Genomic DNA, 57113 nt, shown 5'->3' with positions numbered 1-57113 from the left:
TTTTTTTATCTACCATGTAATTGTTTAATAATTTGTTTCTATTACAGTTGTTTTTGCATCGCCCCAAAGACCTTCGATATCATAATATTCACGAATATGTTTTTGAAAAACATGTACCACAACGTTTACATAGTCCATTAAAACCCATTCGCCATTATTTTCACCTTCTACGTGCCAAGGTTTATCTTTTATGGCTTTACTTACTTTTTTTTGTATGGAACTTACAATAGCATTTACTTGTGTATTAGAGGTTCCTTCACAAATAATAAAATAGTCGCAAACTGTATTTTCTAGTTCTCTTAAATCTAAAAGGTTAATTTCCTTCCCTTTAACATCTTCTATGCCGCTAATAATATGCGCGATTAAGTCGTCAGAATTGTTTTTATTTTTACTCATTAAAGTGATTAATTATTGCAAAGTTATTATTTTAGCTTTGCGGGCTTCTAAAAAAAATCATAAAGATTTTGTGTGCAAAGATAATTCTTTTTTATGCGTATAATCAAACTTAATGCCACTCATTCTACTAACGATTATTTGCGCGAATTGTCTGCTAAGCAATCTTGTGATGATTTTACGGTGGTTGTTTCCAAATATCAAACAAAAGGTAAGGGGCAAATGGGAAGTGAATGGCATTCTGAAAGCGGTAAAAACCTTACTTTTAGTGTCTATAAGACCCATTTAAATATTGATATCGATAATGCATTTGTTCTAAGTATGGTAAGTGCTTTAGCAGTTTACAAGAGCTTATGTATTTTAGATTTAAAACAAGTACAAATTAAATGGCCAAACGACATTTTGGCAGAAAAAAAGAAAGTAAGTGGCATTTTAATTGAGAATTCTATAAGTCAAACCTCAATTAACTCTTCAATAATTGGTATAGGAATTAATGTAAATCAATTAAATTTTAATTATCTACCTCAAGCATCTTCTTTAAAACAATTAACAGGTAAAACATATTTTTTAGATGAAGTTTTACTTAATGTTATTCAAAATTTAAAATATTATTTTGAAAGGCTAAAAAATGAAGGAGCTAAAACCATTTTAAAAGATTATAACGCCGTACTTTTTAGAAAAGAAAAACCTTCGATGTTTGAAGTCGAAGGTTCTAAATATGTTGGAATTATAAAAAAAGTTTCTTTAGATGGACAACTTTTTATAGAGTTTGAAGATCAAGTGATAAAATCATTTAATCTTAAAGAAGTCAAATTAATTTACTAAACTGCTTTTGGCATATTTTCGGCTAAAGTATCTATAAATTTAGAAATAGGCCCTTTAATCATCATTGCCATCATGGCATTAAATTCTCCAGCAAATAAAAGTTGGACTTCGCTGTTATTGGCTTCTAATTCTGTAATATTTGCTGTTAAAGAGAAATCTAATTTTCCACCAGCAGCGCCTAAAACGATTTGAGATGGTTCTTTTGTTTCCTTACGTTTTAAAACAATTTCAGGCATGCCTTTTAAAGCAAATAAAAATTTATCGTTATCTAAAACTTCAAATTTGCTTATGTTTTCTGGCATTAAGGCTTTAAAATTTTCAACATTGTTTAAAAAGTTGAAAGTTTCTTGAGCCGACTTATTTACTATCGTTTTTTTTGATTCTAATTTCATTTATTTGTTTTTTCGGTATATATCAATTAGCATTCCATTCTGCCGGATTGGCGTTCCAGTCGGATAAAGTTTGCAAATCCGATTTCGAAATGTAATTGGTTTCTAAGGCTTGACTTAATAAATCTTCGTAGTTACTCATAGTATGTAATTCAATATGAGCATCTTCAAAATTCTTCTTAGCAACCTCAAAGCCATAAGAAAAAATAGCAACCATACCTTTTACATTTAATTTAGCAGCTTTTAAAGCATCTACCGCAGCAAGACTACTTTTACCTGTACTTATTAAATCTTCAATGACCACTACATTTTGTCCGCTTTCAGCAAAACCTTCAATCTGGTTTTGTCTACCATGCTTTTTAGCTTCTGGACGCACATAAATAAACGGAATTCCTAAATACTCGGCTACAAGTATCCCAATACCAATAGCACCTGTTGCAACACCTGCTATAACGTCTGGTCTACCGTATTTCTGTTCAATAAATTTCGCCATTTCCTCTCTAATATAATTTCTAATAATAGGAAATGATAACACAATTCTATTATCGCAGTATATTGGAGACTTCCATCCGCTAGCCCATGTAAATGGTTGGTTTGGCTGTAGCTTTATAGCATTAACTTGCAACAAAGCTTTAGCGGTTTCTCGAGAACTATTCTTATCTACTGTCATACTACAAAATTACACTATAATTTAAATTTTGAAGAATTTTTAGCTGAATTTAATAAATAATCGTTCTCTAGTATTTTTTTTAATACTTTTATCGCTTCATATAAAAATAGCTTGTATGCATTTTGTATTTGTTAACGATAAACCTATTATTTTAACGACTAAAGTTGAAAAAGAAACCGACTTTAAAAATTTTTTACTTAAAGATGTTAGTATTAAAAGGGTTTTAAGAACTCTGAAAAAAAAACAATACAATTCTGTCCGATTAATCCATCATAACGAAAAGACCTTACTTAAACATTTTTGCAAAAAATTGCCAAATGTAATTGCAGGAGGCGGAATGGTAAAAAATAAAGCAGGTGAAACTTTATTTATTTACAGAAAGCGCAAGTGGGATTTACCTAAGGGAAAGGCTGAAAAAAAAGAAACAATAGAGGAAACCGCTATTCGAGAGGTTGAAGAAGAAACAGGCGTTAAAAATCTTAAAATAGTTGATAAGTTAGCAGTGACTTATCATGTTTTTAGAAAGAGAGGAAAACATAGATTGAAAATTACCCATTGGTACAATATGACTTCAGATTATACTGGTAAACTTAACCCACAACAAAATGAAGGAATCACCAAAGTAGAGTGGTTAGAGGAAGCTGAGGTTGTTAAAGCTATGAAGAATAGTTATGCTAATATTAAGCTGTTATTTAACTAAAATAGGCACTTATACCACTTAGAATACTTTGTGTTGCGTAAGATGCCAAAATAAGCCCCATAATTTTACTAATAACTGTAATTCCATAGCTACCTATGGCTTTTTGGACATGGTTTGCTATTAATAATATTAATGCTGTTAAAATGATTACCCCTAGAACAAGTAGGGTCGTAAAAAACTGTTGTTGGATGGTAAAGATATGATTGTCTGTCATTAATACAACTGCCATTATAGCTCCAGGTGAAGCAATTGAAGGTATTGCAATAGGGAAAATAGTAACATGTTTATAATCTGTAATATGGTTTTTTTCCTGTTCTGGTTTCCCGTCTCCAAAAACCATAGTAAGAGCAAATAAAAATAAAATAATACCTCCAGAAATTTGAAACGCTTGTAATGAGATTTGCATACCTTCCAGAATAAGTTGACCTATTACTATAAAAAATAATAAAATTAAAAAGGCAATAGTAGCAGCTCTTAATGCAATTTTTCGTTTATGAAATTTATCAAATTTCTTTGTGGCCTCTAAATAAACTGGAACTGACCCAATTGGGTCTATTACCGCAATTAAAAAGAAAAATGTAGTTAAAATCTCCTTCATATTCTATTTTATTCTTACTCCTTGGGTTGTGAAAGATAAGCCTTGTTGTGCCATGGTAGAGCTCATTATGGCTTCAAATAACGGGTCGTTGGACGTTCTTTCTTTATGCCATTCAAATATAAAGTTTGATCCAGTTCCACCTTTAGAATCATTTTCTTCAATTACAATTTCTATAGTTTCTAACGGCTTTAAGTATATCGATTTAGAAATATAAGATTCAATTTTATCTCCATGCGTATTAAAATAGTCTGCTCTGGACATAAAAATGGTATCTGTTTCACTCACATTTCTTAAGCTAACCAACGTGGTTAGATCATGTGTTTTATTTTTACTAAAACTATAAATTTGTGGATAGATAGATAAATAGGTTTTGCCTGTTTCTAAACTATTAGATAGAGGTAGCTTAATCTCGTGTTTTACCCAATCAACTTTTTCTATAGTTATAGTTTTTTTTTCTTTGTTGCAGCTTAAGAGTAACAAAAAAATAAATAATGATTTTATTAATAGTTTCATGTGTGTTGATTTTTTAGAAATATATAAGAATTATTTTAAACTATTTTGTTAATTATTTCGTCTTATTTCTCAATCCTATAAATAGGATAGGTCATGTGAGCGTTTTCATAATTTGGGCTCTGTTTGTGAAGCCAATCGAGTTGTTCATACCAGTTTTCTGCGAATTTCTGATCATTTATTTTTTTTGATTCAAATTCATTTTTTAATTCTGGGTCACTACTTAACAGTTCAACAGCTTTATCTTCCCAAACATAAGGTGAAAAACCTTCTTTTTGTTGTAAAATAGTATCGAAAAAATTCCAGTTAAAAAAAGAATCAGGAGCTTGTGGCTCTAGTGTTTCTAAAACATATCTTACAGCTGTTTGATTCGTAAAAACTAACAAATCCCCTTTTTTAAATGCAAGCGTTTTATTAAGGCTATTAACTTTAGTGTTATAATGTAAATAGTGACCTTCGTATGGCGAATTCCTAGTTTCATAGCTTTTAATTTTATATTGGCTAACTTCAATAAGTGTATCTTTTTTTAGCACTTCATACTGCACCTTATTTAAGTCTAACAACTCTACAATATCATGCCAGCCTTGAGGTATAATATATGCTTCTGGAATTGTTATTTCATTACTTGATACAAAGTAGTTTTGATAAACTACAGGCTTTGTGAATGGTTTATTTGGGTCGTATTTAAGGCGTTTTTGCCCGGTTATTTCACTGTCGATAAATTCACCTTCAAATCCTTTAAACTGTATAGTAGTGTGTCTAGTAGTGTCTATTTTCCAGTCTAATGCGTATGATTTCGAAGTTTTGTAAAATGAACTCTGTTGTTTTTTAAGGTCTATAATTTTTAAATAATCTGCTTCAGAAATTTCTATCATACTCTGCATTAATTCATATGTCCCTAAAACTCTTTGTTTGTATGGTTTTAGCATATGGGTTTCAACCATCATTCCAAGTGTGTGAAACAATGTGGTGTAACCTGTGGAATAACGTGGGTAATCCATAAATTGAGAAAAACCTTTTTCAGGGACACTATTAAAAACATTAACATATGGTGTAATATCCCAATCCTTTTCCTTTAATTTTTGCTCTAAACCTGGCATGAGATTTTTATGTAAATAATTTCCTAAAACACCATTAAGTTTATTATGTTGTGTAAATAAGTGGGTTAAGGTATATTGGTAATCGGCTCCATTACTTACGTGATTATCAATAAAAAGTTCTGGTTCAATGGAGTGAAATAACTTTGCGAAACTTTTTGCATTTTCAGTATCACATTTTATAAAATCACGATTTAAATCGAAGTTTCTGGCATTTCCTCTAAACCCATAAGCTTTTGGTCCATTTTGATTGGTTCTTGTAGAGCTATTTCTATTTAAACTACCACCAACATTATAAACAGGTATAGTTACTAGTTCATTATGTTTTGGAGCCTTTATTTTACCTTGTAAGATGTCTCTAAAAAGCATCATTGTAGCATCAATTCCGTCGCTTTCACCGGGATGAATTCCATTATTGATAAGTAATGTCACCAACTCATCAGAAGTTTCTTTTGGTTTTAAACTTACTGCGTGTAGAGGTTTTCCTGAGTCTGTTAAGCCAATAGAGTCTATAGTAACATTAGGGTAAGTAGAAGCTAATGCCTTATAAAAAGAAATTATTTCTTCATAAGTAGCAGTTTCAAGACCGTTACTTTTTTCAAAACGTGTTGTAAAATCAAACTTAGAACTCTCTTTCTTATTTTGACAAGCGATTATGAGTAATACTAAAATATATATACTTTTTTTCATCTAAAACGGTTTAGTGGAATCGGTTAAACACAAATATACATATATCCATTTGTGAATCTTTTAATTAAGCGTACTTTTGCATCTTCATTTATTTAAAAGATTATGACAGAATTTATTCGTAAAATCGTGCCAAATGCTAAAGATGATGTACTGGCAGGTATTACTGTTTCTTTAGCTATGATTCCAGAGGTTGTTGCGTTTGCATTTGTGGCTCAAATTGATCCTCTAATGGCACTTTCCGGAGCTTTTATTATAGGTTTAATTGCAGCAATATTTGGTGGACGTCCAGGTCTTATCTCTGGAGCTGCAGGTGCAGTAGCTGTTATTTTTGTAACTATGATTGCAGATGGACATACGAAAGGTATGTTATTTGACCAGCCTGTGGAAAACATGGGGTTCTTTTATTTAATGGCTTGTGTTATTTTAATGGGTTTAATTCAAATCTTTGCTGGAGTTTTTAAGTTGGGCCGATTTGTGCGGTTGATACCACATCCTGTAATGATGGGATTTGTAAATGGTTTGGCTATTGTTATATTCTGGGCACAAGTTAAAATGTTTTCGCATAAATCGTTACAAGTGTCTTCTGATGGCGTTAAAGAGTATGTAAGTACTTTTATGCAAGGAATTGAGCTTTATATTATGATAGGTCTAGTGGCGTTAACTATGGCAGTTATCTGGTTGTTACCAAGAATTACTACTAAAATCCCTGCTGCTTTAACAGCTATATTTATTACAACGTTGGTTGTTGTTGGCTTAGATTTAAATGTGTCTACTGTTGGATCTTATATTATTGAAGGTGGCGGAACGGGTTTAAAAGGCGAATTTCCAACACCAAACTTAGAGTTGTGGCAAAATTTGCCATTTAATTTAGATACGCTTCAATTTATATTGCCATATGCATTTTTGGCAGCATCTGTAGGTTTAATAGAGTCTTTAATGACTATGAATTTGGTAGATGAATTGACTGAAAGTAGAGGAGATGGCAATAGAGAATGTATTGCACAAGGTGCTGGTAATATGGTGTCTGGTCTTTTTGGAGGCACTGGAGGTTGTGGTATGATAGGTCAAACGGTTATTAATATTAATGCGGGCGGACGCGGAAGGTTATCTGGTATTATGATGGCAGTAACCTTATTAACTTTTATTTTGTTTACTGATAAATTAATAGAACAAGTTCCTATTGCTGCATTAATTGGAGTTATGTTTATGATGGTTATAGAAACTTTTGCGTGGTCTAGTTTTAGAATTATGCGTAAAATCCCTAAAAGCGATGCAGCAGTATTAATTATTGTTTCTGCGGTTACAGTTATATTCGATTTAGCAATTGCTGTTTTTGTAGGTGTTATTATTTCTGCTTTGGTATTTGCTTGGGAAAATGCAAAAAAAATTAGAGCAAGAAAACGAATTAAAGATGACGGAACTAAAGTTTATGAAATTTGGGGACCACTTTTTTTCGGAAGTATTCAAGCTTTTAATGATAAATTTGATGTTAAAAATGATCCAGTTAAAGTGGAAATAGATTTTGTAGAGTCACGTATTAGTGATCATTCTGCTTTAGAGGCTATATTTAATCTGGTAGAGAAGTATGAATCAGAAAATAAACAAATCAAATTAAAGCATTTAAGTGAGGATTGTAAAGCTCTTCTTTATAAGGCAAGTCCAAAATTTAGAAGTGTTATTGTTGAAGATGTAGACGATCCAAGATACTATTTAGCGGCAAATCCGGAAGATTTTCCTAAATCGTTAAAAGAGTATAAATTTTAAATAAAAAACCCTAACTAAATTTAGTTAGGGTTTTTTTTGTGACCTCGACAGGATTCAAACCTGTAACCTCTTGAGCCGTAATCAAGTGCGCTATTCAGTTGCGCCACGAGGCCTTTTTTTGTGAGTGCAAATATAAATATATTTTGCATTAAGCTCAAAGAATAATTATATTTTTTTATTTTTAATCTATGAAAGACTTATTACACCTTATTCAAGACGTGCCAGATTTTCCTAAAAAAGGAATTGTATTTAAAGATATTACGCCATTATTAAAAGATCATTCTGCGGTTAATACATGTTTAGAATATTTTATAAAAGCACTTGAAGGTGTTAAAATTGATAAGGTTGTAGGCATAGAGTCTAGAGGATTTTTATTTGGAATGTTATTAGCACAACGCTTAGGTGTAGGGTTTGTTCCAATTAGAAAACCCGGAAAACTACCTGGAAAAGTCTTGTCTGAAAATTATAACCTTGAATATGGTACAGATGCTTTAGAAATACATGAAAATGCTATTGCGCCTGGAGAAAAAGTGTTAATTCATGACGATGTTCTGGCTACTGGTGGCACAGCAAAAGCAGCTTGTAATTTAGTAGAGCGTTTAAATGCCGAGGTGGTTGCAGTAAATTTTTTAATAGAATTAACCTTTTTAGATGGTGCAAAGCAATTAAGCCCTTATAGTAGCCATTCTATTTTCAGATTTTAATCCAATGCATTTTTAGTTACATAAACACGCCAGCCAAATAAAGCTAATTGTAGCTTAGATGCTTTGGTTAAATCTACACGTCTTTTACTAAGACTTGGTAGAATGGCCTTATTAATTTGTGCTAAAACCTTAAAAAAATATTTTTTCATGTCACTTTTACTTTATACAAAATTAGAGTAAAACTTATTCTAGAACTAAGTTTTACATTAATTTATCCAATTAAACTTAAAATTAATTCGACAATAAAAGTAATAAGTGCAATCATGGTTTTTAATTTTTAGAGATTAAACATTTTAACTATACGCCCAATATATCAAAGTCTATTCTTCTGCAATTATAAAAAACTAATTATCTGTAAAATTAACTATGAATATATAAGTTAATAAACGTAAGTTGTTGTAGTATTTTTAATTTATCCTATATTTTTATTTGTAATTGAAACTGTATATTCGTTATTTGTAATAAAATGTAACAATTGAAGGTGTTTTTTAGACTTGTTTTTTTTATACAAGGCTCAGTTCATTTAAAAATGTGCTTTTTTGTTACTTTTTGTTTCAATACAAAGATTTAACGAATTAATTTCCTGCCACTTAATGGAAAACCAATATCTTTGAAAAAAAAATGATGAAATTATATTTAGTACTTTGTTTTTCAATATTTACCTCAATTATATGTGCACAAAATATTGTAATTAACGAATTGGACTGTGATAGTCCAGGTTTTGATGATAAAGAATTTATTGAGTTAAAATCTGATGTTCCAAATCTCGCTTTAGACGGTTATGTTTTAGTGTTTTTCAACGGTTCTTCGTCTGGGGGAAATACTAGTTATTTTACAATAGATTTGGATGGTGGAGTAACAGACTCTAATGGCTTATTTGTTATTGCAAGCGATAAACTAACTCCATTTCCTCAAATGCTTATTTCAGAAAGTGTTATTCAAAACGGAGCGGACGCTGTGGGGTTGTATGTTGGAAGTTTTTTTGATTTTCCAAACGGAACATTAGCAACACAAAACAACTTAGTGGATGCAATGGTCTATGGGACCAATGATCCTGAAGCAACAGGTTTATTAGCCTTGTTGGGTGAAACAACTCAATATAATGATAATGGAACAACCTCTAATCCTAAATCTATTCAGCGTTATGTAGATGGGATGGGTAACGAAACTTTTGCGGCAGCTACACCAACACCACGTCAAAATAATGATGACACGTCTCCTCTTAAGGCTTTGGAAATTTCTACAACAGCTTTACAGTTCGACGAGGGTACTAGTTTTGATATTACATTTTCAACTTTAGCACCATTAAGTTCCGACTATAATTTTGATTTTACTTTGTCTAATGGCGATTTTGATACTTCGGATTTTACTGGTAATTTAAATTTAACTCTACCGGCAGGTCAAACTTCTGTGTCAACAACCATCACTTTAGTAGACGATACTTTAGATGAAGGAGATGAAGAACTAAAAATTGTTTTTGGTAATCTACCAGATCCTTTAATCCCTTTTAACAATTTTATCATAGTTAGAGTTGTAGATAATGATTTTGTGGTTGCGCCATATGGTACGCCAGTAAACCCTACTTATGGTATTGTTGCAAGCACACAGCCAGCAGGTTATTATGATAGTATTGATGGATTATCTGGTGCTGCTTTAGAACAAGCCATTCAGGATATAATTGCAGATCCATCAATTGTAAGAGCGCAAACATATAATGATGTGATTGATATTTTAGCAGAAGCAGATATAAGTCCAGAAAATAGTAATAAGGTTTGGTTAGTTTATACAGAACAAAGCCGTCCTATTTTAGATTATCAAACAGGCTCTACAAGTACTGGGAAATGGAATAGGGAGCATACGTTTCCGAGATCATTAGCTGGTTATTTTAGTATAGAGGCTGACGAAATTCGTGATGGTAGAGATATATTCTGGACAACAAAAGCAGATTCTTTACGTCATGGCAATAGTGATGCACATGCTTTAAGAGCAGCAGATGGCCCAGAAAACAGTAGTCGTAATAATCAACATTATGGTGAGTATAACGGACCAATGGGAAATCAAGGAAGTTTTAAGGGTGACGTTGCTCGAAGTGTTTTGTTTTTGCAACTAAGATATAATGGATTAAGTGTGGTTAACGGGTTTCCTTCTGTTTCAGGGCAAATGGGAGACTTAACTACTTTATTAGACTGGCATAGAAATGATCCACCTGACGATTTTGAGATGAATAGAAATAATGTAGTGTATACATGGCAATTCAATAGAAATCCATTAATTGATATGCCTGACTTAGTAGAATATATATGGGGAAATAATGTAGGTGATGTCTGGAATAACTCTTTAAGTACGCCTACTTTTGAAAAAGACAATTTCGTTATGTATCCTAATCCAGCTTCAGATAAACTCTATATTTCAGGTTTGCAATCTCAAGCTAAAATAACTATTTATTCAACTGAAGGGCGAAAAGTTCTTTCTAAGAATTTCAGTGTTAACGATAGAGTTGTGAACTTAAATTTAAGTAGTGGTTTGTATCTTGTTAATATTAGTACTGAAAAAACTAATATAACTAAGAAATTACAAGTTAAATAAACTTTTTAATATATTTAAAAGTCCGTAGATGTAATTGTCTACGGATTTTTTTGTGATTGCTTTTAAGGTAAATGTGCATATTTAATTAATTATATTCGCATAAAATTTAGAAAATGGAAAGTATAGGGTTTTTAATTTTAGGATTTATATTATTAGTTATTGGTGGAGAATTTTTGGTGCGTTCATCGGTTGGACTGTCTTTTAAACTAAATATTTCAAAAATTGTTATAGGAATGACTGTGGTGTCTTTTGCGACATCTGCTCCAGAGTTATTGGTAAGTTTACAAGCGGCTCTAAGTGGTTCTCCTGCTATTGCAATTAATAATGTTGTGGGTTCTAATATAGCTAATATTGGTCTGGTTTTAGGAATTACAGCTGTTGTAGGTTCTATTGCAGTAGATAAATCGTTTTATCAGGTTAATTGGCCTGTTATGATGGTGTTTTCTGGAGCATTATATTATTTTCTTCAAAATGACGGGCAATTAAGTCAGGTAGAAGGAATTATTCTTTTTGTGTCTTTAATTATTTTTGTTGTTTATATCGTAAAATTTCAGAAACAACCTTTAGAAGCAGAAGAGGTAGATGGGGCGTTAGCAGTAGTGTCAAATTTTAAAATAGTAATTTGGTTACTTATTGGAGCTTCAGCTTTGTACTTTGGTAGTGAGTGGCTGGTAAGAGGTGCTACAGACTTAGCTGTAGATTTAGGAGTTAGTGAAGCTGTTATTGGGGTTACTATGATTGCTATTGGAACTAGTGTTCCAGAACTTGCAGCTTCTGTAATTGCAGCAGCTAAAAAAGAAAAAGCTATATCTTTAGGTAACTTAATAGGTTCTAATATATTTAATATAGGTTCTGTATTGGGTTTAACTTCTATTATAAAACCTATTCAAGTTACAGAAGCTACAATTTTATCACGAGATATTTTCTGGATGATTTTATTTGCAGCTCTTGTTTTAATTTTGGCATTACTGCCATTAAAACATCAAATTAATAAATATAAAGGGTTCTTTCTGGTTGTGGTGTATGGTGTTTTTATTTTCTTAGTATTTAAAAACTAAAGCCATATTGGTTAAACTTTAATAAAAAAAGCACTTTCAATTTGTTGAAAGTGCTTTTTTAGTATGTAGTACTAACTAAAATTTATTAATTAGTGAATGTTTGCAGACTTAACAGTTTTAACAATACGTCCCGCAACTTTATATGGATCTGCATTAGAAGCAGGTCTTCTGTCTTCTAACCAACCTTTCCAGTTTTTCTCTACTGTAATAATTGGAATTCTAATAGATGCACCACGATCTGAGATACCATAGCTAAAGTCATCTATAGAAGCTGTTTCGTGCTTACCAGTTAAACGTTGGTCGTTAAACTCTCCGTATACTTCAATATGTTCTTTAACTACAGGTCTAAATGCTTCACAAATTTTCTCGTAAGTTTCTCGAGAACCACAAGTTCTTAAAACTTCGTTAGAGAAATTAGCGTGCATTCCAGATCCATTCCAATCTGTATCCCCTAAAGGTTTTGGATGGTATTCAATGTAATAACCATATTTTTCAGTAAGACGGTCTAGTAAATAACGTGCAACCCAAATTTCATCACCAGCTTTTTTTGCGCCTTTAGCAAATAATTGAAATTCCCACTGTCCAGAAGCAACTTCTTGATTAATACCTTCAAAATTTAAACCAGCATCAATACATAAATCCGCATGCTCTTCAACTAAATTACGTCCGTGGGTGTTTCTACCACCAACAGAGCAATAGTACATACCTTGTGGAGCAGGATAACCACCAATAGGGAATCCTAAAGGTAATTGTGTTTTCTTGTCCATAATAAAGTATTCTTGCTCAAAACCAAACCAGAAATCATTATCATCGTCATCTATTGTTGCTCTTCCGTTAGATACATGAGGTGTTCCGTCCGAATTTAAAACCTCTGTCATAACTAGAAACGCATCTCTACGTGCAGGATCTGGATAAATAGCAACTGGTTTAAGTAAACAATCAGAATTGTCGCCCATTGCTTGTCTAGTAGAACTACCGTCAAAAGACCACATAGGACATTCTTCAAGCGTTCCATTAAAGTCTTCTACAACTTTGGTTTTACTTCTCATGTTTTGAGTTGGTTTGTACCCATCTAACCAGATATATTCTAATTTAGTTTTAGCCATAATATAGTTTACAATTAAAAATTAATTTCTATGCAAATATAGAGTATATCGAAAAGCCCTAAAAAAAATAGGGTAAAAATTTTGATTAATTGTAAGAATGGGTTTGTATCCCTTAATAAATTAGGGTTATTAGGTATTTATTGTAATATCTTTTTATTTTTACATTCAAAAATATAGGGTATGTCAAATTTAAGATTTAATACGATAAGTAAGGTTCATGACCGTAAGCCTTTAAAACACAAATCAATAAAAAAAAGGTCTGCACATTTCGGGGAATATGTGTTTAGTCCAAATGTCATGCGCCAATATGTTTCTGAGGATATATTGGATGAAGTTGTTGATGCTATATATAATAAACGTAAAATAAATGGTAATGCAGCCGATTTGATTGCCTTAGGAATGAAAGAATGGGCAATCTCTAAAGGTGTTACGCATTATTCGCATTGGTTTCAGCCTTTAAGTGGTACTACAGCAGAAAAGCATGATGGATTTTTGGATCTTTTAGAAAATGGGATGGCTATAGAGCAGTTTCAAGGTAGTCAACTTATTCAACAGGAACCTGAGGCGGCTAGTTTCCCAAATGTAAGTTCTCGTAGTACGTTTGAGGCTAGGGGTTATTCTGCATGGGATCCATCTTCTCCAGCTTTTATATATGGTTCTACCTTATGTATTCCTACTATATTTGTGTCGTTTAATGGAGAAGCTTTAGACTACAAAACTCCTTTGTTGCGATCAATTAATATATTAAATGAAGCGTCTGTAGCAGTTTGTAAATATTTTGATAAAAATGTAAAACACGTTAAAGCTCAACTAGGCTGGGAGCAAGAATTTTATTTAATAGATCGGGCATTATTTAATTCTAGGCCAGATTTGGTATTAACAGGTCGAACTCTTGTGGGGCAGTCTGCAGCTAAGGGGCACCAAATTAATGATAACTATTTTGGGACCATTCCAAATAGAGTAATGGTGTTTTTAAAAGAGCTTGAAGATGAATGTACGCTGTTAGGGGTACCTCTAAAAACAAGGCATAATGAAGCGGCACCAAATCAATTTGAAATAGCACCAATATTTGAAGAAGCTAATCTTTCGATAGATCATAATTCACTTTTAATGGATGTGATGGATAGAATTTCTGAACGGCATTTTTTTAAGGTTTTATTCCATGAAAAACCATTTGATTACTTAAACGGTTCAGGTAAGCATAATAATTGGAGTTTAAGTACAGATACTGGAATTAATTTATTAAAACCAGGAAAAACTCCAATGGGAAATCTTCAGTTTTTAGCTTTTTTTATAAATACCATAAAAGCTGTTAACACCTATGAGTCATTACTAAGAGCATCAATTACTTCAGCAAGCAACGATTTAAGGTTAGGGCGGGATGAAGCACCACCAAATATTATATCTGTTTTTATAGGTGAAAAACTTAGCAAGGTTCTTCAGCAATTAGAAAAAGTATCAAAAGGGAAGTTGTCTCCAGATGAAAAAACCGATTTAAAATTGAATATTATTGGTCGAATTCCGGAAATTCTTTTAGATAATACCGATAGAAATAGAACATCACCTTTTGCATTTACAGGAAATAAATTCGAATTTAGGGCTGTAGGCTCCAAAACTAACTGTGCAAACCCTATTACGGTACTTAATACTATTGTAGCAAATCAATTACTAGAATTTAAGACTGAGGTTGATTTGTTAATTAGTAAAAAAGATTTACCTAAAGATGATGCTATTTTTAATGTATTAAGAGATTACATTAAAAGTTCAAAACATATTTTATATGAAGGAAATAGCTACAGTGAGCATTGGGTAAAAGAAGCTAAAAAACGAGGCTTAAGTCACGCATTAAATACACCAGAAGCATTAAAGGCAATGTTAACCCAATCTCATGTGGCTTTGTTTGAAAAGTATCAAGTGTTAAATAAGGTAGAGGTAAATGCTAGGTATACTATCGAATTGGAAGATTATATAAAAAGGGTTCAAATAGAAGGTCGTGTATTATCGGAACTTGTATTTAACCATATTATTCCTTCTGCAATCAATTATCAAAATGTTTTATTAAAGAATGTTGAAATCTTAAAAAGTATTTATAATGATGATTTTATATTACATGGAAAATCTCAACTGGAATTAATAGAGGCTATTTCTAAATACATTAGGCTAATAAAAACCGAAACAGATATTATGGTTCAGGCTAGAAAGAAAGCAAATGTTGTGGATGTTTTACAAAATAAAGCTATTATGTATTGTAATTCTGTTAGAACAATGTTTGAAAATATACGCTATAACTGTGATAAATTAGAGTTAATTGTAGACGATAATTTTTGGTCATTACCAAAATACAGAGAGTTATTATATACCAAATAAATCCTTTCGTTTTTAATAAGATTAAATATATTTGCAAGTGTAAAACCCACAATTATGAGCCAGGAAGTAAGTAAAAGATATGCGCAACGAGGTGTTTCGGCATCTAAAGAAGAAGTGCATAATGCTATTAAAAATATAGACAAAGGTTTATTTCCTAAAGCGTTCTGTAAAATTGTTCCAGATTATTTAACTAATGATGATGATTATTGTCTAATCATGCACGCAGATGGAGCAGGTACAAAATCTTCTTTGGCATATATGTACTGGAAGGAAACCGGAGACTTATCGGTTTGGAAAGGTATTGCTCAAGATGCCTTAATTATGAATATTGACGATTTGTTATGTGTTGGTGCTACAGATAACATCATGTTGTCTTCAACAATTGGTAGAAATAAAAATAATATTCCAGGTGAAGTGCTTTCGGCTATTATTAATGGAACAGAAGAGTTAATTGAAGATTTAAAAAAATTCGGTGTTACTATTCATTCTACAGGAGGCGAAACTGCCGATGTTGGAGATTTGGTTAGAACCATTATTGTAGATTCTACTGTAACGGCTCGCATTAAACGAAGTGATGTTGTAGATAACGCTAACATAAAAGCAGGAGATGTTATTGTTGGTTTAGAAAGTTTCGGTCAAGCGACTTACGAGTCGGGATATAATGGAGGAATGGGCTCTAACGGTTTAACTTCTGCACGACACGATGTATTTCATAAGTATTTAGCTGAAAAGTATCCTGAAAGTTATGATGCTGCGGTACCAGAAGACTTAGTGTATTCCGGTCAAGTAAAATTAACCGATAATGTTGAAAATGCGCCTATAGATGCTGGTAAATTAGTGTTATCTCCAACAAGAACCTATGCGCCAATTATAAAAGAGGTTTTGGCTCAATATAATAGTGACAAAGTTCATGGTATGGTACACTGTTCCGGTGGTGCCCAAACTAAAATCCTTCATTTTATAGATAATTTACATATTGTTAAAGATAATATGTTTAATGTGCCGCCATTATTCAAACTTATACAAGAACAATCTAAAACCGATTGGAAAGAAATGTATCAAGTATTTAATTGTGGTCATAGAATGGAGTTATATGTATCTCCAGATATTGCAGAGCAAATTATCAAAATTTCAAAATCTTATAATGTTAATGCTCAAGTAATTGGTCGTGTAGAAGCATCGGAAGCTAAAAAGCTTACAATAGAAAGCGAATTTGGAACGTTTAATTACGCATAAACGTTTTTTTTGCATGAAATTATTAAGATTTTTTATAGTTCTACTTGTGCTTTGTAGCACTCTAAATGCACAGCAAAACTCTGTTATTATAACTAAAAAGCCATTACCAGATTCCTTAAAACCTTGGAAAATTAAACATAAAGTTGGTGTTGATTTAAGTGAGGTAACTTTTGTGAACTGGAGTGCAGGTGGTAGTAATTCAATTTCTGCCTTAACTAATATTGTGAGTTCGGTTTCTTACAGAAAAGAAAGAGTATCTTGGGTAAATAGGGCGGTGCTAAGACTAGGAGGTAATAAACAAGAAGGTCAACGTATTAGAAAAACCGATGATGTTGTAGAGTTGTCTTCAAATTTTGGATTTCAAAAAGACTCCTTGTCTAACTGGTATTATTCGAGTCGTTTTAATGCAAAAACACAGATTTTAGATGGTTATAATTATCCTAATCGTGAAAAGCGTATTTCTAAATTTTTTGCTCCAGGATATGTTTTTGTTGGTTTAGGTGCAGAATATGGAAGAAACATTGAGGAATTTTCTTTATACCTTTCTCCGCTAACCTATAAAGGTACGTTTGTGTTAGATGAAGCATTGTCTAATGCAGGTGCTTTTGGTGTTGATAAAGCAGTTTTGGACAGTCAAGGAAATGTTATAAAAGATGGTGAGCGTGTAAGGTCTGAAATAGGTATACTGCTTCAAGGTACCTATGAAACCAATTTATTTGAAAATATCGATTTAAGGTCGCAAGTAGAGTTGTATACGGACTATTTGAATAGCTTCGGAAATGTAGATATTGACTGGGAATTTTTATTAGATTTTAAGGTCAATAGTTATGTAAAAGCAGGCTTGGGCTCTCATTTAATTTACGATGATGATATCGATGCTTTTGAAGAAAAAGATGGAGAGCAAATCAATAAAGGTCCTAAAATTCAATGGAAACAGATTTTGGGTATAGGAGTGGTTGTGGTATTTTAATTTATAATTACTAGAAATACTGCAAATCTTTTAGTTCATTTTCAGAGTTTATAAGTTTCATATTTCCTTTGTCTAAAAAATACAGTGTATCACTTAACCTCAAAATAGGCCTAAATATATGATCGGATATAAGTATAGCTTTATGTTGTTTCTCTTCATTAAAAAGTGATTCAAATTTTTCAACATATAAAGGTGATAGATGATTAAATGGTTCATCTAAAATTATGAAATTAGTGTTACTTTTAAGTATTAGATAAATTTCTATAATTCTGCGTTCGCCACCAGATAACCGACTTACGTTGTTATTGTGCTCAATTTTTAAATCGGGAAAATCCTTGGTAAATAATTCCAGACTTACCTCATAAAGTTTAAAAGCATTTTTTATAGAAATGTGTTTAGGAAGTAATTGTGTCTGCGGTAAGTAGGCTATTCTTTTTGAAATGTATAGAGGCTTCGTGCAAACTTTTTGGTTAACTTTAATATGTTGGTTCTGGGCTTTTTTGTTTCCAAAAAGAACGTTAAACAAACTGCTTTTACCACTACCGTTTCTTCCTAATAAACCTGTGATTTTACCTGTTTCAACCCTAAGATAAACACTGTTTAGTACTTTTTTTAATCCATATGTAAGTTCTATGCTATCTGCTTCAATGATCATAAAATAATGGATAAAATAAATAGTAGTGTACTTAAGGAGCTATCTAAAAAGTAGATACCTAATATAATTTGCCATGGTTGTATTCCTATATTTTGATAAAAAACAAAAGCAGATTTTTTATTGGTTTCATTAATAAGATACCAGATAAAAAAGGTTAGAAATAATTTTAATACTAAGATTAAAAATAAATTGGTGTTTAAACCTAATAATAGGATAGTTATTAATACAGATACTAAAATAGCGGGTTTATAAAAAATAAAAATAGCAGAAATTAATTTAGTCATAGTACTATAACTTGCAAACTTTAGGAATAGTGCAATAGGTTTATAAATATATGGTAAATTCATAAATTATCGTATTTTTGTTTATTCAATTTAGAAGATAAATGTTAGAGAAATTACAGATTGTTAAACAGCGTTTTGATGAGGTGAGTGACTTAATCATTCAACCAGATATTATATCAGATCAAAAGCGTTATGTGCAATTAAATAAGGAATATAAAGACTTGAACGCTTTAATGAAAAAGCGTGAAGAATATATAGAAGCGACAAATAATTTAGCCGAAGCTGAAGAGATTATTTCAGATGGTAGCGATGCCGAAATGGTGGATATGGCAAAAATGCAATATGATGAAGCTAAAGAAACTATTCCAAGATTAGAGGAAGAAATTCGTTTTATGCTTATTCCTAAAGATCCAACCGATGCTAAAAATGCGGTGGTAGAATTACGTGCCGGTACTGGTGGAGATGAAGCAAGTATTTTTGCAGGCGATTTATTTAGGATGTACACCAAGTATTGCGAAGGTAAGGGCTGGAAAGTTGATACGGTAGATTTTAGTGAAGGAACAAATGGCGGATTTAAAGAAATCCAATTTGAAGTTTCTGGCGAAGATGTATATGGTACTTTAAAATTTGAAGCTGGTGTACATCGTGTACAACGTGTGCCACAAACCGAAACTCAAGGACGTGTGCATACTAGTGCGGCAACCTGTATGGTGTTTCCAGAGGCTGAAGAATTTGATATTGAAATTAACCCAAAAGAAGTAAGAATAGATTTTTTCTGTTCTTCGGGTCCGGGTGGTCAGTCGGTAAATACAACGTATTCTGCAGTGCGTTTAACACACATTCCAACAGGTTTAGTGGCGCAATGTCAGGATCAAAAATCGCAGCATAAAAACAAAGAAAAAGCTTTTAAAGTGTTACGTTCAAGATTATACGATTTGGAGCTGGCTAAAAAGCAGGAAGAAGATGCAGCAATTAGAGGCTCACAGGTTACGTCTGGAGACCGTAGTGCTAAAATTAGAACCTATAACTATCCGCAAGGTCGTGTAACAGACCATAGAATTGGTTTAACTTTATACGATTTGCCAAATATTGTAAATGGTGATATTCAAAAAATTATAGACGAATTACAGTTGGCAGATAATACAGAAAAATTAAAAGCTAACGATAACGTTATGTAATAAATTGGCCTCTCTATGTAGAGGCTTTTTTCATTTAAAAAAATAAAATGACCACACAAGAACTTGTAGCACAAATAAAAGCCAAGCAATCTTTTTTATGTATTGGTTTGGATGTCGATTTAGATAAAATACCAGTAAGTTTATTACTTGAAGACGATCCTATTTTTGCATTTAATAAGGCTATTATAGATGCCACACACCATTTATGTGTAGCTTATAAGCCAAACACTGCTTTTTATGAAGCTTATGGTTTAAAAGGTTGGCAGTCTTTACAACGTACTATTGCTTATCTAAATGAAACTTATCCAGAGATTTTCACAATCGCAGATGCAAAACGTGGGGATATTGGAAATACGAGTACCATGTATGCTAAAGCTTTTTTTGAAGATTTAGAGTTTGATAGTGTTACGGTTGCACCTTATATGGGTAAAGATTCCGTAGAGCCATTTTTAGCCTTTAAAGATAAGCACACTATTTTGTTGGCGTTAACCTCAAATCAAGGGGCTTTTGATTTTCAAACACAAGCACTTCAGCAAAAAGCAGAGTTATACAAAACCGTTTTGGAAACCTCTAAAACTTGGGAAAATTCAGAACATTTAATGTATGTGGTTGGAGCTACAAAAGCCGAATTCTTCAAGGATATTCGCGCTATAGTTCCAGATAGTTTTTTATTGGTTCCTGGCGTAGGTGCACAAGGCGGCAACTTACAGGATGTTTGCAAATATGGTTTAAATAGTCAAGTGGGATTATTAATTAATTCTTCACGAGGCGTTATATACGCTTCAAATGAAGATGATTTTGCCGAAAAAGCAAAAGATAAAGCAGAGGAGCTTCAGCAGCAAATGGCAGAAATTCTACAAAATAATTAATATGCGTATTGTAAGTTTAGTACCATCTCAAACCGAACTTTTGCATGATTTAGGTTTAGAGGATCAAATTGTGGGTATCACCAAGTTTTGCGTACATCCGTATCATTACAAATCGGTAAAAACAATGGTTGGTGGGACTAAACAGATTAAAATTGAAAAAATAAAGGCATTAAACCCCGATATTATCCTTTGTAATAAGGAAGAAAATACCAAAGAAATTGTAGAAGCTTGTCAGGATATTTGCGAAGTGCATGTGTCCGAACTATATACTATTGAAGATACTCTAAAATTAATATCATATTATGGAGAACGCTTCAATAAACGCACTAATGCTGAAGCTATAAATGAAAAAATTAAGTATAAACTTCAGGATTTTAAAAAATTTATAGCAGATAAACCTAAAATTAAAGTAGCTTATTTTATATGGAGAAAACCTTGGATGGTTGCTGCAAAAAATACGTTTATAGATTATATGCTAACACTTAATAGGTTTGAAAATATCTATGGAAACTTAGAGCGTTATCCGGAAGTCGATATTACCAAAATCCAGCAAGAAGGCGACCCAGAAATAGTAATGCTATCTAGTGAGCCTTATCCGTTTAAAGATGAACATGCATTTGAAATTGGGCGTGTGGCGCACAACCCCAAAACTATTTTTGTAGATGGCGAACTATTTTCATGGTACGGATCAAGGCTTTTAAAGGCGTTCGACTATTTTAAATTACTTAGAGAACGGATCTAAGTAGTTTAAACGATTTAATTTATTTAAAACTTTAATCGCTTTGTATTCACAATAATCACTTAAAGCAGAGTCTGTCTGTCTAAAGTTGTAAGCCTGCTCCATTAAAATTTTGTGTTTGTAATTAAGCTTGGTCTTAAAAGATTTTAAATGCTGGTTTTGCATAGTGTTCTATTTAGAACATTAAATATACACAAAATATTGATACATAGATAGTTAAATAAATCAAAAAAACCACTTAAATAATAAGTGGTTTAATTTTTTACTAACTAATTCTATATAAAGAATACAAATACCTAAAGCAAAATTAGTTTAAAAGGACTTTAAGTGTGTTAAGCCTCTATTATCAAATAGTTAAGTTTAACTTTAATCTTGTAATGCAAACACTTTTTTTAGTAAGTCTGTTGTTCGTGAGCTTAATTGGGTTCTAATATCTTTTTCTTCAACAGCAATCATTCTATAAACACCTTTTAAAGCTTCTCCAGTAACATAATTGGTTAAATCTGGGTTAACATCAGTCGTAAAAGGAATGGCATTATATCTAGTAATCAAATTACTCCAAATATCATCTGCGCCTACTTTGCTAAATGATTTTTTTATAACAGGCTCAAAACTAGCAAATAACTGAGTTTCTGTATTTAATTTTAAATAATTGGTTGCTGCATCATCTGGACCCAATAAAATACCCTTAGCGTCTGCAAATGAAATATTTTTTACAGCATTAACAAAAATCGGAGTAGCTGTTCCAACAGCATCCTCTGCAGCACGATTTAAAACTTTTAAGCCCTCATCAGCTAAACTACTAAGACCTATATCTCTTAGTGCTTTGTCAACTTTTTGTAATTCTTCAGGCAATAAAATTTTAACTAATTCATTTCTGTAAAAACCGTCGGTTTGAGTTAGTTTGGTTACTTGTTTATCAATTCCAAAATCTAAAGCCTGGCGTAAACCATTTGCCATTTCTGTAGGTGTAATTCCTGTTCCTTGTGGAAGTGTGTCTATAACTTGTTGTAATTCGTTACAAGAAGTTAATACGAATAAAACTACGACAGTACATATTTTTTTAATCATAATGAGAGGTTTTTTACTTTTATGCCTCTAAAATAATTAAACAATTTAACTGAAGCACTATTGTTAACACGGATTTATTTAAAAAACGGATTAAAGTAATTTTTTAGCCTTAATCATTTGTAATTTTTAATGTAGGTTTTTTGATAAATCCGTAAATTGCACCAACTAAATCGATATTTTTTTACGAATGGAACAAATTAAACCTTATAAGCCTAAACATAAAGTAAGAATTGTAACTGCGGCAGCATTATTTGATGGTCATGATGCGTCAATAAACATCATGAGACGAATTATACAGTCAACTGGTGTTGAGGTAATTCACTTAGGTCATGATAGAAGTGTTGAAGAGGTTGTTAATACAGCAATTCAGGAAGATGTTAATGCTATTTGCTTAACATCATATCAAGGTGGACATAATGAGTATTTCAAATACATGTTCGATTTATTAAAAGAACGTGGCGCTGGACACATCAAGATTTTTGGTGGTGGTGGCGGTGTTATCCTTCCAACGGAGATTAAAGAGTTAATGGATTATGGAATTACCAGAATATATTCTCCAGACGATGGTCGCGCTATGGGATTACAAGGGATGATTAATGATCTTGTGAAAACTTCAGACTTTGCAATTGGTGATAAACTTGATGTAAAGGTTGAAGATTTAGCAAGTAAAACACCTAAGTCTATTGCTCGCGTTATTTCTTCTGCCGAAAATTTCCCAGAAGTTGCAAAAGCTACCCTAGATAAAATTCATATAAAAAATAAAAATTCTAAAACTCCTGTACTTGGAATTACAGGAACTGGAGGCGCAGGTAAGTCTAGTTTAGTAGATGAATTAGTACGTCGTTTTTTAATAGATTTTCCAGAAAAAACTATTGGTTTAGTCTCTGTAGATCCATCTAAACGTAAAACTGGTGGTGCTTTATTAGGTGATCGTATTCGTATGAATGCGATTAACAATAAACGCGTATATATGCGTAGTTTGGCAACACGTCAATCTAATTTAGCCTTATCAAAATATGTTAACGAAGCTGTTGAGGTTTTAAAAGCAGCAGAATTTGACCTTATTATATTAGAAACTTCAGGTATTGGACAATCTGATACCGAAATTATGGAGCACAGTGATGTGGCATTATATGTAATGACACCAGAATTTGGTGCTGCCACACAATTAGAAAAAATCGACATGCTTGATTTTGCCGATTTAGTAGCTATTAATAAATTTGATAAACGTGGTTCTTTGGATGCTTTGCGTGATGTAAAGAAACAGTACATGCGTAATAATAATCTTTGGGATATACCACAAGATCAATTACCAGTTTTTGGTACGATAGCTTCGCAGTTTAACGATCCAGGAATGAATACGCTTTATAAAGCGATTATGGATAAGTTGGTTGAAAAAACAGCGACGGAATTAGACTCTACTTTTGTGATTTCTAAAGAAATGAGCGAAAAGATTTTTGTTATTCCACCAAGTAGAACACGTTATTTATCTGAAATTGCAGAAAATAACCGTACATACGACGATACGGCTACGAAACAAGTTGAAGTTGCTCAAAAATTATACGGTATTTTTAAAACAATAGAATCTGTTTTAGATACGACACCAAAGTTAGATAAAGCAGGTATTGACACGAAGTCTGTAAGTTCGTGCGCAGTCGAGAGTAAAGACTTTGTAAAAATGCTGTTAGGAGAATTCGACAGAGTTAAACTAAACTTAGACCCATATAATTGGGAAGTTATTACAGGTTGGGACGAAAAAGTAAATAAGTATAAAAACCCTATTTATTCATTTAAAGTAAGGGATAAAGAAATTAAAATTGAAACGCATTCAGAGTCTTTATCACATTTACAAATTCCAAAAGTTGCTTTACCAAAGTATAGAGCTTGGGGAGATATTTTAAAATGGTGTTTGCAAGAAAATGTTCCGGGAGAATTCCCTTATACTTCTGGATTATATCCTTTTAAACGTACCGGAGAAGATCCAGCACGTATGTTTGCAGGTGAAGGTGGACCGGAAAGAACCAACCGCCGTTTTCATTATGTAAGTGCAGGTTTACCAGCAAAACGTTTATCTACCGCATTCGATAGTGTAACGCTTTACGGTAACGATCCAGATTTACGTCCAGATATTTACGGTAAAATTGGAAACGCAGGGGTATCTATTTGTTGTTTAGACGATGCTAAAAAATTATATTCTGGTTTCGATTTAGCACACGTTTTAACTTCAGTGTCTATGACCATTAATGGTCCAGCACCAATGTTATTAGGTTTCTTTATGAATGCTGCTATAGACCAACAATGTGAATTATACATTAAGGGGCATTGCTTAGAAAAAGAAGTGGAAGCTAAAATAGCTAAAATCTATAAATCTAAAGGCGTAGAACGACCAACTTATAATGGTGCTTTACCTGAAGGAAATAACGGGTTAGGTTTATTTCTTTTAGGCGTTACTGGAGACCAAGTGTTACCGGCAGATGTTTATGCAGATATTAAAAAGAATACTATTGCTCAGGTTCGTGGTACGGTACAAGCAGATATTTTAAAAGAAGACCAGGCGCAAAACACCTGTATTTTCTCTACCGAATTCGCACTGCGATTAATGGGTGATGTGCAAGAATATTTTATCGAGAATAATGTACGTAATTTTTATTCAGTATCTATTTCTGGATATCATATTGCAGAAGCTGGAGCCAATCCAATTACACAATTAGCCTTGACTTTATCTAACGGTTTCACATATGTAGAGTATTACTTAAGTCGCGGAATGGATATTAACAAATTCGGACCAAACTTATCGTTCTTTTTCTCTAACGGTATAGATCCAGAATATGCCGTAATAGGTCGTGTAGCTCGTAAAATTTGGGCTAAAGCCATGAAGAATAAATACGGAGCAAATGCCAGAGCGCAAATGCTTAAATATCATATTCAAACGTCTGGACGTAGTTTACACGCTCAGGAAATCGATTTTAATGATATTCGTACTACATTACAAGCATTATATGCGATTTACGATAACTGTAACTCGTTACACACCAATGCTTACGATGAAGCTATTACAACGCCAACCGAAGAATCGGTGCGTCGTGCTATGGCCATTCAGTTAATTATTAACAAAGAATTAGGGTTAAACAAAAATGAAAATCCAATTCAAGGTTCTTTTATTATTGAAGAATTAACCGATTTAGTAGAGGAAGCCGTTTTATTAGAGTTTGATAGAATTACGGAACGTGGAGGCGTTTTAGGAGCAATGGAAACCATGTATCAACGTTCTAAAATCCAAGAAGAAAGTTTGTATTATGAAACCTTAAAACATAATGGCGATTTCCCAATTGTTGGTGTAAATACCTTCTTAAGTAGTAAAGGTTCTCCAACGGTTGTTCCTGCGGAAGTAATTAGAGCTACGGAAGAAGAGAAACAATTTCAGATTAAAACATTAGAAAACCTTCATAAGTCTAATGATACAGATGCTTTACTAAAAGAATTACAACGAAAAGCCATTCATAACGAGAATATTTTTGAAGCTTTAATGGATGTGTGTAAAGTGTGTTCTTTAGGTCAAATAACCGATGCGTTATTTGAGGTTGGCGGTCAGTATAGACGTAATATGTAAAAAATAAACCCCCAAATAACAACTATTTTGGGGTTTGTTTTTCTTAAAAAAGTGATTAGTTCTTAATCATTTTTTTGTTAATAGTAACTTTGTCGGTTTCAATAATTACCAAATATGTGCCAGCATTTAAGTTAGAAACATTTAGTTTTTCTTTAAACGTATTAGTCTTTAACACTAATTTACCTTCTAAATTATATACTTTTAAATTATTTATTTTTATAGTATTTGGTGTGCTTATAAATAAATTATCTTCAACAGGATTTGGATAAATTTTTAAAGTTTTAAGCGCAATATCTTCAACACCTAATGTACCACTTACTTCAAATTCATCTACTGCCCAAAGCGACCAATTACCATCTGCATTTAACACTCTAATATATAAATAATGAAATCCATCTGCTAAAGCTCCCGTAGTTGGGACAACCAAATTAGTGTCAATATCGTCTCCAGAAACCGTTAATGCAGTTCCATTGCCTATGCCAGGATCTGCATCTATAAAAAATTCTGCAGCAGTTATATTGGCGGTGTTAGTATCTGGAGTAGGAAAAACTCTAAAAGTTCTATGCTCATAAATACTGTAAATATTATTGGCATTTTTAACTCTTAAAAAAGCTCTGTGTGTGCCTACTGGTAATGCAGAGGTGTTTAACGTAATCACTTCATCTATATCGGCTGCATCGGTTACATCTAACACAAATCCGTTACCAACACCAGGATCGGTATTAAAGAAGTATTCCACTTCTACAATATCTGCAGCGTTATTATCTGGAGTAGGATAGACTCTAAAAGTTTTGTGTTCATAAATACTATACGTATCATCAGCATTTTTAACTCTTACAAAAGCTCTATGCGTGCCAACAGGTAAAGATGAGGTATTCAATGTAATCACTTCATCTATATTGGCTGCATCAGTTACATCTAACACAAATCCGTTTCCAACACCAGGATCGGTATTAAAGAAGTATTCCATTTCTACTATATCTGCGGTGTTATTGTCTGGTGTAGGATAAATTCTAAAGGTCTTATGTTCATACAAACCAATAGTACCGTCTTGTTTAATCGTTCTAATAAATAATCTGTGCGTCCCTTCTGTTAATCCAGATGTCGAAATACTAAAGCTACTATTAATAATTTCTGCATCCGGATTAATATCTAAAGGTGTTGCAAGCCCCAGTCCAGGATCGTTGTCAAAAAAATATTCAATTAAATCGATATCATCTTGAGCTGAACCAAAGGATGTAAAAAGTAGAACTATTAAACTAAAAAAAATAGTTTTCATAGGTTCTAGGTTTTTAGTTGGTTTTGTTAGCGTTTGCTTTTAAATTAACATCAAGGTTTTGACCAGCCATAATCATATTATTAACCACAGTCATTTCAGAAATATATGGTAATAAGGTTGGGTAACCTCTCATATCAAAATCGTAAGTGCCATTAAATAAGCCAATAGTATTACCATCTGTTCCAAGAGATCCAGAACCAATGGTATAATCGTTAGCTACGTTAAAAGTTGGGTTGTTTACTGGTATAGAAGTAAACTGTGGGTTGGTATTATTAAAATTACCAGATCCATTTAGAGCAGCTAGAGTAATACCACTATAACTAAAAGATAAACAATTATTAAAAGTAATTGGTGTTCCACCAGACCACCAGTTTGTTCCATTAAAAGTACCAGTGCTTACAAAAACATTATTTTGGGCAACTAAGTCTATTGGATTTGAAAATATTGATAAAGTATTATTAAGAGCAAAATAAATTACATTATTATTAAAAATGGTTGAGCTGTTTAAATTTTGAATCCCGTTATTATTTGTAGAGTCAAAAAAATTGTGAGTTATAGTAATATTAGTAGCATTTGCAGGGTTGGCATTTAAACCTAATGCGGTTAATATAATATTTCCTTGTATGGAAATGTTATTTGTTATTGCAGAATTTAATGTAACACCAGTAGTTCTATTATTTTCAATTTTAATATTAGATCTTGTTCCAGAAAATACAATTCCAGATCCGGTAATGTCTAAGCCAGATACTGTTACATTATCTGCTACAATACCAATACCATTAAAAGAAGCATTTCTACCGCTGTTCAATTCTGGTTCGTGTCCAATGCCATAAACAGTTATTTCTTTTGTAATATTTACAGAGCCATATGCAGTGATAGATGGTTGTACGTAAATAATGTCCCCATTAACAGCTGCAGTTTGTGCATCGTTAAAGTTGTTAAATACATCTGCAGGAGTAGTGTCTACAACAGGGTTGTTGTCTACAATTAAAATGTTTTGTGCAAAGCTTACTTCAATAGTTAAGCAGCTTAAAATGCAAAATAATAAAGTTTTCATAAGGCTTAATGTTTAAGAATGTATTTACAAATTTATCCTCAAAACGCATAGTTTGAAATAGGGCAGTTGACGTATATTTAACTTTAATAAAAATTAAAACACGACAAAAAGACATGTGATTTTAGTAGTAAAACGACATTATGACATAAAGCATTAGCATTTTTTATCATAAAAACTATAATAAGGCATAATTTTCTGTTTGGTATTTATTTTGTCTATTATCTATTAAATCAACAAAAGATTTTAAAATAAAATAATGTTTAATTAAAAAATTTATTATTATGAGTAATTTAGTAACTGTTCCTCATAATGGAACAATAGCAAACAAAACGAAAAATAATTTTACAAACTTATCGCACTGGTTTGACGATATGTTAAATCGTGATATTCCATCTGTTTTTAATCATTTAGATTATGAAATGCCTAAAGTGAATATTAAGGAAAATGCTGAGGCTTTTACAGTAGAATTGGCGGTGCCAGGTTTTGATAAGAAAGACTTTAAGTTAGATTTAGATCATAAAGTGTTGTCTATATCTGCCGAAATTAAGGAAGAAACCGAAAATAAGGAAGAGAATTATAGTCGAAAAGAATTTGGTTATGCGTCTTTTAAAAGAACATTTACTTTACCAGATTCTGTGGATGATGAGGCTATAAACGCTAGTTATAAAGATGGAGTATTAAGTATTTTGCTACCTAAAAAAGAAGAGGCAAAACAAAAGCCTGTTCGTAGTATTAAAATTACATAATTTACTTTACAGATTTTTAGTTTGAAAGTGTAATTCGATTTTAAAACATCCAATTACACTTTTTTAATTTAAAACAGCAATCGATGTTAAAAAAAAATGAAGTTAAATATCACGTTTTAAGTTATACTCATTAAAATGCCTGAATCTTTTTATATAAGTAGTTTAGGTGGGTTTAAGATATTAATTACATTATAATAAATACAAAATTCATATCTTGCAACAAATTGTAAAAGCACTTAAACTCTTTAAGTGCTTTTTAAATTTAAAACTATGTCCTTTAAAAAACTTCATCCAACGCTAAAAAATGTTTTAGAATCTAAGAACATTACAAGCTATGCACCATTTCAGAAAAAAATCATACCGCATATAAAAGCAGGTAAAAGTGTTTATGGTATTGGTCCAAAAGGAGCAGGAAAAACAACCGCATTAATTATGGGGGTTTTACAGAAATTGAAATGTGAAGCTTTTGAAGATGAAGACTCTCCAAGATGCATTATTGTGGTAAAAGACAAGCAAGCTACATGGGATTTAGCTGAACGTTTTGAAGAATATACAAAGCATACCAATCTTAGGGTTTACAAAGCTTATTCAGAATATGATTTAGAAAAACAACGTGAAGAAGTCTATCATGGAGTAGATGTTTTAATTGTAACCCCAAAACGATTAAATAAACTGTATTACCAGAATAGTCTACATATGGGAGAATTGTTGTTGTTCTGCGTATATGATGCGGAGTTTTTAAATCGAAACAACTACCATAACGATATTTTACGTTTGTCGGAAAGTGTTAGTAATAAATGCAAATTTGTAATTCTTGCAGATGCTATGCACAAAAAAATCGAAAACTATCGAGAAACATTTATGTTCAATGCAGAAGTGGTTAAAACGAAAACGGTTGTTTCAGAAGAAAATTAAAGCGTTAAAAACCACGTACGCTGTAACTTTCTAAACTTTTTAAGTTCTTGTCTTAATATAGGAATGTAATCTTTACCGTTGCTATTACAGCGTTCAAGTTTCTTGCAGCTTACATACAATTTGTTAGTTAACTGTTTAACTAAATTGGCATGTTTGTATTTGTTATCGGAAAATGAAGCCATCTCAGCTTTTAAAATATGTGGTGCCAAAGCATTGGAGTAGGTAATAATATCCCCAGAAAAATACACATTAATATCCTCGACACCATCTTGGTTTAACGCAGCAAGATCTTCTCCTAAATAATGTGATATGGAAGACGATAGATTAAAAATATCTAAAGCTTTCCTATACATAGGAGAATTCGATAAATGTGTAGGTGCGTACATAGTTATTTAAGGCAAACAGTTTTATCAAAATTACTAACAAGTTTAAAAAAATGTATTTAAGATTTAAATTAAAAACATATATTTACTTTAATAATTAAATATATTAATAAGTTTTTGTTTAAATACTATGGTAGATACGATAAGCTGGAACATACTCAAAATTTTGCAAAAGAACGCCAGAACTTCAAGTTCGGAAATTGGTAGACAAGTTGGTATTAGCTCACCAGCTGTTACAGAACGTATAAAAAAGATGGAGGATGCAGGAATAATAGAAAGTTACCATACAACTGTGTCTCCTTTTGAAGTCGGTTATCAGCTTAAAGCAATTATAAACCTTAGAGCTTTTATGGGGAAGCTAAAACCTTTTCTGGAGAAAGTAAAAACTTATGATGAGGTAGTTAATTGCTACAGAATAACTGGTAATGAAAATATTGTTATGGAAGTGGTTTTAAGAAATCAGAAGCATTTAGAATCTTTTATAGATCAATTAATTGTTTATGGCGAAACAAAAACTCAAATTGTGTTATCTCATGTAGTCAAAAATAATTCTATAAAAAAAATGTCCTAAAAGTAAGTCGCTTTAATACAATTTGTAACTTTATAAAAAACCAATTTTATGAAACACTCGTTATACATTTTAATTATAGTTTTACTTTGTTTTAATTGTAAAAATTATGAGGCAGAACAAGAAATTTCAGCAGAAACTAAAGAACTTAGTTACGTAGAACAGCATTATAATAAAAAAGAAGTCGAAATATCTATGCGCGATGGTATAAAATTATATACCACCATTTATTCTCCTAAAGATACCACTAAAACTTATCCAATTTTAATGATGCGTACGCCATATAGTTCAAAACCTTATGGAAAAGATGAATTGAAGGAAAAAATAGGTCCTAATGAGCATTTAATGAAAGAAGGCAATATTATTGTGTATCAGGATGTTCGTGGTCGTTGGAAAAGTGAAGGTGTTTATGATAATATGCGCGCTTATATTCCCAATAAAACGGGAAATCAAACCGATGAATCTTCTGATACTTACGATACCATAGATTGGTTAGTAAATAATGTAAAAAACAATAATGGTCGTGTGGGAACTTGGGGGATTTCTTATCCGGGTTATTACGCAACCTATTCTACTATAGATGCGCATCCGGCTTTAAAAGCAGCGTCGCCTCAAGCTTGTATTGGCGATTTCTTTTTTGACGATTTTCATCACAACGGTGCATTTATGCTAAGTTATTTTAGAGCGATTTCGCTTTTTGGAACTGAAAAGAATAAACCTACCGATTCTACTTGGTATAAAACGCCAGATTTGGGAACACAGGATCAATACCAATTCTTTTTAGATGCAGGACCACTTAGTAATTTGAATCATTTTTTTCAATATAAAAACCCTGATGGCAGTAGTGTTTCAAAATCTAATGAAATAGATGATGTGTTTTGGAAAGAAATAATAGAACATCCTAATTATGATAGCTTATGGAAGCCAAAAGGATTAATTCAGCATTTAAAAACTATTAAATCTAGCGTGGCAACAATGATTGTTGGTGGTTTTTTTGATGCAGAAGATTTATACGGACCATTAGAAACTTATAAAACTATAGAAAAACACAATCCTAATAATTATAATACACTTGTGTTTGGACCCTGGGATCATGGACGATGGGCAAAAACCGATGTTAAAAATTATGTTGGAAATTATTATTTTGGAGATTCTATTTCTTTAAATTTTCAAAAAGAAGTGGAGACTAAATTCTTCAATCATTTTCTAAAAGGTAAAGGCGATAAAAATTCTGGTCTTCCAGAAGCTTATGTGTTCGATTCTGGTAAAAAACAATGGAGTAGTTACACAGAATGGCCACCTAAAAATATGGTGAAGCATCATATGTTTTTAAATGAAAATCAGGACTTGTCACAAACCAAAAAAGGAAGTACTAAAGAAGTGTTCGTTAGTAATTTAAAAAAACCAGTACCTTATTCTGAAGACATTAAAACCGTTTTTACCCCTCGAAAGTATATGACAGACGACCAGCGTTTTGCTGCAAGACGACCAGATGTATTAGTGTTTGAAACCGACGTTTTAAAAGAAGATTTAACTTTAGCTGGAGATATTTTAGCTAGCCTTAAAGTTTCCACTACAGGAACCGATGCCGATTGGATTGTAAAAGTTATAGATGTACATCCTAGTGATATTGCAGAGCAGGAGGAAGGCATGCAAGACCATTTAAAGCTAAGCAATTACCATATGATGGTAAGAAGTGAAGTAATGCGTGGCCGATTTAGAAATAGTTTTGAACATCCAGAACCATTTGTGCCAAATCAAAAAACCGAAGTTAATATTAAACTTCAAGATGTGTATCATACCATTAAAGCAGGGCACAAGTTGCAAATACAAGTGCAAAGTACCTGGTTTCCTTTAATCGATTTAAATCCGCAAACTTTTGTGCCTAATATTTATAAAGCCCAAGAAAAAGATTTTAAAAACCAAACACATACTTTGTATAACGATTCTAAAATCGAGTTTTCAGTGTTGAAGTAAGTTTAATTTACTTTTATTCATAAAATACTTGTAAGTCATTGATTTATAGTAAAATACTAAAAATGAAATCCAAGCTTTCCGCTTTATTAATATTCATGATTTGCATGTCGTGTTACGGACAAGACTTATCTAGGAAGTATCCTGATATTTATAAAGAAGTTAGTTTTATTGATAAAAATAAATCTTTAAAAAAAGTATTTATTAAAAATCCAAAATTTTTGGAGCAGTCTGCTGATGGAGGATTAAGTTTAACTGGATATATAGATAATGAAGAAAAAGTTAGAAAAATAGAAGTTATAATATATTTATCCAACGGAGTACAAGAATACTCTTTCTATTTAAAAAATGAATTATTATTTCTTGTATCGGATAAGTTTAAACAATTCTTATGGGATAAAGAACTAAATGAATTTAATTACAAGAAATTTGATGGTGGATATAGTGGTATATACGTATTTCATGACAAGAAATTAATAGATTTACAGAGTCTTGGCCATAATAGGTTTGAAGACGATACAATAGACATTGAAGAAGTATTTCTAAAAGAGTTAAACTTATATTTAGGGTCTATCAATCGTCAAATAAAGACTGAGTGATTTTTTTTAATATTCATTTTGCTCTTCTTCTTAAAAACATAAAAACCAGCATACACACGAAGCCTAAAAAAGCCATAATGTACCAAGTTGTTTCAAAATTAAACAGGCTTACCAAATCCATACCTGTTTTGTGACCAAATATATGTCCTGCAGAAAAAGCAATAGAGAACAACGCCATATATTCACCTTGGTTTCCTTTTTTAGCGCGTTCTAATGCAAAAGCATTGGCAAAAGGAAAGGCAATCATTTCTCCAACAGTCATTAAAAACATTCCAACTATTAAAATACCAGACCAGCCAGTTAAATTTATAACTACAAAACTGAGCAAAGTTAATAGAGCACCAAATGCAATTAAATTAAGTTTAGTAAAGGTTTTATGTTCTAGCCACTTAATTAAAGGCATTTCAAATATGAAAATAAACAGGCCATTAAATCCTAAAAGTAAACCAATTTCATATTCGGTTAAACCATGAATATCTTTATAGTAAATTGGCATGGTTGAAAAATACTGTAAAAAGACAATTCCAAACAACACTAAACCAACCAAAAACCATAAAAAAGAAAAATCTTTGTAGGCGGAATCGGGATGCAAAACCTTAATACCATCCTGTATACGTGCTTTTTTAGGATTTAAAACTTGTATAAATAATAAAGTGGCTAGTATACAAGTTAAACCATCTACCCAAAACAATCCGTTGTAGCCAATTTGTGAGATAATTAATCCGCCAATAGCTGGTCCTGCAGAAAATCCTAAATTTATGGCTAAACGTATTAAAGTTACGCTACGGGTTTTGTTTTCAGGTTTACTGTAAGTACTTAAGGCTACAAACATAGCAGGTCTAAAACTATCCGCAATCATCATTAAAATAAAAATACCAAGACACAAAGTGATAAAAGTGTTTAAAAATTGTATACCAATAAAAAGTAATCCAGAGATAAAAAGACTGTAAGTCATTACTTTATAAAAGCCAATTTTATCGGTAAGTTTTCCTCCAATCCAAGAACCTAAAACAGAACCTAAACCAAAAGACGCCATAATCCAGCCCACTTGCTTGTAGCTAAATCCTAAATCTTCTCTTAAATAAAGCGACAAGAAAGGAATAACCATAGTACCTGCTCTATTTATAAAAGTTACTAAAGCTAGCCACCAAACCTCTTTAGATAAGCCCTTAAAAGTATTTATGTATGTTGTAGTTATTGATTTCATGTACTAATTAATCTGTTTATAAAAGTAAAACGTCCAACAATTAAGTTGGACGTTTTAAGATTGATTTCTATAATATCTATATTAAAAAAACAAATACATACGTCCGCTTAAAAGCGAAACTCTCGATTTACAAAAGGTTGTGACGTATGAAAATGTCATGATTTTAAATATTTTGTATAAACATAAGTAATTATTATTATATTTTTACAAAACAACATTTATTTACTATGAAATACCTAATTCTACCGATAATTGTACTTTTTACAAGCTTGAGTTGTGCTCAAAAGAAAGAACCAATACTTGGAGAAACGAGCTACCAGAAGTCTCAAAATGCGAAATTTAAAGACGCTTCAGAATCTCCTTTAACGGCGAAGGATTTAAAAACTTTCAAAGCTTTAGATTTTTATGGTTTTAATGAAGATTTTAAAGTGGAAGCAGAGTTGAAGCCAACTCCAAATTCAGAATACTTTGAAATGCAAACTTCTACGGGTAGAACGCCGCTTTATAGAGTTTACGGCGTGCTTCATTTTAAAATAAAAGGGAAACCTTACCAGCTTAATGTGTATCAAAATAAAGAATTATTAACTACAGAAGGTTATGAGGATTACTTGTTCTTACCATTTATAGATGAAACCAATGGAGACACCACTTATGGTGGCGGACGCTATATTGAATTAAGAATTCCAGCATCTAATATGTTAATCTTAGATTTCAATGAAGCTTTTAATCCGTATTGCGCTTATAACCCTAAATATTCTTGTCCGGTTGTGCCATTAGAGAATAGTTTAGATTTAAAAGTAGAAGCAGGAGTAAAGGCGTTTAAAAAACACTAAATATCGTTTATTCTAAAATATGGATAAGCAGACATGCCATGTTCATGAGCGTCCAAACCATCAACTTCTTCGGCTCTAGAAACTCTTAAACCAATAGTTTTCTTTAAAAGAATTAATATGATAAATGACGTAATTAAACAGAAAACTGCAACACAACCTACACCAAGTAACTGGTTAAAAAATTGGCTTAAACTTGCCAATTCTCCAAATATACCAACAGCTAACGTACCCCATATACCACAACATAAATGTACAGAAATAGCTCCAACAGGATCGTCTAATTTTAATTTATCGAATAAGCTTATTGCAAAAACAACAATACCGCCAGCAATAAAGCCAACACATATAGCATCGGTAACCGACATCACATCTGCTCCTGCGGTAACACCAACTAAACCACCAAGAATACCATTTAAAAGCATCGATAAATCGTTTTCTTTATATTTAATTAAGCCTATAATTGCAGCTCCCAAACCACCGCCAGCAGCAGCTAAACAAGTGGTTACTAAAGTTAAAGAAGTAGCTCCCGGATTTGCAGACAATACTGATCCGCCATTAAAACCAAACCATCCAAACCAAAGTAAAAATACACCAGCAGTAGCTAATGGTACGTTGTGTCCAGGAATGACACCAATTCCTTTTTTTGTAAATTTTCCAATTCTTGCTCCTAATAGCCATACTGCAACTACAGCAGCCCAACCACCAACAGAATGTACAATTGTAGAACCAGCAAAATCATAAAAACCTAATGCTTCTAGAAATCCACCGCCCCATTTCCACATACCAACTAAAGGATAAACCACACCTACATAGACTATAGAAAAAATTATAAATGCAGAAAGTTTCATTCGCTCTGCAACTGCACCAGAAACAATAGTTGCTGCGGTTGCGGCAAACATGGCCTGAAATAAAAACTCTGTCCAATAGGTATATTGTCCATTATAATATTCTGCTGTTAAGCCATTTTCAGGGATATTAACGCCAAATCCTGCAAAACCAGCAAACATTCCGGAAAAGTATTCTCCAGGATACATTAAACTAAAACCAATAAAAGTATAGCTTAGAAGCCCAATAATAATTACCATAACATTTTTAAACAAAATATTTATGGTGTTTTTAGATCTGGTTAAACCTATTTCTAATAATGAAAAGCCTAAGTGCATTATAAACACTAAAGCAATGCATATCATCATCCAAAGATTATTTGTTGTAAATAAAGCTTCATTCATGAGTTCTAAATATTTTATTGCAATTAATTTAAGGTTTTAGCACCTGTTTCTTTGGTGCGTATTCTGTAGGCTTCTTCAATAGGAGAAACGAAAATTTTACCATCACCAACTTCTCCAGTAAAGGCATGTTTTAAAATAGTGTCTATGGTTATTTGTAAAAAATCATCGGAAACGACTATAGATAAATATCGTCTTGGAATTGAAGTTGTGCTATAGGAAACCCCACGATACACATGTCCTTTTTCTTCGTTACCAACTCCAGTAACATCCCAATAAGTAAAAAAATTAACTTCTATCTCATGAAGAGCCTCTTTGACCTCTTCAAATTGCGATTTTCTAATGATGGCTTCTATTTTTTTCATCTTTAATTAATGTATCTCGACAATAAAAGTAACATTAAAAAAACGAGAAATTTAAAAAAATGAAGAAGCCTGAAAATTTTTATGAAAATGAAAATTTCATGTATGCAAAATTAATAATCTTATAAATTTAGTGTGTTATTTGGTTAAATATAACCCAAGAAATACAGCGGAAAAGCCAATAACTAAGCTAGCAATGGTATATAGCGCAAAATTGTAAAACTCGCCAAATTTTAAAAGAGATACATTTTCATAAGCAAAGGAAGAAAAGGTTGTGAATCCGCCACAAAAACCAGTCGCTAATATAAGAATGTGGTGTTCTTTTAAAAAAGACTGTTGCTTTAGACCATATCCAATAATTAAGCCAATAAGAAGGCAGCCTATGCAGTTGACCAAAAAAGTGCCTAATGGAAATTGCTGTGTGTTATATAGTTTACCTATAAGAAATCGAAGCACACTACCTAAACCACCACCTAAAAAAACCAGAAAAACCTGTTTCATAATGCTTAGTTAAGCTGGATAAAGATTTCCGTTTTAAGATTTGCTGGGTTAATTGTGTTTTCTGGAGAATTTAAATAGCTTTCAATAGCAATGCCATCTACTTTTGGCTCTAAGTTGTATTGTTTAATATACTCGTAAGATTTGTCCCAAGCTTCTTTTAAATTAACATAGTCTCCAGTAAGAGTTGTTTTTAATGCTTTAAAAGGTTCTAACTGACCTGTTAAAATCGTGGCATCGGTTGTTACAACTTTACTAGAAGTTGGTAAGGCACAAGAAAATAAAACACTGTTGTTTTCCATATCCCAGTTGTGATATATAATAAAAAGATTTCCAGAAGTGTTTATATTGTTGGTTGTTACAAAAGCCCGTAAATGAGATATCATTTGCTTCATTTTAGGCTTCATACCATCTATAGAAGTTGCAGTACTGTTATATAAATAGAAGCCGCCACTGTGTTCTGTAACCCCATTTACTTTAATGTTGTAGGCGCGCATGTTAGATGTTACAGTGCTATCTAGCTTAAATAATCCACGCTCAAAGTCTGGAGCTGTATTTTCTTCAATACTACCATTAAAAGCGGTATACATTTTAGTCATAAAATCTTGTTTTCCAGACATTTTCCAGGTTACTTCAGTTTTATTCCCTAAAGTTTTGAAATTCCATTTTATGGAAGCATTACTTTCAAAAGGTTTAAAAAATTCTATTTTCTGAGTAATACTATCAAACTCATAAGCACTTAATGTAGTCATTTTTCCTTCTCCTAAAACTTCTCCATTCCAAGAGTAACTACTGTTTTTACCTTTTTCTATGGTGTTATAAGTCAAGGTGGCATTTTTATCTTGCTCTAACCAAGGAGAAAATTTTGGCCATTCTTTATAGGTGTTAACCATGTCAAAAACCAATTCTTTTGGAGCGTTTATGACTTTTGTTCTTTCAAAACTATAAGAGCTTGGTTGTACGGCAATATAAATGGCTCCTGCAATACAAGTAATTAAGACAATAAAAAAAAAATATTTAAGAATTTTCATGGTGGTTTGGTTTTATTTAAAAATGACTTTTATAGCAACAATTAAACCTATAAATCCAATAAAGGCTAATAAAACCCATAATGAACCTTTAAAATGATGTTTGTGTAATTTTAAATCTTTTCGGTACATAAATCCAATAATAATAGCAAATACTATTGCGAATAATACACCAAAAACAATTTGACCTTTACTAAACATATAAAGCGGCTTAATTCTATAAAAGTTATTATCTTTCAAAAATAAACAATTTGTAACTAATTATAGATTAATATGAAAGATAAAATTGATGCTGTAAAAGCGTTTCATACCGCATTCAAGATAGGTCATAAAGAAATCCCTCAAGCCGATTTAGGAGTAGCAAAAAATAAGCTACGTTTCGATTTGATGAAAGAGGAAAATGAAGAATATTTAGAAGCTGCAAATAATAATGATTTGGTTGAAGTTGCAGATGCTTTAGGCGATATGTTGTATATTTTATGTGGAACCATTATAGAGCATGGTTTGCAGTATAAAATTGAAGAAGTGTTTAATGAAATACAACGCAGTAATATGAGTAAATTAGGTCAAGATGGCGAGCCAATTTACCGAGAAGACGGTAAGGTTTTAAAAGGACCTAACTATTTTAGACCCAATATTAAAGATATTATTAACTCATAAAAAAAAAGCCTCAATCGAGGCTTTTTTTTATTTTTATTTGGTCACTTTATGTCTCCACTGGTGTTTGTCTTCAGCCAAATTGTATTGTATATCGTTTAAAGCTTTTTTGAAGAACGACGAGTAATTATTATCCGTTAGAGCTGGTAATTCAAACTTAAAGTCTCCATGTTTAAAACCTAATATAGGATTAATTACCGCAGCTGTTCCAGATCCAAAAATTTCTTTTAAACTTCCGTTATTTGCAGCTTCCTTAATTTCTGCAACAGAAACGGGTCTTACTTCAGTAGCTATATTGTTGTCTTTTGCAAGCTGTAAGACACTTTTTCTCGTAATTCCATCTAAAATTCGGTCACTGGTAGGAGCCGTAATTAAAGTATCATTTACTCTAAAAAAGATGTTCATTGTACCGGCTTCTTCTAAATACTCATGGGTATTAGCATCGGTCCAGATAATTTGTTGGTAACCTTCCTTATGTGCAAGGCTAGTTGGGTAAAATTGTGCACCGTAATTACCTGCTGCTTTAGCATAACCCACGCCACCATTGGCAGAGCGACTATACTCCTCAGCAAAAATAACTCTTACTTCACCTGCGTAATACGATTTTGCGGGAGAACAAATAATCATAAATTTATATTCTTCAGCTGGTGATGCAGAAATAGCTGGTTGAGTTGCGATAACAAAAGGTCTTATGTATAACGAATTTCCTTTTCCAGTTTTAATCCATTCTTTTTCTAAAAGTAATAATTGTTCTAAACCTTCAAAAAAGAATTCTTTTGGGAATTCAGGAATAGCTAAACGATGAGCCGATTTGTTTATTCGATCAAAATTATCTTCAGGTCTAAATAAAAAGATATCATCATTTTCATCTTTATAAGCTTTCATCCCTTCAAATACCGCTTGTCCATAGTGAAACACTCTTGCAGATGGATCTAAACTTATAGGTCCGTATTCCGAAATCGTCGGGTTTACCCATTCACCATTCACATAATCACAACTAAACATATGGTCTGTAAAGACCTTACCGAATGGTAATTCGTTAAAGTTAACGTGGTCAATTTTTGAGTTTTTTACAGAATTTATAGTTAGTTTTGTCATTGTAAATTTTTAAGATTACTTTTTTGCAAAAATACGTTTTTAGTATAGTTTTATCCTTAAATTTATTTTAAAATTATTAATTATTAATCAAAATAAAACCATTGTGTTATGAAATATGCATATATACTGTTATTAATTGCTTTTTTCTCATGTAAAAATGAAACAAGCCAAGCTCAAAATACCGATGAAGTTTCTGAATCTGAAGTGGAAAGTTCTAAATATAAATCTTTTGGTGCTTTAATAACAGATGAAAACGTCTTAGAGACAGAAAAACTTGCGGCTAATTATTCAGATTTAAAATTAAATGATACCATTAACCTTAAAGCTAAGGTAAAAGTATTAGATGTATGCCAAGCTAAAGGTTGTTGGATGATTGTAGATTTAGGAAATGATGAGACCGCTAGGGTAAAATTTAAAGATTATGCGTTCTTTATGCCAAAAGATATTAAAGGTCAAGAGGTTATTATAAATGGTAAAGCATTCGTAAATGAAATGCCTGTTGATGAGTTAAAACATTATGCAGAAGATGCGGGCAAATCTGAAGAAGAAATCGCAGCAATTACTACTCCAGAACGTACGTTTTCATTTGAAGCTGATGGGGTTTTATTGGAAAAGTAACTTTTGGACACTCCTAAAATTGAACTAACAAAGGATGGCTCTAATACCTTGGTTCATCCAAAGTATAATGCACATTACCACTCAACTGCGGGTGCAATAATAGAGTCAGATTTTGTTTATATTAAGTCTGGGTTAGATTTTTTTATAGAATCGACTCAGACGAATTCAGTCTCTGTTTTAGAAATAGGATTTGGTTCTGGTTTAAATGCCATAAACACTTACCGGTATGCAATGGAACATGAGGTGTTTGTGGAATATATTGGTGTTGAAAAATATCCAATAAGTCTTGAAGTTGTTCAACAGCTAAATTTTCTGAATTTTTTTTCAATAGAAGATAAAGAGAAGGTTTTTATAGAAATGCATCAGTCTATAGAAAATAAGAACCTAAATTTTTCAGAATTTTTCAATTTTAAAAAAAGTTTTCAAGATTTTTCAACTATCAATTCATTAAACCAGTATGATGTCATTTATTTCGACGCATTCGCTCCTAACGACCAACCTGAGTTGTGGACTGAAAATTTATTCTCAAAAATGTATGCAAGTTTAAAACCTAATGGCGTTTTAGTAACGTATTGTGCGCAAGGTCATGCCAGACGCGCCATGCAAGCAGCAGGTTTTAGTGTAAAACGCATTCCAGGTCCACCAAGCAAAAGACATATTACTAGAGCTGTAAAAATTTAAGAGTTTTTTAAGTTAAACCTTACTTAATTAGGCGTTTTTATTAGCTACAGCAAGGTATATTTGTAAAAAAAACGCATGAAAATTTTAATCACTGGAGCTACAGGACTTGTAGGGTCTGAAATTGTAAACCAATGTCATCAATTGGGTTATTCAGTTAATTATTTATCCAGAGATAAAAATAATTTAAAAAACCAACCTAACTACCAAGGATTCCATTGGGATATCTCAAAAAAAGAAATAGATTCTGCTTGTGTTAAGGACGTTAATGCTATTATACATTTAGCAGGTGCTCCAATATCCGAACGTTGGACTAAAAGTTATAAACAGACCATTTTAGACAGTCGTATTGAGTCTGCAAAACTTTTATATCAACTTCTGGAAGACACACCTAACCAAGTTGAGCATTTTATAAGCGCAAGTGCTATTGGTATTTACCCAAGTTCATTAATGAATTTTTATACCGAAGATTATGAGCATACTAGTTCTAGTTTTTTAGGTGAAGTTGTAGAAGCGTGGGAACATGCAGCCAACCAGTTTGAAGCATTAAATATAAGTGTCTCTAAAATACGTACAGGTTTAGTTTTAGACAAAAATGAAGGCGCATTGCCTGCAATTGCAAAACCAGTGATGTTTGGATTAGGTGCACCTTTAGGTACAGGTAAACAGTGGCAATCATGGATACATGTTAAAGATTTAGCATCCATTTACATGTACGTTTTAAATAATGAGTTAGAAGGTGTTTATAATGGTGTAGCTCCAACACCAGAGAGTAATAAAGATTTAACCGAGTGGGTCGCTAAAGTTTTAGAAAAACCTTTTTTTATGCCCAAAGTCCCTAAGTTTATATTAAAGCTGTTTTTAGGTGAAATGCATATCATCGTCATAGAAAGTCAACGAGTAAGTTCTCAAAAAATAGAAGATGAAGGTTTTAATTTTGAATTTTATAAACTACCTGCGGCGCTTATAGACATTTACAAATAATTTAACTTAATACCAACGTTTCTTTTTCTTTTTAGAATTTTCGCTCTTACGTCCTTTTTTATATTTACTCTTGTTTGGGTTTTTGTGGACTTCTTTTTTAGCTGAAGGATCTAATGGATATGGATGATTATCTATAACATCTAATTGTACATGAATAAGCTGTTGGATGTGTTTTAGATAGTCTTTTTCATCTGCAGAGCACAAAGAATAGGCATTACCTGTATTTCCAGCACGAGCAGTTCGACCAATTCTATGAACATAAGTTTCTGGCTTACTTGGTAAATCAAAATTAACAACTGCATCCAAATGATCTATATCAATACCTCTTGCGGCAACGTCGGTTGCAATAAGAATATTGGTTTCTTTTTTCTTAAAACTATTTAAGGCATTTTGACGGTCACTTTGAGACTTATCGCCATGTAAACTAGATACATTAAAACCATTTTTTAATAATGTTTCTTCCAGTTTATTAACCCCATACTTAGTACGTCTAAAAATAATAATTTGTCCTTTAATAGAATTTCTAAGCACATGTAAACACAGTTCGATTTTATCTTTTTTAGGTACATAAAATAAAAACTGATTAACGTCTTTTGAGGTTGAAGAATTTTGAGAAACTTCAATGCGTTCCGGGTTTTTTAAAATAGAATTAGCAAGTTGTTCTACCTTAAAAGGAATAGTGGCCGAAAATAGCAGCGTTTGTTTGGTCTTAGGACATAAGCGTTCAATTTTTGAAACATCATCAAAAAATCCCATATCCAGCATCAAATCGGCTTCATCTAATACTAAAGTTTCGACATAGTCTAAATTGATAGCATCCTGTTTGTGTAAGTCTAATAATCGTCCTGGTGTAGCAATTAAAATATCAATTCCTTTTTTTAAAATCTCTTTTTGAGGATCTACAGAAGTTCCACCAAAAATTACCGTACTGGTTAAATTTGTAAATTCGGTATACGTTTTAAAATTTTCAGCAATCTGGACTGCCAATTCTCTAGTAGGACTTACCACTAAAGCTTTTATTTTTTTGCCTTTTTTTGAAGCGACCTGCTGGTCATATAAAGATTGAATAATGGGTAATGCAAAAGCAGCTGTTTTACCAGTTCCGGTTTGTGCAGAGATAATCCCATCTTTTTTAGCTAAAACGAACGGAATGGTTTTTTCTTGTACCAATGTCGGGTTGTCGTATCCTGCATTAGCAACAGCTCTTAAAATGGGTTTATTTAATTTTAAATCTTTAAATGACATTGGATTATAATTTATGCAAAGGTAGTTTAATTACAGCCACTTTTTTCGTTTAAAATAGTAAAGCATGCCTATAAAGATAAGAATCATAAGTCCCCAAATATAGAAATACCCATTTTTAAGCTGAAGTTCTGGGATATATTCAAAATTCATCCCATAAATACCAGCAATAAAGGTTAAAGGAATAAAAATGGTAGCGATAATAGTTAACACTTTCATGACTTCATTCATTTTATTGCTAATGTTAGTCATATACATATCCATTAAACTCCAAATCATCTCTCTGTAAATTTCAATAGTTTCAGAAATCTGGATGACATGGTCGTAAACATCGCTAAAGTATCGTTGTGTTTTTTCTTCAATTAAAGAACTTTCACTTTTTTCGATACGATTAATTATTTCCCTAAGCGGAAATATAGCACGTCTTATTTTTAAAATTTCTCGTTTTAGGGTCTGGATTTCATTGGTAATTTCTTCTTCTCTAATACCTTCAAATAATTGATCTTCCAATTCTTCAACTTTATTACCCATAGTTTCAATTATAGCATAATAATGGTCCACAATACTATCTATTAAAGCGTAAAGTAAATAATCCGAGCCATGTTGTCTTACGCGACCTTTCCCGTTTCTTATTCGATCTCTTAGCATATCAAATACATCACCTTCAGCTTCCTGAAACGTAAGGACATAATTTTTGCCAAGAATAAAGCTTATTTGTTCATTAACAATCTGTTCATCAGCATCATAATACATCATTTGAGCAACCAAAAAGATATAATCATTATAGTCGTCTATTTTAGGACGCTGCGAGGTATTAACAATATCTTCTAAAACCAGCGGATGCAAATTATAATGGTCTCCAAGTTTTTCAATTTCAGTAATATGATTTAAGCCATTTAAATTAATCCAACTTATCGAGTCCGTTTGTTTATATTTAAATACATCTTCAACTGTAGCTAATTCTTTTTCTATAACTTGATCTGGCGTATAATCAAACGACTCTATAAATAATTTAGTCTTTTCTTTTTCACCTGTATATATAAGTGTACCAGGTGCCTGACCTAATTGTTTTTTATAATGTGTCGTTCTTTTTTTTCCTTTACGTTTTGGCATAACTAAAAGCTTATTCAAAAAAATCTTCTAAAATCGCATCTTTCTCAATTAAAGATACTGGTTTTTGTAAAATTAAATTATTAGGATAGGTTACAAGGTTTCCGTCGTCTAATCGTAAATGAAGCTGAAAAGCTCTAATGTCTTCAATAATTGCTTCAATAGGAAAATCTTTATCATGAATTTTTATTTTATCTCCAACCTTATAAGGAAACGAGAAAAACATAATAATTCCAGAAGTAACGTTACTTAGGATAGACCAAATAGCAAACAAACCAATACCGATAACTGCAAAAATAGAAGAAAATAACACTGACATTTCTTTAAGTTCTGCACCAAATATAAAAGCTTCAATCACTAAAAAAATAAGTAATAAAGTAGCTGTTACGTATCTGGAAATTAATCGGTTTCGGGCATCGTTAATTCCGCTTTTTCGTCCTAGCTTATAAATAGAAAATCGGAATGTTATTCTTAGAATAAGAAAAAAGATAAATAAAATCAATGATTTTATAAGAGGTATTTTATACTCTAATAAAAAGTCCAGCATAGGTTATTGTAATTGTAAGATTTCTCTAAAATGTAAGTCGTTGTTACTGTTTTTATTCCAGTAATTAGATTTTATAGTCGTTTTTAGTTTGCCTGTACTTGTTTTGTTGTCAACAACTTCTTCCCAACTTTCTATGATATATGGAAAATTTTCGGAAAAATTAATTGTAAGTTTTCTGTTGATTTCTAAGTAGGTTATGCTATATGAATTATTCTTTAGTTCTGCTGTAGCTTTATAAGCTTGTAAAGGTTTATGGTAAAGATTTAAGTATTCTAATGAAGGAATAAGTTCAAAAGATCCTGTAGGTAGTGATTTTGGATCTATTCGTAATTGCGCCCAAAGTTCATTTTCTAATACAGTTTTTTCAAGAGTAAATTTTTGGTCTGCTTCACCTTCAAAATAGGAGTGAGACATCACCTCAAATTGTTTGCGGTTATTAAGTTGAGTGTAAGTTTGTCCACACCACTCTTGTACAGAAGCAGTTGCTTTTAAAGCAAACGAGTTATTTCCTACTGGATAAAACACACTCTGCATAATGGAGTACGGATAGATACCAGTTAAAAAGTTTTTAGTGGAATTTAATTTAAGTACTGGAATATTTTCAGGGTTACTTTTATTTGATTTGACCTGTTTATTCTTCAAAAAAGGTTCGGTCACGTAAATTAATACTGCACTACCAGTTCTTTTTTCGCCATAACGATACTGCTCTAGGTCGTAAGACGAAATTTCGGCTTCTCCAGCGTACCAGTAATCTTTAAATTGTTGGGTTAGTGGTTTTGGCTCGTCGAATGTTTCTGGATTATTAGGTTTTAAATCTTCTTCGGTAATTATCGGTTCTTGACTTTGTTCTTCTTTTTTGCAGCCAGAACATAGTATAAGACTACAAAATATAATACCAAGTAAATATTTCATTTTAAATAATTTTATAGTGAAATTACGTATTTACAAGCTTAAATCTAAGTCCTTTAACGTTTCATAAACAAGATGGGTAGGTAACCCCATCACATTAAAATAAGAACCTTCTATATGTGTTACCGCTATATTTCCAATCCAGTCTTGTATGCCGTAAGCTCCAGCCTTATCTAATACTTTATAATTTTTTATATAAAACCAGATTTCTTCTTCACTAAGTGTTTTAAATGTTACGTTAGTAATAGCATGAACTGTTTTTTGAGCAGCACCTTTTTTAAAATTAACAGAGGTAATCACTTCATGAGTGGCATTGCTTAAAGATTTCAGCATTACAAAAGCTTCATCATTATTTCTGGGTTTACCTAAAGCAGTACCATTATGCCAGACAATTGTGTCACTAGTAATTAAAAGTTCATTTTCGCTTAACTCGTCTTTAAAAGGAATGGCTTTTAGTTGTGCTAAATAATCGCTAATTTGAGAATGCACCAAAGTATCTGGATAAATTTCTTCAATAGGTTTTAAACGCACCTCAAAAGGTATGTGTAAATCTTTAAAAAACTGCTGTCTTCTTGGAGAAGCTGAAGCTAAAATAATCTTGTAGTTTGTTAATTTTTCTTTAAGCATTTAGTTTAAGATATATTTAAACAAAAACATAGAGCAAATACCGGTTAGCATAGTTATTTTTAAGATAAGACTTACCAGAGTAAACTCCTTTTTCTGTTTAGCTGAAAATAGTTTTATAGTACAGTAAATTAAAGGTGCTACTACTAAGATAAGCATATATACAATAACAAATGTGTTTTTATAAAAATAGCTAGATAAATAATAGGTCACTGCAGCTATTGCTACTAAACATAAACCAAAACCTATTTTTGCTGTTCGTCCTTGTCCTAAAATTATAGGTAGTGTTTTCATACCTTGACTATAATCTCCATTAACATCTTCAATATCTTTAACAAGTTCTCTTATAAAATTGATAAAAAAAGCAAATACACTATAATCTACTAATACCGAAAACATGGTTTTTTGGAAGGCTTTATTCTGCTCTGTTATGGCAGGCATTAAATCGAATATGCCTATAATAATTAAACTTAAAGCTACTAAAAAAGATACCGTAAGATTCCCAACAACAGCAATTGGCTTTAAAGTGTTGGAATAAATATAGAGTAACCCTGCCGAAAGTACAAATAGGCTAAAAAAGCTATTTTTGTCTATGCTATTAGCAACATACATACCCAAACCAACACCGGCTAAGGTTAAAATCATATACAAATTATAAGCAAAATTTTTAGAAACACGTTTACCAATTAAAACCTTATCAGGTTTATTTATGGTGTCTGTAGCCACATCTTGGATATCATTAAAAATATAGCCAGCAGCTGCTATGCACAAAGTTGAAAACATTAATAGAGTGAACTGTAATCCATTAAGTGTTGTGAAAGCGTCAAAAGCGTCAAATAATACGTATTTAATAACGTATTGAACAAACGCTATAATAATTAAATTTTTAAAACGAATAAGTTTTAGAATAGCCATAAGTTTATTTTAAAAGGTCCATTTGTGTTGTACTTTTAACACTTGCTCGATAATTTCTCTTACGCAGCCTTTTCCTCCATTTTTATGAGAAATATAATGAGAAATAGCTTTTACTTCTGGCACAGCATCTTGTGGGCAACAAGCTAAACCTACTTGTTTCATAACTTCTATATCCATAATATCATCTCCCACATAAACAATTTCATTGGTGTTTATGTTTTCAGATTTTAGGTAGTCGTTATAAATATCTATTTTGTTTTGAGCATTCAAATATACTGCCTGCACACCAAGACCTTCAAGTCTGGATTTAACTCCTGCATTAGTTCCTGCAGAAATGATACAAACCTTAAACCCTTTTTTTATGGCAGTTTTAAGTCCAAAACCGTCTTTTACATTCATGGTTCTTAGAAGTTCTCCTTTCTCTGAAATTTGAATATCACCATTGGTTAAAACACCATCTACATCAAAAATAAATGTGGTAATATCATGCATTAATTCTTTATAACTTTTAGCGCTGTCCATAGGTGTTTTTAATAGATTTGGTCATGATGTCGTATATGGCTTTATGTGTAGAATTATCTAAAGCTTTAAGTTGTTTTTTTATGGTTTTTTTATCGCCTCGTTTAGCAGGTCCGGTCTGCGCTCTATAAGGTGAAACGGTTTCGATTTTACGAGCAGTTTCTTTAATTAATGGTTTTAAAATATCAAATTCAGCCGAATCTTTTTCGCAAATTTCATGTGCAATACGATAAATATGGTTGGTAAAGTTATTTGCAAAAACCGCCGCAAGATGCAATGCTTTGCGTTGATCGCTATTTACTTTATGAACTTTACAACCTAAGGCAATACCTAATTCTTTTAAAAATTTATAGTCTGGTTTATGTAAGGCTTCAATGCAAATAGGAACTTCAGTAAAATCTAAGTCAACATCTTTAGAAAAGGTTTGTAGCGGATAAAAAACACCGCGTTTATGCTTCATATCTAAATCATATAAACTAGCACTTCCAGAAGTATGAACCACTAAACGATCGGAAAAAGGTAAAGCGCTAGAAAGTTCTGAAATAGCATCATCACTTACCGCAATAATATAAAGATCTGTTTCTTTTAAGTCTTCTAAACAATCCGTAATTTTAAGCTTGGTCTTATAGCGTTCAATAGGTTTTAACGTGCGGTTATACCATTGCTTAACCAATACTTGGTCTGTGTTGTTAAATATTTTGTATAAATGAGTGGCCACATTTCCTGCGCCTATTAAAGTCACTGTAATCATAAGGCTAAAATAGCTAAGATTATAAAGATAGCAAATACAAAAAGCTATATTTGTTATTATGAAGCAGGATATTAAAAACAGAGAGGATATTGCTCGTTTAGTTTTTAAATTTTATGAAAAACTAAAACAGGATGAAGTTTTGGGACCCATTTTTTGTGGAATGATTTCAGATTGGGATAGTCATTTAAAACATCTTACTACGTTTTGGGAAAGCTCGTTGTTTATGACCAAAAAAAACACACAACGCTACGCTAATAATCCTATTGAAGCTCATATTAAAGTAGATAAATTTACAATAATACAATTAACGAAAAGCATTTTGGAATCTGGTTGAATTACTGGTTTCAAACAATAGATGAACTTTTTGAAGGAGAAATTGCTAATAATGCCAAACGACGCGCCCGTAAAATGGCAAGTTTTATACATATCAAACTTTTTGAAGCTCGGGAGTACTAACTAGGTTTGTAAGAAGATAATGAATTTGCAGCTTTGTCTATATATTTAACATAATATTCCTTGTTTTTATACAAAATTAAACCAACAAAAACCGCTATCTTTGCAGTCAAAATTTAAGGCGATTTACAATGCAAAATAAGCTGGCTAAAATTCTATTTTCTACCCGATTAACTTCTATACTTTTCCTTGTTTTTGCCATAGCTATGGCAGTAGGTACTATTTTAGACCGAAACATGGATACCTCACCAACACCATACACAAGACAATTAATTTATAATGCCTGGTGGTTTGAGGCTATTATGGTCTTTTTTGTAATTAATTTTGTGGGTAACGTCTTTCGCTTCCGTTTGTATAAAAAAGAAAAATGGGCGACTTTTATTCTTCATTTTGCTTTTATCTTCATCTTAATTGGGGCATTTATTACGCGATATGTAGGTTTTGAAGGGATGATGCCAATTCGTGAGGGAAATACAGAAAATGTATTTCTATCTCAAAAAACTTATGTGTCTGGTTATATTAATGGGGATTATGAAATTAATGGCGTAGCACAACGTAGACCTTTTAATGAGGAAGTAGATTTTTCAGGCAGATTAGATAACGATTTTGAATTAAATACCACTTACGGAGATACAGCAGTAAAAATTGAGATCGATAAATTTATTGTTGGAGCAGAAAAAGATATTGTTCCCGACGAAACCGGAGAAGCTTATTTAAAAATCGTTGAAGCAGGAAATGGAGCACCTCATAACCATTTTTTAAAAGAAGGCGAAGTTCAAAGTATTCATAATGTATTAATAGCGTTAAATAAACCAACAGATGGCGCTATAAATATAACAAATTCCGAAACCGGGCAACTGACTATAAATTCTCCTTTTGAAGGCGAATATTTGCAAATGGCAACCATGAATCAAGGTCAACTATATAAAGATAGTTTGCAGCCTTTAATGTTGCGTTCTCGTTATGTTATAGGCGATATGCAAATGGTGTTTCCTAAACCTGTGGTTAAAGGTAAGTTTGACATAGTCCAAAAATCAAAACTTTTAAAAAACGATGAAGATGGATTGGTTTTAAATGTAACCGCTAATAACGAAACTAAAAAGGTGCAATTGTTAGGAGGAAAGGGCACAAATAATGCCTATGAGACTGTTGAGGTTGGAGGTTTAAGTGTAGATGTAAAATATGGCGCAAAAGTTTTAGAATTGCCTTTTAGTATTAAATTAAACGATTTTGAAGCAGAGAAATATCCTGGAACTGAAAAAGGGTATGCTTCATTTGCCAGTAAGGTGACTATTTTAGACGAAGATAAAGGCGATTTTGATTATAAAATATTTATGAATAACGTTTTAGATCATCGCGGCTACCGCTTCTTTCAATCTGGTTTTGATCCGGATGAAAAAGGAACTATTTTATCTGTAAATCATGATCAATGGGGAACTTGGGTAACCTACTTAGGTTATTTTCTACTGTATTTCGGCTTAATGGCTATTTTGTTTGATAAGAAAACCCGTTTTGCAGATTTAACCCGCCATTTAGAGAAAGTGAAATCTCAAAAGAAAGCTTTATTAACACTGCTTTTCGTAGCGCTTTCTTTTGGATTGCAAGCTCAGGAGCAACATTCGGAGAATGACGGTCACGACCACTCTGTAAAACGAGAAACACGACAAGCACCAACAAAACAACAAATAGATTCTGTGCTAAAAGCCAATGTGGCACCCGTTGAGGTTGCCGATGCTTTTGGGCGTTTGGTCATTCAGGATGTTGGTGGACGTATGATGCCGGTAGACACTTATGCATCAGAATTATTACGTAAATTAAGTAAAAGTGATACTTATGAAGGTTTAACAGCAAACCAAGTGTATTTAAGTATTCATGAAAGTCCAATGTTGTGGTACAACGTGCCAATTATTTATTTAAAACCTAAAAAAGGAGATTCTATTCGTAAAATTATAGGCGTACCAAAATCTCAAAAATATGTAACACTTTTAGATTTCTTTGGAGAAGATTTTAAATATAAATTAGACCCTTATCTAGACGAAGCAACTTCGGCTCAGGTAAAAAGCGGTATTCAAAAAGAATTTGTAGAAACAAATGAGCGAGTTAATTTAATCTCTAATGTTATTGAAGGTCGTTCTATAAAAATATATCCTGTTCCTAACGACGATAATAACAAGTGGATTTCACCTTTTGAATATCAAAAAGAAGGGTACAGGGAAAAAATAAACGATACCATTTATGGTAATTATATTACTTCTAGCTTCGACTATTATTTATATAACCTAAATCAAGATAAGCAAACTAAAGATTTTTCGAAGTCTAATAAATTACTTCAGGAGTTTACAAATCTTCAGAATAAATTAGGTGAAGAGGTGATGCTTTCAGAAGATAAAATTAATGCTGAAATTCTTTATAATAAGTACGATATCTTTAAAAAGCTATTCAGCTGGTACATGTACGCGGGTACTTTACTATTTATAATTTTAATTATTCAGATTTTTAAAGACCAGAGTAAAGGACTAAAAATTACAGTTAAAGTGTTTAAGGTCATTATTCTTTTACTTTTTATATTACATACTTTAGGTTTAATAGCTCGTTGGTATATTTCTGGACATGCCCCATGGAGTGATGCTTACGAGTCTATGATATATGTGGCTTGGGCAACCATGTTTTTTGGTTTGGCTTTTGGTCGTAAAAGTGATTTAACCATTGCTTCTACCGCATTTGTAACAGCTATGATATTAATGATTGCACATTGGAATTGGATGGATCCTGCTATTGCTAACTTACAGCCCGTTTTAAATAGTTATTGGTTAATGATTCATGTTGCGGTAATTGTTGCCAGTTATGGACCATTTACTTTGGCTATGATTTTAGGAGCGGTTAGCTTAATATTAATGACATTAACCAACGAGAAGAACAAAAAGAAAATGCTTCTTAATATTAAAGAGCTTACTATTATAAACGAAATGGCACTAACCGTAGGTCTGGTCATGTTAACCATTGGAAACTTTTTAGGAGGACAATGGGCTAATGAAAGCTGGGGTAGATACTGGGGTTGGGATCCAAAAGAAACTTGGGCGCTTATTAGTATTATGCTTTATGCATTTGTTATACATATGCGTTTAGTACCTGGTTTAAGAGGACGTTGGTTATTTAACTTAATGTCTATTATCACCTTCGGAAGTATTTTAATGACGTATTTTGGGGTTAATTTTTATCTTTCAGGACTACATAGCTATGCTAGTGGAGACCAAATATTAAGTTTTCAATTTATTGCTATTACTTTAGGGATAATTGCTATTTTAAGTCTTTTTTCTTATCTCAAATATGCCAAATATTATAAGAAATAATTAAAACGCTAGAAATAAACCTAATAGCGTTAGCATAATAAATTTGGTTTTTATATATTAACATAATATTAACACTCGTAATGAATTACATAAAAAGAATTGGACTGATTAATTTAATCATGCTTTTACTTTGTTTGGTAATTATTTTATTTGCCGAATATCTGTTTCTAAAAGGAGAAGAAATACATGCCATTTTTGTAGGTCTTTGGGCTCCAACTTTATTAGCAGTTTTAATTTATTTTAGACTTGTAAATAATGGAAAGTAATACACTAATATTTTGGTTTTCTATTATTGTATTTGTTTTTGTTCTAATATGGGCTATAGCAATGGTTCGTTTTTATAATAAAACAAATAGAAATAATTAAAGGTAATTATCTATTGAGCTCATATTTATATGAGTATTACGTTTTGCACGATATTTTCTATGAAATTTTTAAAAGAATTTAAAGAGTTTGCCGTTAAGGGAAACATGATAGATATGGCGATTGGTATTATAATCGGCGCATCTTTTAATAAAGTTATTGATGTTTTAGTAAAGAAAGTTTTTTTACCTCCATTATCGTTAATGACCAATGGTCTTAATTATGAAAATAAACGATACATTCTTAGAGAAGCTGTTAAAACAGCAGAAGGTAAAGTGACCACAGAAGAAGTTGCTATTTATTACGGAGAATTGTTTGAGGTGGTTTTAGACTTTATAATAGTTGGTTTTACAGTCTTTCTGGTTGTTAAAGCAATGAATAAACTTAAGGATAAATCAAACGATGCTAAAGATCCTACGGTTAAAACTCCAAAAGATATAGAATTGTTAAGCAACCTTAACGATTTAATGGAAGAGCAGAATGCACTATTAAAGAAAGTAAGTAAAGATTAATGGCAAAAAAAGGCAGTGCAAAAAACACAAAAAATAAAGCTTTACACTCTAAGTTAATGGCAAGAAAAATTAACAAAAAGAAAGCTGAAGAAGCGTTAAGGAAACAACGTTTAAAAGAAATCATACAAAAAGCAAAAGAGCGCGAATAGCGCTCTTTTTGTTTATAATTTAATTAAGTTTTTTTCAAGATTTAAGTCATCTAATACTTGATTGGTAAAACTATAATGTCCTTTTTTAGTAATTATTTTAAATCGTTCATTTTTCATACGAGATAACACATCTAAAAATCGCCATTTGGATTTTAAAAGTTTCGTCTCATCATTCTTAATGCCGAGTTCAAAATAATATTTTTTAGAACGCCTATAAGCTGTAATGTCTGGTGTTACAACAATATCGCTTCCTTTTTTAAGAAAGGATTTTGGAGAATCAAAACCGTCTAAATCGGCTTTAATTTTTTCATAACCCAAATGTTCTAAATGGTTAATACTTTGTTCTAATAAGTCTTTATGTTCTGCTTTTTGTGATTGTACCATAATTTGTAAGATACAAAAAATAACTACTAATTTTAGTTAAGGCTGTGTTAAAGCTTTAAATTAGAGTGTTTTGAGTTAAATTTATAAGGCTTTAACTTCGTTTTAATCTCAGCAGAGTTGAATTAAAATTAAGTATCTTTACCCTATTATCAAATAAGTAAATGAAAGATTCAAAATTAGGTACAAATACAATATGTACTCATGTTGGAGAAATTAAAGACGAGCAATTTAAAGGTGCAGTTTCTCCCATATACATGTCAACATCTTATGAGTTTTTAGATGTAGACCTTAAACGTTATCCACGTTATTTTAATACGCCAAATCAAACCCACTTAGCTCAAAAAATAGCTGCTTTAGAGCATACAGAAGCGGCATTAATATTTAGCTCTGGTATGGCAGCTTTAAGTCATATGTTTTTAGCATTCTTAAAATCTGGAGACCATATTGTTTTACAAAACACTATTTATGGTGGTACTTTAAACTTTGTAAAAGAAGAATTCTCTAAATTGAATATCCAATATACATTTACGGATGGCTATGAGGTTAAAGATTTTAAAAATGCCATTCAACCAAATACCAAATTAATTCATATAGAAACACCTTCTAATCCATTACTAACGGTTACAGATATAAAAGGTGTTGCATCTTTAGCAAAGAAGCATAATATTCTTACCAGTATAGACAACACCTTTGCTAGTCCTATAAACCAAACTCCAATGGATTTTGGGGTTGATATTGTGATGCATTCTGCTACAAAATATCTTGGTGGACATAGCGATATTTCTGCAGGAGCTATAGCATCTAGTCAAAAACATATAGATACCATCTGGAACACCTCTAAAAATTTTGGTGGTAACTTAAGTGACCAAACCGTTTGGTTATTAGAGCGAAGTATGAAAACTTTAGGCTTACGTGTTAAAGCACAAACTAAAAACGCCTTGAAAATGGCAAAATGGCTAAATAAACAGAGTTTTGTGGATAAAGTATATTATCCAGGATTAAAAACGCATCCTCAGTATAAGCTTGCAAAGTCACAAATGAAAGGTTTTGGAGCTATGTTGTCTTTTGAATTAACTAAAGAGTTTGAATCTTTAGACTTTCAAAAAAAATTAAAACTTATAAAATCGTCTATGAGTTTGGCAGGTGTAGAGAGTACGTTACTTTCCCCAGCCTTAACTTCACATTCGCTTTTAACTGAAGCAGAACGAAAAAAAACAGGAATTAGCGACCGGTTAATTCGCTTCTCAGTAGGCATTGAAGATATAGCCGATTTAAAACAAGATATTTTACAAGCAGTAACATCTAAATAATACATAGAAAACTTTGAACACAAACAATCCGCATATCAACAATTACGATTTACAACGTTTAGCAAAACTTACTCCAAAATTAAAGGATTACATATTTGTTAATCAATATAAAGTAGAAACTATTGATTTTGCTAATCCCGAAGCAGTTAAGACCTTAAATAAGGCCTTAATAAAATCCTATTATGATATCGATTATTGGGAATTTTCTAATGCGCATTTATGCCCGCCAATACCTAGTCGTGTAGATTACCTTCATGAAATTAATGATGTTTTAAAAATAAACAAGCTTAACGATAAAGCTACAGTTTTAGATATTGGTACAGGTGCAACATTAATTTACCCATTACTGGGTCAAAAAGCATTTGGCTGGAATTTTATTGCAACAGATACAGATAAGGACTCTTTAAAGAATGCGACTAAAATTATTGAAAAAAATAAACTAGGTCATGCCATTTCTTTAAGAACTCAAGATAATCCGGCTCATATTTTACAAAATGTTTTAAAACCAGAGGAGAAAGTGACCGTTGCTATTAGTAATCCGCCTTTTTATAAAGATGAAGCTTCTGCCATAAAAGCAACACAAAAAAAGTGGCGTGGTCTTAAATTAGATCCAAATACGGGTAGAAATTTTAGTGGTAAAGCAAACGAACTTTGGTATGATGGAGGCGAAAAAGCCTTTATTCAAAATTATATTTACGACAGTAGTTTAATTAAAACAAACGTGGCATGGTTTACAACTTTAGTTTCAGACAAAGATCTGCTTAGACCAATGAAAGTCGTTTTAAAAAAGTATGAACCTGAACAAGTAAAGGTTATTAAAATGACTTTAGGAAAAAAAACAAGTCATATGTTATTATGGACCTATTTAAAGGAAGACGCGTTAAATTCATTTAAACTATAAGACATGAAATTAGATATTTTGGCATTTGGAGCTCATCCAGACGATGTAGAGTTAGGCTGTGGAGGTACTCTAGCTAAAGAAATAGCTAACGGAAAAAGAGTTGGAATCATAGACTTAACAAAAGGTGAGTTAGGAACAAGAGGTACAGAGTTTACTCGTAAAGAAGAAGCAGCAAATGCGGCCAAGATTTTAGGAGTTCAAGTAAGAGAGAATTTAGGTTTTGCAGATGGCTTTTTTGTAAATGATAAAACACATCAGCTTGAAATCATTAAAATGCTAAGAAAGTACCAACCAG

At 32.0% G+C, this 57113-nt stretch carries 63 protein-coding genes and 1 tRNA gene (2 of these 64 only partly in view); 31 read left to right on the top strand and 33 right to left on the bottom strand.

From position 1 onward, the window contains the following. A protein-coding gene (gene ftsH, locus C7H52_RS10660; RefSeq protein WP_106463884.1) for an ATP-dependent zinc metalloprotease FtsH crosses the window boundary here: on the bottom strand, positions 1-16 show its start. 1937 nt of this gene lie to the left of the window's left edge; the window shows 16 of its 1953 coding nt (coding positions 1-16); its start codon is at positions 14-16; its stop codon lies off the left edge, out of view. Positions 17-24: 8 nt separating this feature from the next. Next, positions 25-396 carry a ribosome silencing factor gene (rsfS, locus tag C7H52_RS10655; protein ID WP_106463883.1) on the bottom strand — a complete coding sequence of 124 codons (372 nt, stop codon included), beginning with the start codon at positions 394-396 and terminating at the stop codon, positions 25-27. Positions 397-489: 93 nt separating this feature from the next. Between rsfS and C7H52_RS10650 the strand changes: the two genes are divergently transcribed. Further along, a complete protein-coding gene (locus tag C7H52_RS10650; protein WP_106463882.1) occupies positions 490-1218 on the top strand; it encodes a biotin--[acetyl-CoA-carboxylase] ligase in 729 nt (242 codons plus the stop codon). On the opposite strand, the gene C7H52_RS10645 is transcribed toward C7H52_RS10650, so the two are convergent. Both C7H52_RS10645 and pyrE read right to left on the bottom strand, forming a co-directional pair. Beyond that, positions 1215-1610, bottom strand: coding sequence for an orotate phosphoribosyltransferase (locus C7H52_RS10645; RefSeq protein ID WP_106463881.1), 396 nt, complete (start codon positions 1608-1610; stop codon positions 1215-1217). The two genes, C7H52_RS10650 and C7H52_RS10645, sit on opposite strands and share 4 nt — an antisense overlap. Before the next feature lie 22 nt (positions 1611-1632). Beyond that, positions 1633-2277, bottom strand: a complete 645-nt coding sequence (pyrE, locus tag C7H52_RS10640) for an orotate phosphoribosyltransferase (protein ID WP_106463880.1) — start codon at positions 2275-2277, stop codon at positions 1633-1635. Between the two features lie 115 nt (positions 2278-2392). Here pyrE and C7H52_RS10635 point away from each other — a divergent pair, with 115 nt between their 5' ends. Further along, a complete protein-coding gene (locus C7H52_RS10635; protein ID WP_106463879.1) occupies positions 2393-2977 on the top strand; it encodes an NUDIX hydrolase in 585 nt (194 codons plus the stop codon). Here C7H52_RS10635 and C7H52_RS10630 read toward each other — a convergent pair. The 3 genes from C7H52_RS10630 to C7H52_RS10620 form a co-directional block, all read right to left on the bottom strand. After that, on the bottom strand, positions 2970-3575 hold the full coding sequence (locus C7H52_RS10630; protein WP_106463878.1) for a MarC family protein: 606 nt from the start codon (positions 3573-3575) through the stop codon (positions 2970-2972). The genes C7H52_RS10635 and C7H52_RS10630 overlap by 8 nt on opposite strands. Positions 3576-3578: 3 nt before the next feature. Next, on the bottom strand, positions 3579-4088 hold the full coding sequence (locus C7H52_RS10625) for a DUF3124 domain-containing protein (RefSeq protein WP_106463877.1): 510 nt from the start codon (positions 4086-4088) through the stop codon (positions 3579-3581). A gap of 62 nt (positions 4089-4150) precedes the next feature. Further along, the gene (locus C7H52_RS10620) at positions 4151-5872 is read right to left on the bottom strand and encodes a M14 family metallopeptidase (RefSeq protein WP_106463876.1); all 1722 of its coding nucleotides are present in this window, start codon (positions 5870-5872) and stop codon (positions 4151-4153) included. Positions 5873-5974: 102 nt separating this feature from the next. Here C7H52_RS10620 and C7H52_RS10615 point away from each other — a divergent pair, with 102 nt between their 5' ends. Then, positions 5975-7636 (top strand): SulP family inorganic anion transporter, encoded by a 1662-nt coding sequence (locus tag C7H52_RS10615; RefSeq protein ID WP_106463875.1) that lies wholly within the window; start codon positions 5975-5977, stop codon positions 7634-7636. A gap of 39 nt (positions 7637-7675) precedes the next feature. Here the strand turns inward: C7H52_RS10615 and C7H52_RS10610 are convergent. After that, a tRNA-Arg gene (locus tag C7H52_RS10610) sits at positions 7676-7749 on the bottom strand. Between the two features lie 75 nt (positions 7750-7824). Here C7H52_RS10610 and C7H52_RS10605 point away from each other — a divergent pair. Then, on the top strand, positions 7825-8340 hold the full coding sequence (locus C7H52_RS10605; protein WP_106463874.1) for an adenine phosphoribosyltransferase: 516 nt from the start codon (positions 7825-7827) through the stop codon (positions 8338-8340). Here C7H52_RS10605 and C7H52_RS10600 read toward each other — a convergent pair. Next, the gene (locus tag C7H52_RS10600; RefSeq protein ID WP_106463873.1) at positions 8337-8489 is read right to left on the bottom strand and encodes an SsrA-binding protein; all 153 of its coding nucleotides are present in this window, start codon (positions 8487-8489) and stop codon (positions 8337-8339) included. The two genes, C7H52_RS10605 and C7H52_RS10600, sit on opposite strands and share 4 nt — an antisense overlap. 472 nt (positions 8490-8961) lie before the next feature. On the opposite strand from C7H52_RS10600, the gene C7H52_RS10595 reads away from it, so the two are divergent. Both C7H52_RS10595 and C7H52_RS10590 read left to right on the top strand, forming a co-directional pair. Next, positions 8962-10926: an endonuclease gene (locus tag C7H52_RS10595; protein WP_106463872.1), complete on the top strand. Its 1965-nt coding sequence runs from the start codon at positions 8962-8964 to the stop codon at positions 10924-10926. Between the two features lie 113 nt (positions 10927-11039). Continuing rightward, positions 11040-11984 carry a calcium/sodium antiporter gene (locus C7H52_RS10590; protein WP_106463871.1) on the top strand — a complete coding sequence of 315 codons (945 nt, stop codon included), beginning with the start codon at positions 11040-11042 and terminating at the stop codon, positions 11982-11984. 89 nt (positions 11985-12073) lie between these two features. Here the strand turns inward: C7H52_RS10590 and C7H52_RS10585 are convergent, their stop codons facing one another. After that, on the bottom strand, positions 12074-13090 hold the full coding sequence (locus tag C7H52_RS10585) for a glutamine synthetase beta-grasp domain-containing protein (RefSeq protein WP_106463870.1): 1017 nt from the start codon (positions 13088-13090) through the stop codon (positions 12074-12076). A 180-nt stretch (positions 13091-13270) separates the two neighbouring features. Here C7H52_RS10585 and C7H52_RS10580 point away from each other — a divergent pair, with 180 nt between their 5' ends. The 3 genes from C7H52_RS10580 to C7H52_RS10570 are packed head-to-tail and all read left to right on the top strand — an operon-like array spanning position 13271 to position 17663. Continuing rightward, positions 13271-15457, top strand: a complete 2187-nt coding sequence (locus tag C7H52_RS10580) for a glutamine synthetase III family protein (RefSeq protein WP_106463869.1) — start codon at positions 13271-13273, stop codon at positions 15455-15457. Between the two features lie 54 nt (positions 15458-15511). Continuing rightward, positions 15512-16693 carry an AIR synthase related protein gene (locus C7H52_RS10575; protein WP_106463868.1) on the top strand — a complete coding sequence of 394 codons (1182 nt, stop codon included), beginning with the start codon at positions 15512-15514 and terminating at the stop codon, positions 16691-16693. A gap of 13 nt (positions 16694-16706) precedes the next feature. After that, positions 16707-17663 (top strand): DUF3078 domain-containing protein, encoded by a 957-nt coding sequence (locus C7H52_RS10570; protein WP_106463867.1) that lies wholly within the window; start codon positions 16707-16709, stop codon positions 17661-17663. Between the two features lie 10 nt (positions 17664-17673). On the opposite strand, the gene C7H52_RS10565 is transcribed toward C7H52_RS10570, so the two are convergent. Continuing rightward, entirely contained in the window at positions 17674-18318 is a 645-nt protein-coding gene (locus C7H52_RS10565) for an ATP-binding cassette domain-containing protein (RefSeq protein ID WP_106463866.1), read from the bottom strand. Continuing rightward, positions 18315-18665, bottom strand: coding sequence for a hypothetical protein (locus tag C7H52_RS10560; RefSeq protein ID WP_146130040.1), 351 nt, complete (start codon positions 18663-18665; stop codon positions 18315-18317). The genes C7H52_RS10565 and C7H52_RS10560 overlap by 4 nt, the downstream gene beginning before the upstream one ends. 38 nt (positions 18666-18703) lie before the next feature. On the opposite strand from C7H52_RS10560, the gene prfA reads away from it, so the two are divergent. From prfA to C7H52_RS10545, 3 genes are read left to right on the top strand one after another with little or no spacing between them, the layout of a single operon-like run. Then, positions 18704-19780, top strand: coding sequence for a peptide chain release factor 1 (gene prfA / locus C7H52_RS10555; RefSeq protein WP_106463864.1), 1077 nt, complete (start codon positions 18704-18706; stop codon positions 19778-19780). Positions 19781-19827: 47 nt separating this feature from the next. Continuing rightward, on the top strand, positions 19828-20649 hold the full coding sequence (gene pyrF, locus C7H52_RS10550) for an orotidine-5'-phosphate decarboxylase (protein WP_106463863.1): 822 nt from the start codon (positions 19828-19830) through the stop codon (positions 20647-20649). Position 20650: 1 nt separating this feature from the next. Then, positions 20651-21391, top strand: coding sequence for an ABC transporter substrate-binding protein (locus C7H52_RS10545; protein WP_106463862.1), 741 nt, complete (start codon positions 20651-20653; stop codon positions 21389-21391). On the opposite strand, the gene C7H52_RS10540 is transcribed toward C7H52_RS10545, so the two are convergent. Beyond that, the gene (locus C7H52_RS10540; protein ID WP_106463861.1) at positions 21371-21553 is read right to left on the bottom strand and encodes a Lacal_2735 family protein; all 183 of its coding nucleotides are present in this window, start codon (positions 21551-21553) and stop codon (positions 21371-21373) included. The two genes, C7H52_RS10545 and C7H52_RS10540, sit on opposite strands and share 21 nt — an antisense overlap. Positions 21554-21754: 201 nt before the next feature. Then, positions 21755-22459, bottom strand: coding sequence for a DUF4197 domain-containing protein (locus tag C7H52_RS10535; protein WP_106463860.1), 705 nt, complete (start codon positions 22457-22459; stop codon positions 21755-21757). Between the two features lie 187 nt (positions 22460-22646). On the opposite strand from C7H52_RS10535, the gene C7H52_RS10530 reads away from it, so the two are divergent. After that, the gene (locus C7H52_RS10530; RefSeq protein ID WP_106463859.1) at positions 22647-26069 is read left to right on the top strand and encodes a methylmalonyl-CoA mutase family protein; all 3423 of its coding nucleotides are present in this window, start codon (positions 22647-22649) and stop codon (positions 26067-26069) included. Positions 26070-26124: 55 nt separating this feature from the next. Here C7H52_RS10530 and C7H52_RS10525 read toward each other — a convergent pair whose 3' ends face one another. Continuing rightward, positions 26125-27348: a T9SS type A sorting domain-containing protein gene (locus C7H52_RS10525; protein WP_106463858.1), complete on the bottom strand. Its 1224-nt coding sequence runs from the start codon at positions 27346-27348 to the stop codon at positions 26125-26127. Between the two features lie 13 nt (positions 27349-27361). Next, positions 27362-28405, bottom strand: coding sequence for a right-handed parallel beta-helix repeat-containing protein (locus tag C7H52_RS10520; protein ID WP_106463857.1), 1044 nt, complete (start codon positions 28403-28405; stop codon positions 27362-27364). 281 nt (positions 28406-28686) lie between these two features. On the opposite strand from C7H52_RS10520, the gene C7H52_RS10515 reads away from it, so the two are divergent. Beyond that, complete coding sequence (locus C7H52_RS10515; protein ID WP_106463856.1) at positions 28687-29151, top strand: Hsp20/alpha crystallin family protein; 465 nt, start codon at positions 28687-28689, stop codon at positions 29149-29151. A 270-nt stretch (positions 29152-29421) separates the two neighbouring features. Continuing rightward, a complete protein-coding gene (locus C7H52_RS10510; RefSeq protein ID WP_106463855.1) occupies positions 29422-30066 on the top strand; it encodes a DEAD/DEAH box helicase in 645 nt (214 codons plus the stop codon). Here the strand turns inward: C7H52_RS10510 and C7H52_RS10505 are convergent. After that, positions 30063-30452, bottom strand: a complete 390-nt coding sequence (locus C7H52_RS10505) for a hypothetical protein (RefSeq protein WP_106463854.1) — start codon at positions 30450-30452, stop codon at positions 30063-30065. The genes C7H52_RS10510 and C7H52_RS10505 overlap by 4 nt on opposite strands. A gap of 127 nt (positions 30453-30579) precedes the next feature. On the opposite strand from C7H52_RS10505, the gene C7H52_RS10500 reads away from it, so the two are divergent. The 3 genes from C7H52_RS10500 to C7H52_RS10490 all read left to right on the top strand — a co-directional run bounded on the left by C7H52_RS10500 (position 30580) and on the right by C7H52_RS10490 (position 33590). Then, positions 30580-31020, top strand: a complete 441-nt coding sequence (locus tag C7H52_RS10500; RefSeq protein ID WP_106463853.1) for an Lrp/AsnC family transcriptional regulator — start codon at positions 30580-30582, stop codon at positions 31018-31020. Between the two features lie 48 nt (positions 31021-31068). Beyond that, positions 31069-32994 carry a CocE/NonD family hydrolase gene (locus tag C7H52_RS10495; RefSeq protein WP_106463852.1) on the top strand — a complete coding sequence of 642 codons (1926 nt, stop codon included), beginning with the start codon at positions 31069-31071 and terminating at the stop codon, positions 32992-32994. 104 nt (positions 32995-33098) lie between these two features. Continuing rightward, complete coding sequence (locus tag C7H52_RS10490; protein ID WP_146130039.1) at positions 33099-33590, top strand: hypothetical protein; 492 nt, start codon at positions 33099-33101, stop codon at positions 33588-33590. 13 nt (positions 33591-33603) lie between these two features. On the opposite strand, the gene C7H52_RS10485 is transcribed toward C7H52_RS10490, so the two are convergent. Then, positions 33604-34797, bottom strand: a complete 1194-nt coding sequence (locus C7H52_RS10485; RefSeq protein ID WP_106463850.1) for an MDR family MFS transporter — start codon at positions 34795-34797, stop codon at positions 33604-33606. A 227-nt stretch (positions 34798-35024) separates the two neighbouring features. On the opposite strand from C7H52_RS10485, the gene C7H52_RS10480 reads away from it, so the two are divergent. Beyond that, on the top strand, positions 35025-35630 hold the full coding sequence (locus C7H52_RS10480) for a DUF1684 domain-containing protein (RefSeq protein ID WP_106463849.1): 606 nt from the start codon (positions 35025-35027) through the stop codon (positions 35628-35630). Here the strand turns inward: C7H52_RS10480 and C7H52_RS10475 are convergent. The 5 genes from C7H52_RS10475 to C7H52_RS10455 form a co-directional block, all read right to left on the bottom strand. Beyond that, complete coding sequence (locus C7H52_RS10475) at positions 35627-36859, bottom strand: ammonium transporter (protein WP_106463848.1); 1233 nt, start codon at positions 36857-36859, stop codon at positions 35627-35629. The genes C7H52_RS10480 and C7H52_RS10475 overlap by 4 nt on opposite strands. Positions 36860-36882: 23 nt before the next feature. Further along, on the bottom strand, positions 36883-37221 hold the full coding sequence (locus C7H52_RS10470) for a P-II family nitrogen regulator (RefSeq protein WP_106463847.1): 339 nt from the start codon (positions 37219-37221) through the stop codon (positions 36883-36885). A 135-nt stretch (positions 37222-37356) separates the two neighbouring features. Continuing rightward, positions 37357-37719, bottom strand: a complete 363-nt coding sequence (gene crcB / locus C7H52_RS10465; protein ID WP_106463846.1) for a fluoride efflux transporter CrcB — start codon at positions 37717-37719, stop codon at positions 37357-37359. Between the two features lie 5 nt (positions 37720-37724). After that, complete coding sequence (locus tag C7H52_RS10460) at positions 37725-38747, bottom strand: SRPBCC family protein (RefSeq protein WP_106463845.1); 1023 nt, start codon at positions 38745-38747, stop codon at positions 37725-37727. 12 nt (positions 38748-38759) lie between these two features. Then, positions 38760-38984, bottom strand: a complete 225-nt coding sequence (locus tag C7H52_RS10455) for a hypothetical protein (RefSeq protein WP_317045572.1) — start codon at positions 38982-38984, stop codon at positions 38760-38762. A 33-nt stretch (positions 38985-39017) separates the two neighbouring features. Here C7H52_RS10455 and C7H52_RS10450 point away from each other — a divergent pair, with 33 nt between their 5' ends. Further along, complete coding sequence (locus C7H52_RS10450) at positions 39018-39404, top strand: pyrophosphohydrolase domain-containing protein (protein WP_106463843.1); 387 nt, start codon at positions 39018-39020, stop codon at positions 39402-39404. A gap of 33 nt (positions 39405-39437) precedes the next feature. On the opposite strand, the gene C7H52_RS10445 is transcribed toward C7H52_RS10450, so the two are convergent. Further along, positions 39438-40499: a branched-chain amino acid aminotransferase gene (locus C7H52_RS10445; protein WP_106463842.1), complete on the bottom strand. Its 1062-nt coding sequence runs from the start codon at positions 40497-40499 to the stop codon at positions 39438-39440. 108 nt (positions 40500-40607) lie between these two features. Between C7H52_RS10445 and C7H52_RS10440 the strand changes: the two genes are divergently transcribed. From C7H52_RS10440 to C7H52_RS10430, 3 genes are all read left to right on the top strand, one after another. Further along, positions 40608-41117, top strand: a complete 510-nt coding sequence (locus C7H52_RS10440) for a DUF4920 domain-containing protein (protein WP_106463841.1) — start codon at positions 40608-40610, stop codon at positions 41115-41117. A gap of 3 nt (positions 41118-41120) precedes the next feature. Beyond that, the gene (gene mnmD, locus C7H52_RS10435; RefSeq protein ID WP_106463840.1) at positions 41121-41798 is read left to right on the top strand and encodes a tRNA (5-methylaminomethyl-2-thiouridine)(34)-methyltransferase MnmD; all 678 of its coding nucleotides are present in this window, start codon (positions 41121-41123) and stop codon (positions 41796-41798) included. 75 nt (positions 41799-41873) lie between these two features. Next, positions 41874-42779 (top strand): TIGR01777 family oxidoreductase, encoded by a 906-nt coding sequence (locus C7H52_RS10430; protein ID WP_106463839.1) that lies wholly within the window; start codon positions 41874-41876, stop codon positions 42777-42779. Positions 42780-42785: 6 nt separating this feature from the next. On the opposite strand, the gene C7H52_RS10425 is transcribed toward C7H52_RS10430, so the two are convergent. Genes C7H52_RS10425 through C7H52_RS10390 form a run of 8 tightly spaced genes read right to left on the bottom strand, consistent with a single transcriptional unit; the run spans position 42786 to position 49396 of the window. Further along, positions 42786-44024, bottom strand: a complete 1239-nt coding sequence (locus C7H52_RS10425) for a DEAD/DEAH box helicase (protein WP_106463838.1) — start codon at positions 44022-44024, stop codon at positions 42786-42788. Positions 44025-44054: 30 nt separating this feature from the next. Continuing rightward, positions 44055-45134, bottom strand: a complete 1080-nt coding sequence (corA, locus tag C7H52_RS10420; protein ID WP_106463837.1) for a magnesium/cobalt transporter CorA — start codon at positions 45132-45134, stop codon at positions 44055-44057. A gap of 10 nt (positions 45135-45144) precedes the next feature. Beyond that, positions 45145-45678, bottom strand: a complete 534-nt coding sequence (locus tag C7H52_RS10415; protein WP_106463836.1) for a mechanosensitive ion channel domain-containing protein — start codon at positions 45676-45678, stop codon at positions 45145-45147. Between the two features lie 3 nt (positions 45679-45681). Then, positions 45682-46590, bottom strand: coding sequence for a septum formation inhibitor Maf (locus C7H52_RS10410; protein ID WP_106463835.1), 909 nt, complete (start codon positions 46588-46590; stop codon positions 45682-45684). A gap of 30 nt (positions 46591-46620) precedes the next feature. After that, on the bottom strand, positions 46621-47214 hold the full coding sequence (locus C7H52_RS10405; protein ID WP_106463834.1) for a Maf-like protein: 594 nt from the start codon (positions 47212-47214) through the stop codon (positions 46621-46623). Beyond that, positions 47215-48126, bottom strand: coding sequence for a geranylgeranylglycerol-phosphate geranylgeranyltransferase (locus C7H52_RS10400; protein ID WP_106463833.1), 912 nt, complete (start codon positions 48124-48126; stop codon positions 47215-47217). Between the two features lie 9 nt (positions 48127-48135). Beyond that, positions 48136-48648, bottom strand: coding sequence for a KdsC family phosphatase (locus C7H52_RS10395; protein ID WP_106463832.1), 513 nt, complete (start codon positions 48646-48648; stop codon positions 48136-48138). After that, a complete protein-coding gene (locus tag C7H52_RS10390) occupies positions 48635-49396 on the bottom strand; it encodes a Rossmann-like and DUF2520 domain-containing protein (RefSeq protein ID WP_106463831.1) in 762 nt (253 codons plus the stop codon). The genes C7H52_RS10395 and C7H52_RS10390 overlap by 14 nt, the downstream gene beginning before the upstream one ends. Before the next feature lie 58 nt (positions 49397-49454). On the opposite strand from C7H52_RS10390, the gene C7H52_RS10385 reads away from it, so the two are divergent. The 5 genes from C7H52_RS10385 to C7H52_RS13465 all read left to right on the top strand — a co-directional run bounded on the left by C7H52_RS10385 (position 49455) and on the right by C7H52_RS13465 (position 54223). Further along, positions 49455-49730, top strand: coding sequence for a group III truncated hemoglobin (locus C7H52_RS10385; protein ID WP_317045571.1), 276 nt, complete (start codon positions 49455-49457; stop codon positions 49728-49730). A gap of 250 nt (positions 49731-49980) precedes the next feature. Then, positions 49981-53199, top strand: a complete 3219-nt coding sequence (ccsA, locus tag C7H52_RS10380; protein ID WP_106463830.1) for a cytochrome c biogenesis protein CcsA — start codon at positions 49981-49983, stop codon at positions 53197-53199. Positions 53200-53279: 80 nt separating this feature from the next. Next, complete coding sequence (locus C7H52_RS10375; RefSeq protein ID WP_106463829.1) at positions 53280-53465, top strand: hypothetical protein; 186 nt, start codon at positions 53280-53282, stop codon at positions 53463-53465. 159 nt (positions 53466-53624) lie between these two features. Next, positions 53625-54074 carry a large conductance mechanosensitive channel protein MscL gene (gene mscL, locus C7H52_RS10370; protein ID WP_106463828.1) on the top strand — a complete coding sequence of 150 codons (450 nt, stop codon included), beginning with the start codon at positions 53625-53627 and terminating at the stop codon, positions 54072-54074. Then, complete coding sequence (locus tag C7H52_RS13465; RefSeq protein WP_181256233.1) at positions 54074-54223, top strand: hypothetical protein; 150 nt, start codon at positions 54074-54076, stop codon at positions 54221-54223. Before mscL ends, C7H52_RS13465 begins: the two co-directional genes overlap by 1 nt. A 12-nt stretch (positions 54224-54235) precedes the next feature. Here C7H52_RS13465 and C7H52_RS10365 read toward each other — a convergent pair whose 3' ends face one another. Continuing rightward, positions 54236-54607, bottom strand: coding sequence for a hypothetical protein (locus C7H52_RS10365; RefSeq protein ID WP_106463827.1), 372 nt, complete (start codon positions 54605-54607; stop codon positions 54236-54238). Between the two features lie 161 nt (positions 54608-54768). Between C7H52_RS10365 and C7H52_RS10360 the strand changes: the two genes are divergently transcribed. The 3 genes in view from C7H52_RS10360 to bshB1 are tightly spaced (at most 13 nt apart) and all read left to right on the top strand, a layout consistent with a single transcriptional unit that may run on beyond the window. Next, the gene (locus C7H52_RS10360; protein WP_106463826.1) at positions 54769-55917 is read left to right on the top strand and encodes a trans-sulfuration enzyme family protein; all 1149 of its coding nucleotides are present in this window, start codon (positions 54769-54771) and stop codon (positions 55915-55917) included. A 13-nt stretch (positions 55918-55930) separates the two neighbouring features. Continuing rightward, a complete protein-coding gene (rlmF, locus tag C7H52_RS10355; RefSeq protein ID WP_106463825.1) occupies positions 55931-56818 on the top strand; it encodes a 23S rRNA (adenine(1618)-N(6))-methyltransferase RlmF in 888 nt (295 codons plus the stop codon). Between the two features lie 3 nt (positions 56819-56821). Continuing rightward, positions 56822-57113, top strand: the start of a protein-coding gene (gene bshB1 / locus C7H52_RS10350) for a bacillithiol biosynthesis deacetylase BshB1 (protein ID WP_106463824.1). The gene runs 425 nt beyond the window's last position; the window shows 292 of its 717 coding nt (coding positions 1-292); its start codon is at positions 56822-56824; its stop codon lies beyond the right edge, outside the window.

The organism is Aurantibacter aestuarii, assembly GCF_003008425.1.
Taxonomy (GTDB): domain Bacteria; phylum Bacteroidota; class Bacteroidia; order Flavobacteriales; family Flavobacteriaceae; genus Aurantibacter; species Aurantibacter aestuarii.
The sequence above is the reverse complement of the archived record's forward strand: the minus strand, read 5'-3'. Positions and strand labels throughout refer to the sequence as shown.

Coding starts and splice junctions, on each gene's coding strand:
- rsfS (WP_106463883.1), bottom strand. CDS start 396: ATGAGTAAAAATAAAAACAATTCTGACGACTTAATCGCGCATATTATT.
- C7H52_RS10650 (WP_106463882.1), top strand. CDS start 490: ATGCGTATAATCAAACTTAATGCCACTCATTCTACTAACGATTATTTG.
- C7H52_RS10645 (WP_106463881.1), bottom strand. CDS start 1,610: ATGAAATTAGAATCAAAAAAAACGATAGTAAATAAGTCGGCTCAAGAA.
- pyrE (WP_106463880.1), bottom strand. CDS start 2,277: ATGACAGTAGATAAGAATAGTTCTCGAGAAACCGCTAAAGCTTTGTTG.
- C7H52_RS10635 (WP_106463879.1), top strand. CDS start 2,393: ATGCATTTTGTATTTGTTAACGATAAACCTATTATTTTAACGACTAAA.
- C7H52_RS10630 (WP_106463878.1), bottom strand. CDS start 3,575: ATGAAGGAGATTTTAACTACATTTTTCTTTTTAATTGCGGTAATAGAC.
- C7H52_RS10625 (WP_106463877.1), bottom strand. CDS start 4,088: ATGAAACTATTAATAAAATCATTATTTATTTTTTTGTTACTCTTAAGC.
- C7H52_RS10620 (WP_106463876.1), bottom strand. CDS start 5,872: ATGAAAAAAAGTATATATATTTTAGTATTACTCATAATCGCTTGTCAA.
- C7H52_RS10615 (WP_106463875.1), top strand. CDS start 5,975: ATGACAGAATTTATTCGTAAAATCGTGCCAAATGCTAAAGATGATGTA.
- C7H52_RS10605 (WP_106463874.1), top strand. CDS start 7,825: ATGAAAGACTTATTACACCTTATTCAAGACGTGCCAGATTTTCCTAAA.
- C7H52_RS10600 (WP_106463873.1), bottom strand. CDS start 8,489: ATGAAAAAATATTTTTTTAAGGTTTTAGCACAAATTAATAAGGCCATT.
- C7H52_RS10595 (WP_106463872.1), top strand. CDS start 8,962: ATGATGAAATTATATTTAGTACTTTGTTTTTCAATATTTACCTCAATT.
- C7H52_RS10590 (WP_106463871.1), top strand. CDS start 11,040: ATGGAAAGTATAGGGTTTTTAATTTTAGGATTTATATTATTAGTTATT.
- C7H52_RS10585 (WP_106463870.1), bottom strand. CDS start 13,090: ATGGCTAAAACTAAATTAGAATATATCTGGTTAGATGGGTACAAACCA.
- C7H52_RS10580 (WP_106463869.1), top strand. CDS start 13,271: ATGTCAAATTTAAGATTTAATACGATAAGTAAGGTTCATGACCGTAAG.
- C7H52_RS10575 (WP_106463868.1), top strand. CDS start 15,512: ATGAGCCAGGAAGTAAGTAAAAGATATGCGCAACGAGGTGTTTCGGCA.
- C7H52_RS10570 (WP_106463867.1), top strand. CDS start 16,707: ATGAAATTATTAAGATTTTTTATAGTTCTACTTGTGCTTTGTAGCACT.
- C7H52_RS10565 (WP_106463866.1), bottom strand. CDS start 18,318: ATGATCATTGAAGCAGATAGCATAGAACTTACATATGGATTAAAAAAA.
- C7H52_RS10560 (WP_146130040.1), bottom strand. CDS start 18,665: ATGAATTTACCATATATTTATAAACCTATTGCACTATTCCTAAAGTTT.
- prfA (WP_106463864.1), top strand. CDS start 18,704: ATGTTAGAGAAATTACAGATTGTTAAACAGCGTTTTGATGAGGTGAGT.
- pyrF (WP_106463863.1), top strand. CDS start 19,828: ATGACCACACAAGAACTTGTAGCACAAATAAAAGCCAAGCAATCTTTT.
- C7H52_RS10545 (WP_106463862.1), top strand. CDS start 20,651: ATGCGTATTGTAAGTTTAGTACCATCTCAAACCGAACTTTTGCATGAT.
- C7H52_RS10540 (WP_106463861.1), bottom strand. CDS start 21,553: ATGCAAAACCAGCATTTAAAATCTTTTAAGACCAAGCTTAATTACAAA.
- C7H52_RS10535 (WP_106463860.1), bottom strand. CDS start 22,459: ATGATTAAAAAAATATGTACTGTCGTAGTTTTATTCGTATTAACTTCT.
- C7H52_RS10530 (WP_106463859.1), top strand. CDS start 22,647: ATGGAACAAATTAAACCTTATAAGCCTAAACATAAAGTAAGAATTGTA.
- C7H52_RS10525 (WP_106463858.1), bottom strand. CDS start 27,348: ATGAAAACTATTTTTTTTAGTTTAATAGTTCTACTTTTTACATCCTTT.
- C7H52_RS10520 (WP_106463857.1), bottom strand. CDS start 28,405: ATGAAAACTTTATTATTTTGCATTTTAAGCTGCTTAACTATTGAAGTA.
- C7H52_RS10515 (WP_106463856.1), top strand. CDS start 28,687: ATGAGTAATTTAGTAACTGTTCCTCATAATGGAACAATAGCAAACAAA.
- C7H52_RS10510 (WP_106463855.1), top strand. CDS start 29,422: ATGTCCTTTAAAAAACTTCATCCAACGCTAAAAAATGTTTTAGAATCT.
- C7H52_RS10505 (WP_106463854.1), bottom strand. CDS start 30,452: ATGTACGCACCTACACATTTATCGAATTCTCCTATGTATAGGAAAGCT.
- C7H52_RS10500 (WP_106463853.1), top strand. CDS start 30,580: ATGGTAGATACGATAAGCTGGAACATACTCAAAATTTTGCAAAAGAAC.
- C7H52_RS10495 (WP_106463852.1), top strand. CDS start 31,069: ATGAAACACTCGTTATACATTTTAATTATAGTTTTACTTTGTTTTAAT.
- C7H52_RS10490 (WP_146130039.1), top strand. CDS start 33,099: ATGTCGTGTTACGGACAAGACTTATCTAGGAAGTATCCTGATATTTAT.
- C7H52_RS10485 (WP_106463850.1), bottom strand. CDS start 34,797: ATGAAATCAATAACTACAACATACATAAATACTTTTAAGGGCTTATCT.
- C7H52_RS10480 (WP_106463849.1), top strand. CDS start 35,025: ATGAAATACCTAATTCTACCGATAATTGTACTTTTTACAAGCTTGAGT.
- C7H52_RS10475 (WP_106463848.1), bottom strand. CDS start 36,859: ATGAATGAAGCTTTATTTACAACAAATAATCTTTGGATGATGATATGC.
- C7H52_RS10470 (WP_106463847.1), bottom strand. CDS start 37,221: ATGAAAAAAATAGAAGCCATCATTAGAAAATCGCAATTTGAAGAGGTC.
- crcB (WP_106463846.1), bottom strand. CDS start 37,719: ATGAAACAGGTTTTTCTGGTTTTTTTAGGTGGTGGTTTAGGTAGTGTG.
- C7H52_RS10460 (WP_106463845.1), bottom strand. CDS start 38,747: ATGAAAATTCTTAAATATTTTTTTTTTATTGTCTTAATTACTTGTATT.
- C7H52_RS10450 (WP_106463843.1), top strand. CDS start 39,018: ATGAAAGATAAAATTGATGCTGTAAAAGCGTTTCATACCGCATTCAAG.
- C7H52_RS10445 (WP_106463842.1), bottom strand. CDS start 40,499: ATGACAAAACTAACTATAAATTCTGTAAAAAACTCAAAAATTGACCAC.
- C7H52_RS10440 (WP_106463841.1), top strand. CDS start 40,608: ATGAAATATGCATATATACTGTTATTAATTGCTTTTTTCTCATGTAAA.
- C7H52_RS10430 (WP_106463839.1), top strand. CDS start 41,874: ATGAAAATTTTAATCACTGGAGCTACAGGACTTGTAGGGTCTGAAATT.
- C7H52_RS10425 (WP_106463838.1), bottom strand. CDS start 44,024: ATGTCATTTAAAGATTTAAAATTAAATAAACCCATTTTAAGAGCTGTT.
- corA (WP_106463837.1), bottom strand. CDS start 45,134: ATGCCAAAACGTAAAGGAAAAAAAAGAACGACACATTATAAAAAACAA.
- C7H52_RS10415 (WP_106463836.1), bottom strand. CDS start 45,678: ATGCTGGACTTTTTATTAGAGTATAAAATACCTCTTATAAAATCATTG.
- C7H52_RS10410 (WP_106463835.1), bottom strand. CDS start 46,590: ATGAAATATTTACTTGGTATTATATTTTGTAGTCTTATACTATGTTCT.
- C7H52_RS10405 (WP_106463834.1), bottom strand. CDS start 47,214: ATGCTTAAAGAAAAATTAACAAACTACAAGATTATTTTAGCTTCAGCT.
- C7H52_RS10400 (WP_106463833.1), bottom strand. CDS start 48,126: ATGGCTATTCTAAAACTTATTCGTTTTAAAAATTTAATTATTATAGCG.
- C7H52_RS10395 (WP_106463832.1), bottom strand. CDS start 48,648: ATGGACAGCGCTAAAAGTTATAAAGAATTAATGCATGATATTACCACA.
- C7H52_RS10390 (WP_106463831.1), bottom strand. CDS start 49,396: ATGATTACAGTGACTTTAATAGGCGCAGGAAATGTGGCCACTCATTTA.
- C7H52_RS10385 (WP_317045571.1), top strand. CDS start 49,455: ATGAAGCAGGATATTAAAAACAGAGAGGATATTGCTCGTTTAGTTTTT.
- ccsA (WP_106463830.1), top strand. CDS start 49,981: ATGCAAAATAAGCTGGCTAAAATTCTATTTTCTACCCGATTAACTTCT.
- C7H52_RS10375 (WP_106463829.1), top strand. CDS start 53,280: ATGAATTACATAAAAAGAATTGGACTGATTAATTTAATCATGCTTTTA.
- mscL (WP_106463828.1), top strand. CDS start 53,625: ATGAAATTTTTAAAAGAATTTAAAGAGTTTGCCGTTAAGGGAAACATG.
- C7H52_RS13465 (WP_181256233.1), top strand. CDS start 54,074: ATGGCAAAAAAAGGCAGTGCAAAAAACACAAAAAATAAAGCTTTACAC.
- C7H52_RS10365 (WP_106463827.1), bottom strand. CDS start 54,607: ATGGTACAATCACAAAAAGCAGAACATAAAGACTTATTAGAACAAAGT.
- C7H52_RS10360 (WP_106463826.1), top strand. CDS start 54,769: ATGAAAGATTCAAAATTAGGTACAAATACAATATGTACTCATGTTGGA.